44 protein-coding genes and 1 tRNA gene (2 of these 45 cut by a window edge) are annotated in these 57,671 nt (G+C 43.5%); 19 read left to right on the top strand and 26 right to left on the bottom strand.

Features of this window, described 5'->3' with window-relative positions:
* The 7 genes from gatA to PBT90_RS12805 form a co-directional block, all read right to left on the bottom strand.
* Positions 1–1,345 carry the 5' portion of an Asp-tRNA(Asn)/Glu-tRNA(Gln) amidotransferase subunit GatA gene (gatA, locus tag PBT90_RS12835; RefSeq protein WP_270129613.1) on the bottom strand. 83 nt of this gene lie to the left of the window's left edge, so only the first 1,345 of its 1,428 coding nucleotides appear in the window; it begins with the start codon at positions 1,343–1,345; its stop codon lies beyond the left edge, outside the window.
* Positions 1,346–1,363: 18 nt separating this feature from the next.
* On the bottom strand, positions 1,364–1,564 hold the full coding sequence (locus tag PBT90_RS12830; protein ID WP_111322719.1) for a Sec-independent protein translocase subunit TatA/TatB: 201 nt from the start codon (positions 1,562–1,564) through the stop codon (positions 1,364–1,366).
* Positions 1,565–1,676: 112 nt separating this feature from the next.
* Positions 1,677–2,924 (bottom strand): murein hydrolase activator EnvC family protein, encoded by a 1,248-nt coding sequence (locus PBT90_RS12825; protein WP_270129612.1) that lies wholly within the window; start codon positions 2,922–2,924, stop codon positions 1,677–1,679.
* A gap of 5 nt (positions 2,925–2,929) precedes the next feature.
* Entirely contained in the window at positions 2,930–3,670 is a 741-nt protein-coding gene (locus PBT90_RS12820; protein ID WP_264810985.1) for a DUF4292 domain-containing protein, read from the bottom strand.
* Positions 3,663–5,390 carry a tetratricopeptide repeat protein gene (locus PBT90_RS12815; protein WP_270129611.1) on the bottom strand — a complete coding sequence of 576 codons (1,728 nt, stop codon included), beginning with the start codon at positions 5,388–5,390 and terminating at the stop codon, positions 3,663–3,665. The genes PBT90_RS12820 and PBT90_RS12815 overlap by 8 nt, the downstream gene beginning before the upstream one ends.
* Positions 5,391–5,535: 145 nt before the next feature.
* On the bottom strand, positions 5,536–7,041 hold the full coding sequence (locus PBT90_RS12810; protein WP_270129610.1) for a lipopolysaccharide biosynthesis protein: 1,506 nt from the start codon (positions 7,039–7,041) through the stop codon (positions 5,536–5,538).
* Between the two features lie 15 nt (positions 7,042–7,056).
* Positions 7,057–7,842 (bottom strand): enoyl-CoA hydratase/isomerase family protein, encoded by a 786-nt coding sequence (locus tag PBT90_RS12805; protein WP_264810982.1) that lies wholly within the window; start codon positions 7,840–7,842, stop codon positions 7,057–7,059.
* Between the two features lie 214 nt (positions 7,843–8,056).
* Here PBT90_RS12805 and PBT90_RS12800 point away from each other — a divergent pair, with 214 nt between their 5' ends.
* The 3 genes from PBT90_RS12800 to PBT90_RS12790 all read left to right on the top strand — a co-directional run bounded on the left by PBT90_RS12800 (position 8,057) and on the right by PBT90_RS12790 (position 12,227).
* Positions 8,057–9,508, top strand: a complete 1,452-nt coding sequence (locus PBT90_RS12800; protein ID WP_264810981.1) for an NADP-dependent isocitrate dehydrogenase — start codon at positions 8,057–8,059, stop codon at positions 9,506–9,508.
* A gap of 333 nt (positions 9,509–9,841) precedes the next feature.
* Complete coding sequence (locus PBT90_RS12795) at positions 9,842–11,131, top strand: glycosyltransferase family 4 protein (RefSeq protein WP_270129609.1); 1,290 nt, start codon at positions 9,842–9,844, stop codon at positions 11,129–11,131.
* Entirely contained in the window at positions 11,112–12,227 is a 1,116-nt protein-coding gene (locus tag PBT90_RS12790; RefSeq protein ID WP_270129608.1) for a DegT/DnrJ/EryC1/StrS family aminotransferase, read from the top strand. The genes PBT90_RS12795 and PBT90_RS12790 overlap by 20 nt, the downstream gene beginning before the upstream one ends.
* 46 nt (positions 12,228–12,273) lie before the next feature.
* Here PBT90_RS12790 and PBT90_RS12785 read toward each other — a convergent pair whose 3' ends face one another.
* Together PBT90_RS12785 and PBT90_RS12780 are read right to left on the bottom strand one after the other, a co-directional pair.
* Positions 12,274–12,453 carry a hypothetical protein gene (locus tag PBT90_RS12785; RefSeq protein WP_264810978.1) on the bottom strand — a complete coding sequence of 60 codons (180 nt, stop codon included), beginning with the start codon at positions 12,451–12,453 and terminating at the stop codon, positions 12,274–12,276.
* Between the two features lie 12 nt (positions 12,454–12,465).
* Entirely contained in the window at positions 12,466–13,308 is an 843-nt protein-coding gene (locus PBT90_RS12780; protein ID WP_270129607.1) for a VOC family protein, read from the bottom strand.
* A gap of 125 nt (positions 13,309–13,433) precedes the next feature.
* Between PBT90_RS12780 and PBT90_RS12775 the strand changes: the two genes are divergently transcribed.
* The gene (locus tag PBT90_RS12775) at positions 13,434–14,573 is read left to right on the top strand and encodes a DUF819 family protein (protein WP_270129606.1); all 1,140 of its coding nucleotides are present in this window, start codon (positions 13,434–13,436) and stop codon (positions 14,571–14,573) included.
* 22 nt (positions 14,574–14,595) lie between these two features.
* Here PBT90_RS12775 and priA read toward each other — a convergent pair whose 3' ends face one another.
* From priA to PBT90_RS12760, 3 genes are all read right to left on the bottom strand, one after another.
* Positions 14,596–17,115, bottom strand: coding sequence for a replication restart helicase PriA (gene priA, locus PBT90_RS12770; protein WP_270129605.1), 2,520 nt, complete (start codon positions 17,113–17,115; stop codon positions 14,596–14,598).
* Positions 17,116–17,118: 3 nt separating this feature from the next.
* Positions 17,119–19,146 (bottom strand): thioredoxin domain-containing protein, encoded by a 2,028-nt coding sequence (locus PBT90_RS12765; protein ID WP_270129604.1) that lies wholly within the window; start codon positions 19,144–19,146, stop codon positions 17,119–17,121.
* Between the two features lie 93 nt (positions 19,147–19,239).
* Positions 19,240–20,217, bottom strand: a complete 978-nt coding sequence (locus tag PBT90_RS12760) for a GSCFA domain-containing protein (RefSeq protein WP_270129603.1) — start codon at positions 20,215–20,217, stop codon at positions 19,240–19,242.
* Between the two features lie 393 nt (positions 20,218–20,610).
* Between PBT90_RS12760 and PBT90_RS12755 the strand changes: the two genes are divergently transcribed.
* Entirely contained in the window at positions 20,611–21,120 is a 510-nt protein-coding gene (locus PBT90_RS12755; protein ID WP_270129602.1) for an RNA polymerase sigma factor, read from the top strand.
* Between the two features lie 169 nt (positions 21,121–21,289).
* Positions 21,290–21,700: a hypothetical protein gene (locus tag PBT90_RS12750; RefSeq protein ID WP_270129601.1), complete on the top strand. Its 411-nt coding sequence runs from the start codon at positions 21,290–21,292 to the stop codon at positions 21,698–21,700.
* Between the two features lie 32 nt (positions 21,701–21,732).
* Here PBT90_RS12750 and PBT90_RS12745 read toward each other — a convergent pair whose 3' ends face one another.
* Together PBT90_RS12745 and PBT90_RS12740 are read right to left on the bottom strand one after the other, a co-directional pair.
* Positions 21,733–22,482 (bottom strand): DUF1835 domain-containing protein, encoded by a 750-nt coding sequence (locus PBT90_RS12745; RefSeq protein ID WP_270129600.1) that lies wholly within the window; start codon positions 22,480–22,482, stop codon positions 21,733–21,735.
* Between the two features lies 1 nt (position 22,483).
* A complete protein-coding gene (locus tag PBT90_RS12740) occupies positions 22,484–22,900 on the bottom strand; it encodes a DUF1801 domain-containing protein (RefSeq protein ID WP_270129599.1) in 417 nt (138 codons plus the stop codon).
* A 421-nt stretch (positions 22,901–23,321) separates the two neighbouring features.
* Here PBT90_RS12740 and PBT90_RS12735 point away from each other — a divergent pair, with 421 nt between their 5' ends.
* Together PBT90_RS12735 and PBT90_RS12730 are read left to right on the top strand one after the other, a co-directional pair.
* Positions 23,322–26,459, top strand: coding sequence for a SusC/RagA family TonB-linked outer membrane protein (locus PBT90_RS12735; protein WP_270129598.1), 3,138 nt, complete (start codon positions 23,322–23,324; stop codon positions 26,457–26,459).
* 12 nt (positions 26,460–26,471) lie between these two features.
* Entirely contained in the window at positions 26,472–27,962 is a 1,491-nt protein-coding gene (locus tag PBT90_RS12730) for a RagB/SusD family nutrient uptake outer membrane protein (RefSeq protein ID WP_270129597.1), read from the top strand.
* Between the two features lie 71 nt (positions 27,963–28,033).
* On the opposite strand, the gene gloA2 is transcribed toward PBT90_RS12730, so the two are convergent.
* The 6 genes from gloA2 to PBT90_RS12700 all read right to left on the bottom strand — a co-directional run bounded on the left by gloA2 (position 28,034) and on the right by PBT90_RS12700 (position 39,119).
* Positions 28,034–28,423, bottom strand: coding sequence for an SMU1112c/YaeR family gloxylase I-like metalloprotein (gloA2, locus tag PBT90_RS12725; RefSeq protein WP_270129596.1), 390 nt, complete (start codon positions 28,421–28,423; stop codon positions 28,034–28,036).
* A gap of 12 nt (positions 28,424–28,435) precedes the next feature.
* Positions 28,436–30,508, bottom strand: coding sequence for a S9 family peptidase (locus tag PBT90_RS12720; RefSeq protein ID WP_270129593.1), 2,073 nt, complete (start codon positions 30,506–30,508; stop codon positions 28,436–28,438).
* A gap of 2 nt (positions 30,509–30,510) precedes the next feature.
* Complete coding sequence (locus tag PBT90_RS12715; protein ID WP_270129591.1) at positions 30,511–31,818, bottom strand: D-alanyl-D-alanine carboxypeptidase; 1,308 nt, start codon at positions 31,816–31,818, stop codon at positions 30,511–30,513.
* Positions 31,819–31,916: 98 nt separating this feature from the next.
* Complete coding sequence (locus PBT90_RS12710) at positions 31,917–33,329, bottom strand: SusD/RagB family nutrient-binding outer membrane lipoprotein (RefSeq protein ID WP_270129589.1); 1,413 nt, start codon at positions 33,327–33,329, stop codon at positions 31,917–31,919.
* Positions 33,330–33,349: 20 nt separating this feature from the next.
* Positions 33,350–36,436, bottom strand: coding sequence for a SusC/RagA family TonB-linked outer membrane protein (locus PBT90_RS12705; RefSeq protein WP_270129586.1), 3,087 nt, complete (start codon positions 36,434–36,436; stop codon positions 33,350–33,352).
* Positions 36,437–36,902: 466 nt separating this feature from the next.
* Positions 36,903–39,119: a sodium-translocating pyrophosphatase gene (locus PBT90_RS12700; protein WP_270129584.1), complete on the bottom strand. Its 2,217-nt coding sequence runs from the start codon at positions 39,117–39,119 to the stop codon at positions 36,903–36,905.
* A gap of 356 nt (positions 39,120–39,475) precedes the next feature.
* Between PBT90_RS12700 and PBT90_RS12695 the strand changes: the two genes are divergently transcribed.
* Complete coding sequence (locus PBT90_RS12695; protein ID WP_270129580.1) at positions 39,476–40,093, top strand: HD domain-containing protein; 618 nt, start codon at positions 39,476–39,478, stop codon at positions 40,091–40,093.
* Between the two features lie 4 nt (positions 40,094–40,097).
* On the opposite strand, the gene PBT90_RS12690 is transcribed toward PBT90_RS12695, so the two are convergent.
* Entirely contained in the window at positions 40,098–41,024 is a 927-nt protein-coding gene (locus PBT90_RS12690; RefSeq protein WP_270129577.1) for a serine hydrolase, read from the bottom strand.
* Between the two features lie 603 nt (positions 41,025–41,627).
* Between PBT90_RS12690 and PBT90_RS12685 the strand changes: the two genes are divergently transcribed.
* The 3 genes from PBT90_RS12685 to PBT90_RS12675 all read left to right on the top strand — a co-directional run bounded on the left by PBT90_RS12685 (position 41,628) and on the right by PBT90_RS12675 (position 42,553).
* Positions 41,628–41,921 carry a hypothetical protein gene (locus tag PBT90_RS12685; RefSeq protein WP_264810958.1) on the top strand — a complete coding sequence of 98 codons (294 nt, stop codon included), beginning with the start codon at positions 41,628–41,630 and terminating at the stop codon, positions 41,919–41,921.
* A gap of 186 nt (positions 41,922–42,107) precedes the next feature.
* Positions 42,108–42,347, top strand: a complete 240-nt coding sequence (locus PBT90_RS12680) for a hypothetical protein (protein ID WP_264810957.1) — start codon at positions 42,108–42,110, stop codon at positions 42,345–42,347.
* Positions 42,348–42,478: 131 nt separating this feature from the next.
* Positions 42,479–42,553 (top strand) — tRNA-Pro (locus tag PBT90_RS12675).
* 127 nt (positions 42,554–42,680) lie between these two features.
* Here PBT90_RS12675 and PBT90_RS12670 read toward each other — a convergent pair.
* The 3 genes from PBT90_RS12670 to PBT90_RS12660 form a co-directional block, all read right to left on the bottom strand.
* Complete coding sequence (locus tag PBT90_RS12670) at positions 42,681–43,460, bottom strand: glycerophosphodiester phosphodiesterase (protein WP_264810956.1); 780 nt, start codon at positions 43,458–43,460, stop codon at positions 42,681–42,683.
* Between the two features lie 226 nt (positions 43,461–43,686).
* Positions 43,687–46,350 (bottom strand): DUF7133 domain-containing protein, encoded by a 2,664-nt coding sequence (locus PBT90_RS12665; protein ID WP_270129573.1) that lies wholly within the window; start codon positions 46,348–46,350, stop codon positions 43,687–43,689.
* 204 nt (positions 46,351–46,554) lie between these two features.
* Complete coding sequence (locus PBT90_RS12660; protein WP_270129571.1) at positions 46,555–47,742, bottom strand: FG-GAP repeat domain-containing protein; 1,188 nt, start codon at positions 47,740–47,742, stop codon at positions 46,555–46,557.
* Between the two features lie 520 nt (positions 47,743–48,262).
* Here PBT90_RS12660 and PBT90_RS12655 point away from each other — a divergent pair.
* From PBT90_RS12655 to PBT90_RS12645, 3 genes are all read left to right on the top strand, one after another.
* Entirely contained in the window at positions 48,263–48,958 is a 696-nt protein-coding gene (locus tag PBT90_RS12655) for a ferritin-like domain-containing protein (protein WP_264810953.1), read from the top strand.
* 25 nt (positions 48,959–48,983) lie between these two features.
* On the top strand, positions 48,984–49,802 hold the full coding sequence (locus PBT90_RS12650) for a ferritin-like domain-containing protein (protein WP_264810952.1): 819 nt from the start codon (positions 48,984–48,986) through the stop codon (positions 49,800–49,802).
* A 383-nt stretch (positions 49,803–50,185) separates the two neighbouring features.
* Complete coding sequence (locus tag PBT90_RS12645) at positions 50,186–53,500, top strand: LamG-like jellyroll fold domain-containing protein (RefSeq protein ID WP_270129568.1); 3,315 nt, start codon at positions 50,186–50,188, stop codon at positions 53,498–53,500.
* Between the two features lie 280 nt (positions 53,501–53,780).
* Here the strand turns inward: PBT90_RS12645 and PBT90_RS12640 are convergent, their stop codons facing one another.
* Complete coding sequence (locus PBT90_RS12640; protein WP_270129566.1) at positions 53,781–54,314, bottom strand: GNAT family N-acetyltransferase; 534 nt, start codon at positions 54,312–54,314, stop codon at positions 53,781–53,783.
* A gap of 149 nt (positions 54,315–54,463) precedes the next feature.
* On the opposite strand from PBT90_RS12640, the gene PBT90_RS12635 reads away from it, so the two are divergent.
* Genes PBT90_RS12635 through PBT90_RS12620 form a run of 4 tightly spaced genes read left to right on the top strand, consistent with a single transcriptional unit; the run spans position 54,464 to position 57,164 of the window.
* Positions 54,464–55,273 carry an ATP-binding cassette domain-containing protein gene (locus tag PBT90_RS12635; protein ID WP_270129564.1) on the top strand — a complete coding sequence of 270 codons (810 nt, stop codon included), beginning with the start codon at positions 54,464–54,466 and terminating at the stop codon, positions 55,271–55,273.
* On the top strand, positions 55,270–56,118 hold the full coding sequence (locus tag PBT90_RS12630; protein ID WP_264810948.1) for a hypothetical protein: 849 nt from the start codon (positions 55,270–55,272) through the stop codon (positions 56,116–56,118). Before PBT90_RS12635 ends, PBT90_RS12630 begins: the two co-directional genes overlap by 4 nt.
* A 1-nt stretch (position 56,119) precedes the next feature.
* Positions 56,120–56,500 (top strand): GntR family transcriptional regulator, encoded by a 381-nt coding sequence (locus PBT90_RS12625; RefSeq protein ID WP_264810947.1) that lies wholly within the window; start codon positions 56,120–56,122, stop codon positions 56,498–56,500.
* Positions 56,484–57,164 carry a hypothetical protein gene (locus tag PBT90_RS12620; protein WP_264810946.1) on the top strand — a complete coding sequence of 227 codons (681 nt, stop codon included), beginning with the start codon at positions 56,484–56,486 and terminating at the stop codon, positions 57,162–57,164. Before PBT90_RS12625 ends, PBT90_RS12620 begins: the two co-directional genes overlap by 17 nt.
* A gap of 29 nt (positions 57,165–57,193) precedes the next feature.
* Here PBT90_RS12620 and PBT90_RS12615 read toward each other — a convergent pair whose 3' ends face one another.
* Positions 57,194–57,671, bottom strand: the 3' portion of a protein-coding gene (locus tag PBT90_RS12615; protein WP_264810945.1) for an HPP family protein. 140 nt of this gene lie beyond the right edge of the window; 478 of the gene's 618 nt are visible here — the last part of the coding sequence; its start codon lies off the right edge, out of view; the stop codon is at positions 57,194–57,196.

The raw sequence follows: 57,671 nt of genomic DNA, 5'->3' as shown, positions 1-57,671 counted from the left end.
TAGGCATGCCATCTGCATCCTTGCCGTTTGGCAATGAAATCGCCGGAACTCCGGATACAGAAGCCTGTACTGTATAGAGATCTTCTAGGTACATGGCTACAGGATCGTCACTATGCTCTCCAAATTTAAACGCTGTGGATGGCGTAGTAGGCATTATAATATAATCAAAATCTTTTAAAAGATTTTCGGTGAAGTCTTTTATTAGTCTTCTGACTTTCTGCGCTTTGGTGAAGTATGCATCATAATAACTCGCACTCAGGACAAAGGTTCCCAGCATTATCCTTCTTTTGACTTCTTCCCCAAAGCCTTCGCTTCGGGTAAGCTTATACATGCTTTCCAGGTTATGTGCGTTGGGTGTTCTATAGCCGTATTTTACTCCATCAAACCTCGAAAGATTAGAACTGGCTTCTGCCGTGGTTAAGATGTAATAAGTAGGTAAAATATATTTCAATAGGGGGAAATCCACTTCTTCTACTTCATGCCCTTCGTTTTTGAGTTTTTCCAATACGGCAAGGGTATTGGTTTTGATTTCCGGCTGCAGGGATGGGGATTCCAGTGTCTCTTTGAGGTAGGCTACTTTAGCCTTTTTATCAAAATGCAGGAGTTCGCTGTAGGGGAGTACTGGTTTTCTGGAGGAGGTGCTGTCAAATTCATCATGACCTGCCATGATTTCCAATACCAAAGCATTGTCTTTCACTGTTTTGGAAAAGACACCTATGCAGTCAAATGAAGATGCGTAAGCTATTAATCCCCAGCGGGAAATGCGGGAATAGGTAGGTTTCATTCCTACGACTCCGGTAAAGGCTGCGGGTTGTCTTACTGATCCGCCCGTGTCCGTTCCGAGCGAAACGGTACAGAGATTGGCTTGTACAGCTACGGCAGATCCTCCGGATGAGCCGCCAGGGACCCTGGATTCATCTGCTGCGTTTAGCACTTTGCCATGTGCGGAGTTTTCGTTGGAACTACCCATACCAAATTCATCACAATTGATCCTTCCGATGATGATGGCATCTTCGTCGATCAATCGCTGAATCGCTGTGGTGGTGAATTGGGACTGAAATCCGTTTAGGATTTTTGAGGAAGCATTGGCTTCGTGACCGGCATAGCACAAGACATCTTTGATGCCTATGACCATACCTGCTAGTTTACCTGCATTGCCATTGGTGAGTTTCTGGTCGATTAGCTCGGCCTGTTCCAAGGCAGATTGCTCATAAACTTCGACGAAGGCGTTGAGGTGCGCCTTCGTCTGAATGTTTTGTAAGTAATATTTCACTATCGCCCTACAATCAGTTTCCTGTTTTACGAGCGATTTTTTGATTTCGTCGAATGAAATAAATTTTTCCAATTTGATTGGCTTATGCGATTACTTTTTCTTGTCGTCTTTCAGCCCTTCTTCTAGATCGTTCTGAATATCCTTGGTAGCATCTTTGAATTCTCTGATGCCACGACCTAGGCCGCGGGCCAATTCAGGTATTCTTTTAGCACCAAACAACAGAAGTACGACAAGTACGATAAGTACAATCGAGCCACCTCCCATGTTTTGAATGAAACCTAATGTAGTCATGATGGTGTGTTTTTAAAGGTAAATTTGATTGCAAAGATAGAATTGTGATCCGCTTACACAAAGATGTAAGAGAAAGCTGCCCATCTTTTTTATGAATATACGAAATTAAATACTACTTGGATGTGATCCAGCTGGATGGATTCATTACGGTCAGTCCCTTCCAAGTTTGGAAATGCACTTCAGCTTGCCCGTTTGCATCTGTAGCTACTTGGCCAATTACGTCTTTTGCACTTACAGTTTGACCAGTTTTTACAGAAATGGTTTTCAACTTACTATACATGGTATAATACTCCCCATGTTTGATAATGACTGTACCTCCAAAACCCGGCATAGTCGTGATCTTGGTGACTTCTCCGTTGAAGACTGCTCTTACGTTAGAATTGAGTTCGGTGCGGATATCGATCCCGTCACTTTCCATGGTAATGCCTTTTAGGGTAGGGTGAGGATAAGTGCCAAAGCCTTGCGATACAAACCCGGTCTCCACAGGCCAAGGAAGTTTCCCCCTGTTCTCTGCAAAGGTCCTGGAAAGCGCGGCTACCTCAGGTGTCATGGGCATGCTGCTTCCAGTAGACTTGGTAGCGGTACTATTTTCTTTTTTGGCTGCGGCCTCTGCTCTTCGGATCTCCTCTTCGATCACCTGTTTGATCATTCTGTTTAGTTGATCCTGCTGTTTTTTGGTAGCGGTGATTTGTCTCTTGATTTCTTTTTCCTTGCTGGTGAGGGTGTTGACCAAGCCTTGCTGCTCCCTTTTCATTTTATCGAGTTTGGCGCGTTCTTGCTGCTCTGTGGCCAGTACTTTTTCTTTCTCGGCTTTTTTGCTGTCCAGCTGCACTCTTTGCATTTCCAGCTCTTCAGATAGTTTCTCGATTTGTGCGGCCTGTTGTTTTCTGCTTTCGGTGTATTGCCTCAAATACATGAGGCGGGAATAGAGCTGGTTGAAGTTTGCGGAGCTAAATACAAAGGAAACGATGGATAGTCCCCGATTGAGTTTGGAGGCATTATATATCATCCGCCCATATTCGGCTTTTAATTCTACCAACTCTTTTTCCAAAGTCTCAATCCGATCCTCGGTTTCCTTGATCTCTTGGTTGATGAGGTTTACCTCTCTGTTCAGGGTGTTGACCAGCCGGGTCTGAGCCTGAAACTGACGCGTGACCGCATTCAATTCTCCAATAGTATTTTTCTTGGTGGCTGTGGTTTGCTTTAGGATTTTGTCAAATTCCAAAAGCTTAGCTTGAACCTCTGCTTTTTCCCTTTCCAGTTCTTCCCTTGTTTTCTTGGTTTGAGCAATGGAAGGAGAGACTGAGCAGACTATTAACCCAAGCAGTAGACTAAATGGGATCAGATACTTGCGGAGCATGCAATTCAAAATTTGAATGGAAAGCTTAAGGAATTGGAATAGGGCTCTACAGAAATCCATTCTACATGGATAATCGTGTTTTGCCCGCCTTCTGGGAGTTGGTAAGCTAATTTATAGAGTACTTCCGCTGGGAATGGCTGCTCGTTGACGTCTTGAAAAGTGGCATAGCTTGCCAATAATGACCCTCTGTCATCGAGGCTATTGCTGACCAGTTCGGCAACTTTTCTGTAATTCACATCTACTTTGGAGAAGTAGCGCACTTTGTCCCTGACCTGGGTAAGTTCAAACGATTTGCCCACCCGCACCAGTCTGTCTTTGTAATCTACCTGGAAAGGAGGATTTGCGAAAAGTAGGTTTTGGAATACGTCCAGGGAAAGTTTTAGACCATAGATCTGCTCAAATTCCTTAAATGTCAGGTTGATGTTTTCCTTTCCGATTCTATCTTTTATCTGGATTTTTTCCTGTGTGATCAGCCCCCGTACAGCTTCCATTCCCATGCCAGGTGATATGGTGAACCAAAGTACGGAGTCTTTTTTAGCCCGGAGGTTCATGCTCCCGCGGGTAACTTTTCCGGATTCCTCTTCGATAACGACTTTTGCTTTGGCACTCATGTAATCATAATCCGTGTAAACCGGAGAAAAGTCTTCCATTTTGCCATCTGCCTGGTACATGACCGTTTTTTTTGAGCAGGAGCTGAAGAAAGTAAGGATGATCAAAACGGCAAATCCAGCCAAAAGTCTATTCATGGTATTTTCCTTCTTTAATTTTTTGCTCTAAATATTCCGAGGCTTCGGGGCTTCCTTCAGCTTTTTTCCAATAGGTAATCGCTTCAGACTTTTTACCGAGATGGTACAAAATATCGCCGTAGTGTTCCATCATCACGGCGCTGGGCTCGGCTTCATGTTCTAATGCCAAGTCCATATATTTTTTTGCTCCCTGGTAGTCTTTCAGCTGAAATAAAACCCAAGCATGTGTATCAAGGAAAGTGCCATTATCCGGAAATCTCCGCACAACTTTGTCAGACATGCTTTTTGCCTTTTCCAAATCCTGCTTTTCTAAAGACAAAAAGTAAGAATAATTGTTTAAGACCTGCTCGTCGTTCGGGTTAAGCTTCAGTGCTTTGTCGAAATATTCAAAGGCTTTCTCCTTTTCGCCTAAGTTATAATAGGAATTGCCCAGTGAGCTATAGGCCACCTGTTCCAGCTGAGAATTGTTGGCAGAGTTGAGCTCTAGCGCTTTGTTTAAGGAGTTGACAGCGTCTTGGTCTTTTTTCAAGGCAGATTTCACTACGCCATCATAAAACCAAAATTCCGGCCTCTGCGGAAATTCATCCACTCCGAGTACGGTGAATTTTTCCAACTCTTCCAAATTTGCATTTTCTCCGAAGGAGCCCAATATCACCTGCTCTAGCATTTTGTCGTTTTTTGGAGCTAGCAATAGGGCTTTTTTATAAAATTCTATGGCTTCGGGCTGCTTGTTTTCCAACATTTTTCGCTGCCCGATTGCAGTGAAAATCTGGGCGTTCTCCGGGCTGGTATTCAGCATCAGCGTTTCCAAACTGTCTAAAACTAAATCCCGTTCTTGAGTTTTGATTTCATTAAGGGTACCGATGTAGGCTTTGGATTTGACATCCGGGTCTAGGTCTGGGCTGGCAAAAGCCTGGAATAAATAGCGGTTGGACTCATCTATTTCTCCTTTCTCTTTGAGCAGCGTATAGGCCGCCATTTGCAGTTCAGGCTGATTGGGGTATTTGCTCATTTCATTCTGAACCACCTCCATTGCCTCTTCCAAGCGATTGTTGTTAAAAAGGATTTCCACCAGATTCATTACATAATCCGGGTTTCCGGGGCGGGCCTCTATGAGGTTTTTGCCCTCCTCTATGGCTTTCTCCAGATTATTTGCATTGAGATAAATCCGTTGTTTTTGTACAGTAATGGGCTCCATTACTCCATAATATTCCTCGGCTCGGTCTAGCACCACAAGTGCCTTCTCGTAGGCTTTGGCATTGAGATAGATGGAGGCAAGATCCAGGTTGTATTGCTGATTGCTCTCCCCATCTGCCGTGAGCTGGTCTAGAATCTCTGCGGCCTTCAGCGGCTGATTGAGATTAGTATAAATCTCCGCCAGCATTAAGGAGTAATATTTATTTTGATCGTCTAGGTCAGCGGCTTTATTGGCATAGGGAAGGGCTTTTTCGGCTTGATTTGCCTTGACCAGCACTTCGGCCAACTTATAATGGATGGCTGGCTCTTCAGGAATAAACTCCAAGGCCTTCTGAAAGTAAAAATAAGCTTTCTCCATGGAGTCAAGCACAAGTTGCTTTTCCCCTTCGATAAAGTAGCGGGAACCCTGGGATTCGGCACGTAGGGCTTTACGTTCTTTTCTAGAGAGTTTTTGCTGCGCAAAACCTGGGGAGGCCCCTAGGGTAAGTGCGAGGAATATGATGAGTATTTTTCTGAAAATCACTGATAATATGGAATGAGGCTTCTGCTTACAAACATAATGCCTTTTACGAAATTAGACTTTGATCTAGCAGGATGAATTCTGAGTCAAATGAATTTGCTAATCTACCACACAACGTAACCAAAGCTAGAATTGATCCCTATAGCTTTTAAATTTTCTTATTTTTCGATAAAACTGAGTGAATCAGCTCCTTTTCTGACCCATAGATCATTGCCAAAAAGATCAAAACCAGGCTGTTTTTCACCAGGAAATTCAAAGCTGCATTTTCTGTTTCCAGATAGAAACCCAAATAGGAAAGCCCAAAAGCGAGGATCAGGTAAGTGACATCTTTGGCGGTTTTGTAAGGGATGGGGTAGTACTTCTGGCCATAGATGTAGCAGAGCACACACATAGCAAAGTAACAGGAAATGGTGCTCAGCGCTCCACCTAAATACCCTAGACTGGGTACGCAGGATACGATGACCAAAATGCTGATTACTGCTCCAATCAATGTGATCCAAAAACTGTATTTGGTCTGGTCGGTAATTTTGAACCAAATGGAAAGATTGAAATAAACCCCCAGTAATAAATAGCCCATCAATAGAATGGGTACAATAAATAGCCCTTCTGCGTAACCCGGCTTTCTCAAAAATAAGGGGCCTATCCAATACAAATTCACGGAAATTGCAATCATCAATGTGGAGCAGAACAGAACAAAAGCATGCATCACTTTGGCATACAGTACAGGGGAGTTTTTGTCCGCAGATTGCTTGAAGAAAAAGGGTTCTGCGGCATATTTAAATGCTTGGATCACCAGGTTCATCAGGATCGCTAGTTTGAAGTTAGCGCCAAAGACACCTCCTGCTTCCCGGGCAGAGAGGCCTGCATAGAAATTGGGCGGGAGTACGTATTCGAATAACAACCTGGAAAGCAATTCATTGGTAACTCCGGCTAGTCCCATGAAAAGCAAGGGAAAGGAATAGGCCCACATGGGGTTGAGGATTGTGCCTTCCAGCTGAAATCGAAAAAAACCGGCTTTCCACCATACAAAAGGGATAATCAAACCATTTGCCAGGAGATTTGAGAGTAAAATATATTCCACTCCCCAATCCGACCTATAGCCTAGAAAACCTTCTGTTATGATTCCATTTGCTATTAAATAAGGGAATCCAACGATCAGCAGTAGGTTGAAGAAAACGTTCAGCAGGATGTTGATGATCTTTGCTCCAGCGAAGATCAGCGCTTTGTTTTCCAGGCGAAGTTTTGCAAAAGGAATTGCCAGAATAGAGTCAAAGCAAAGAATCAGAGCCGTCCAGCGAAATAAATAGGCCTGACCTGGGTAATCCATGGATTCAGCCAGCCAGGGAGCCAAAAGGAATAAGCCTGTTCCCAGAATCAGGCTAGTGCTTACGAGCAGGGACTGGGTGTTATTGTAAACTCGGTTGGAGTCCAGGTTTTTACCGGTGGAATACCTGAAAAAGGTGGTTTCCATTCCGTAAGTAAAAACAATATTTAAAAAGCCGATCAGCGCATAGATGCTCGTAAACGAGCCCATAGTTTCCTTACTAAGGTATTCGGTGTAGACAATGATCATCAGGAAATTGATGGATCGTCCCAGAATACTGCTCAGTCCGTAAACTGCGGTTTGACCAGCTAGTTTTTTGAAATTACTCATTCAGTGGAGAGGAGCTTATTCTCCTTTGAAGTGCGGCTGTCTTTTTTCCAGAAATGCGGAAGTTCCTTCTTTATAATCGCCTGATTTCACGCATCTGGCAAAGCTGTTTGCTTCAGTTTGAAAGCCGTTTTCATCCGGTACAAAGGCTGAATTTACACAGTCTATAATCATTCCAATAGCTAGTGGAGCCTTGCTCAATATTTTGCCAATAATTTCTTCTGCCTTTGCCATAGCTTCGTCTTTGGTGGGCACCACGTGATTTACCAAACCCAAGCTTTTGGCCTCTTCTGCACCGATCAGGTCCCCGGTCATCATGAGTTCATTGGCTTTGCCCCGTCCGACCAGGATAGTCAGTCGCTGCGTGCCACCATATCCTGGGATGATGCCCAGATTTACTTCTGGCTGTCCGAATTTTGCATTGGCGGTAGCTATCCGGAGATGGCAGGCCATAGCCAGTTCACATCCGCCCCCAAGTGTGTAGCCGTTTGTCACCGCGATGACAGGCTTGTGGCAATTCTCAATCATGCTGAAAATTTCCTGACCATTTTCAGAAAATTTCCTCGCATTCACTTCATTGAGGGTCGCGATCTCGCTGATGTCGGCTCCTGCCACAAAGGCTTTTTCACCTGCACCTGTGATGATCACTGCTTTAATCTCCTTGGTGTCTGAGACCTCCTCAAAGATTGACCTGAGCTCTTCCAGCGTGTCAAAGTTGAGGGCGTTCATCTTATCTTCTCTGTTGACGGTAAGATAAAGCACACCATTCTTTACTTCAGTAATGATATTTTGGAAATCAGCCATAGTTCGTCGTTGAGTATAAAACAAATATACAAGTGGGGGGTTCATTCCCAAACCACATGCCTAGAAAATAAAGGGCAGTGGAAGGTTGGTCCTGAATTTAAACGAATTAACTAGGGTAGGAAATTTGGAATTTATTCTAAGTCAAAATCCTGCTTTAACATTTTTATTTACTTTTGTTGTAAATAGAACATTTTAACTAAATCCGCTATTTAATATGTCTTCAAAAAGAAAAATTACGGTTGCTTATGGTGATGGGATAGGCCCGGAAATCATGAAAGCTACTTTGGCGATCCTAGAAGCTGCTGGTGCTCAACTCGAATACGATGTAATCGAAATCGGGGAGCAGGTGTACCTCAAAGGAATCAGTTCGGGTATGGAGCCTAATGCTTTTGAATCGCTAAGAGAAACGAAGGTTTTCTTGAAGGCACCGATTACCACTCCTCAGGGGGGAGGTTTTAAGTCCCTGAATGTAACGACCAGAACTTCTTTTGGGCTTTATGCCAATGTAAGACCATGTAAGGCTTTTTCTCCTTTTATCAAAACGCATTTTCCGGAGACAGATATGGTGATCATTCGCGAAAACGAAGAGGATCTTTATGCCGGAATAGAGCATAGACAGACGCAGGAGGTTTTCCAATCATTGAAATTGATCTCTAAGCCTGGTTCTGAAAAGATTATTCGCTATGCTTTTGAATATGCCAAAAAATACGGTCGCAAGAAGGTGACTTGCATGACTAAGGATAACATCATGAAGCTTGCCGATGGACTTTTTCACAAGACTTTTGATGAGGTGGCAAAGGAATATCCGGATATCAAATCTGACCATAAGATCATTGATATAGGAACTGCGCTGATCGCAGATAGACCAGAGACTTTTGATGTAGTGGTGACCTTAAACCTGTACGGAGATATTATTTCTGATGTGGCTGCTCAGGTGACAGGTTCGGTAGGACTGGGAGGCTCTGCCAATGTGGGTGAAGAAGTGGCTATGTTTGAAGCTATCCATGGATCTGCTCCGGATATCACAGGGATGGGCATAGCTAATCCGTCTGGCCTGCTGAATGGCGCCATCATGATGCTAGTACACATAGGTCAGCCTGAGGTAGCTGAGAAAATATCGAACGCTTGGATGAAGACTTTGGAAGATGGAATACACACCGGTGATATCTACCAGGAAGGTCTTTCTTCGAAGAAAGTGGGGACTGAAGAGTTTGCAAATGCAGTAATCGAAAGAATAGGCCAGGTTCCTTCCAAAATGATACCTGCGGAATTTGACAAGGATACCACCCCGATGAATGTATTTGTATCTCCAGTGACTAAAGCTGAAAAGGAGTTGATTGGAGTGGATGTGTTCGTAGATTGGGACGAGGCAGGAAGAGATCCCCAGGTGCTGGGAGAGAAGCTTCGCCAAGCCAATGCGGATGGGTTGCAATTAACCTTGATCACCAACAGAGGGATTAAAGTATTTCCAGGAGGAATGAAAGAGTCCTTCTGCACAGATCACTGGAGGTGCAGGTTCCAAAATGCAGAGCAGTCAAAGATTTCGCATGCGCAAATCCGTGAATTGCTCAAGCAGGTGGAAGAGCTTGGATTGGACTTTGTGAAAACAGAAAACCTGTATGCTTTTGATGGAGTGAGAGGTTATTCTCTTGCCCAGGGCGAATAAAGCAATTTGAGAATTCAACCTTGAAAGTTAATATGGGAGTGGGGTGACCTGCTCCCTTTTTTTAACCTCCAAGGTCGCAGCGTGGGACACAAAGCGCACAGCCTAATGAAACTGAGGGCAGTCCAAGTCTCAAGAGTTGGACTTACAAAAGTGAAATCTTCCAACTTCTATCGATCAAATAGAGACAGCTTGAAGGTTGCAGAGAAATAGACTTGAGTCGGAAGAATTGTGCCCTTGATCGAGTGAAAACTGAGCATGCGAACTTATGTTTTTACATATTTTTAATTTTATGGCCAGCTACTTGGTACTTAAGACTTAGGACATGGTACACTTATGAAAAAACGAGTTCTGATCATCACCTACTATTGGCCTCCGAGTGGAGGCTCAGGAGTACAGCGCTGGCTGAAATTCGCCAAATACCTGCCTGAGGCAGGTTGGGAACCAGTGGTTTTTACTCCTGAAAATCCAGATTTTGACCTGAGGGATGAAAGTTTGGAGGCGGAAGTTTCGCCACAGTTGGAAGTAATGAAATTCCCGATTTGGGAGCCTTACCAATTGCTGGATAAGCTGCGGGGAAAAAAGCAATCCCATCCTGGGCGAGTGCTGGAGCAAAAAGAGCAAAACTTCATCGAGCGGGCCGCCATCTGGCTTCGGTCGAATTTAATGATTCCAGATCCCCGTGTTTTTTGGGTGAAACCTTCGGTGAAATTCCTGACAGACCTAGTGAACAAAGGTCAGTTTGACGCAGTGATCACCACGGGGCCGCCACATTCTATGCATTTGATCGGGCGGAGTCTGAAGCGAAAAACAGGCGTTTTTTGGCTGGCTGACTTCAGAGATCCCTGGTCACAATGGGAGTTTCTAGACAAGCTTCCCATGCAAAATTACGTGCGGAAAAAGCACAAGCAACTTGAGGATTCAGTGCTGAGGGAAGCCGATGTAGTGACCACTATTTCACCCACTTTCCAGCAGGATTTGAAGCAATTGGCAGGGCGGAAAATCCACTTGCTTACAAATGGTTTTGATCCGGCAGATATGCCTTCTGCATTTCAGCCCAAGGAAAAATCCAGTGGTAAGTTACATTTAGTATATACGGGGATTATTGATTCTATCCGTAATCCTATGCCACTTCTGAAAGCCATGCGGGAGGAATTTTCAGAGGAAAAAGAGGAGGTTAAATTTACTTTTGTGGGAAGAGTGAGTGATCAGGTTCGAGCGGAAATAGCTTCGGATTCCTGGCTTTCTTCCCATGTGAAATTTGCAGGGTATGTTACTCATCAGGAGGTTTTTAACTTTTACGCCCAAGCAGATGCCTTGGCTTTGATACTCACCAATACCAAAAATGCCAAAGGTAATATCCCCGGCAAACTCTTTGAATATATGGCTACCCAGTTGCCTGTTTTGGCTTTGGGAGATCCTGAAGGGGATTCTGCAAAGATTTTGGGACAAGCAGGAGCCGGGATGGTTTTGGATCACTCCGACCATGTAGCGATTCAGGTTGCTTTGAGAAAGCTGTTTGAGCAGAGTGGCAATTCAGAGGCAAACTCATCGACAGCCCAGTATTCGAGAAAAAATCTAAGTTTTCAATTGGCTAAATTACTGGATGAAGGTTTCGTTTCTTGATCTCAAAAGAATAGATGAAGGATTAAAGGATGCGTTGAAATCCAAATTTGCGACCATGCTTGATGCAGGGGTTTTTTCTGGTGGAGAAGAGCTGAGATTATTGGAGAGTCATGTCTCAAGATACCTTGCTTCTCCCTATTCCATAGCCTGCGCCAATGGGACTGACGCGCTTGAATTGGCTTTGCGCGCGCTGGATGTTGGTTCCGGTGACGAGGTCATTGTTCCGGCACTGACCTGGGTATCTACTGCGGAAGTCGTGAAAGTCGTCGGGGCAAAACCTGTTTTTTGGGATACAGATGAGGATGGTTTGCTGGCAGCAGACTGGGGAAAAGCCATTACAGAACGTACCAAGGCTGTGATCCCGGTTCATCTCTATGGGAAAATGCAGGATATGGAGTCCCTGCTGTTTCAGGCAAAAAATCACAAGCTGTATGTAATCGAAGATGCTGCCCAGAGCTTTGGTTCCTTTGCAGCTGGCAAAGCGGCAGGCACTTTCGGTGATGTGGGTTGTCTGAGTTTTTATCCTACCAAAAATCTGGGAGCCCTGGGTGAAGCGGGAATGTGTTTGACTGATTCGGACTTGCTCAATGAGCGGATTCGAAGACTGCTAAACCATGGGCAGGTGGTGCGTGATGAACACGTAGAAGTAGGTAGGAATAGCAGAATGGACAGTGTACAAGCCGGGTTTTTAAATGTTTTCCTTCAGGAATTTACCAACCTTCAGCAGCGCAGGAAACAACTTGCTGCACAGTACCTCGATGGCTTGGGGGCTATTGCGGAGCTGAAATTGCCTTCAGGTGTAATGGAGTCTTCCCACAATGGCCACCTTTTTGTGGTTCAAACCTTATTTCGAGATGAATTGAAAAGTTTTCTCGCGAAGCATGAAATAGGAACTGCCATTCATTACCCGAAAATTTTGCCTGATATGCAGTCTTACGAGTGTAAAGGAGATTTTGCGAAAGCTAGAAAACTCAGCCAGAATGGGCTTTCTCTGCCTTTGAACCCTTGGCTCAAAACGGAAGAGGTGGACTATGTAATTTCGAAAGTGAAGGAGTTTTTCAATCAAAAATCAATGGATGTAAAAAAGCAACTCTGAAAGGTATATAGCTTTTTCACATCCATCAATTCTATCCTTTTGTACATTACCAGCGCATACCGCCACCGTACATCCCAACATTGATTTGGGGAGAAAATCCATAACCACCATAGGGGCCACCATAGTAGCTCATACCTACACCGCCCGAGACATACATATTGGCACAGGCTGTAAGGAGCATGGATGTGAATATGACCAGACCGAATACTAATAATTTCTTTTTCATTGCGATGTATAATTAGGGGTTATAAACTTGGACTGCTAAAGGAGCGCCTGTAGGATCCATCAAAAGCGCGACATTACCATTTCTGATTTCAGGATTTGGCTCTATCAATACTTTTCCGCCAGCTCGTGTTGCTTTTGCGATGGTTTCGCCCAAATCAGCCACTCGTAGATAAGGAACCCAGTGAGAGCGGACGGTTGGGGCAGGGTTTTTTAGCATTCCTGCACAGTTCAAGTCTCCCATTTTGAAAATGGTATAGGGTACTTTTTGGTTGTCTGTTTCTTCTGAAGTATAGCCCACTACGTTGGAATAGAAGGATTCGGAATCGTCCGTATCATTGGACCAAAGTTCTTGGCCTAAAAAGGTGTTTATCTCGGCTAAAGTCGGTTCTGGGTCACCATTGGCTAGTTTTACCAGAGAGATATGGGCTCCTTGGGGATCCTGGATGAATGAAATGGTGCCCCGATTGTCCACTTCCATTGCCTTTTTAAGGACTTTAGCTCCTTGGTTTTTGGCCTTTTGGGTAGAGGCACTCACATCAGGGACAGAAATGGCTCCAATCCACTCTCCGGAATTATTCTCAGTTTGATAGTATGCCATTAGTGCGACTGGTTTGTCCTCTTTTTTGAAAATCCAAACCATTTTTTCGTCCTCACCATAGGGGACGGTGGTCCACCCAAAAACAGATTCATAAAATGCTGCTGAGGCCTCTGGATTTGGTGAGGCTAAATCGTGCCAAACGACTCTGCCGGGCGTGTAATTCGTTTCACCGATTTGGGAAGCGATAGGTGGGGTAGCCCCTGGCGTACAGGCATAACCCATACATGCTAATGCAATTAGTGTAAAGATTTTTTTCATCAGTAAGCTTTAAAAAGAAGTGAGGGCATAAGTTAGTCAATTTTGAAAGAGTTTTAAGCCTCAATGGGATTTAAGGAACCTGAATGTAAGGTACTATGGCAAGGGATTTTTGGCTAATTTCCCCAATGACTTGGACCCAAGCCCCTTTATATGTCAGCGGGATGCTCTGCATGTTCGTGTTTTTAGCAGTTTGGCTAGGAACAAAGAAAGGATGGAGGACTGTGGGATCGCCGATTCTAGTGATTCTGATGACTGCTGTGGCAGCTAATACCGGCCTGATTCCCACGGCTACTCAGGGTCATTCAGTTTACGCCTCTGTATTTGTGTATTTGGCTCCTATGGGGATTTTTATAGCACTACTGGAGGTAGATCTCAGAAGCCTGAAACATGCAGGTGCGCCTATTCTGCAGATGTTTTGCATAGGAGCTACAGGGACTTTGATCGGGGTTTTTGTCGCTTGGAATTTGGTGCAGCCCGCGGTTTTGATTGGTCCTCTGGCCCATGCCGTGGCAGGAATGTACACGGGTACCTACATCGGAGGAAGTATAAATTTCAATGCAATTGCCTTGAACTATCAAGTGAATGAACACGCGGATTTATTTGCTGCAACCACAGTGGTGGATAATTTGATCGGCACACCTTGGATCATTGCTACATTGATTTTGCCTAAATATCTTCAGAAAATTTACCCCAGGAAAAAAAGACTTCCAGATCCCAGCTTCGCAAAAGCTATGAAAAGTAATGAACCAATTAATATTCAGAGTTTGGTAGGGATTTTTGGATTGGCGCTGCTGGCCATGGCTTTCTCCAAACTGCTTAGTACATGGCTTCCATCCATACCTGAAATACTTACGCTGACTACCATAGCCCTGATTTTGGCGCAGATTCCTGTGGTGAAGCACTTGAAAGGAGCACATACTCTCGGGTTTTTTATCATATTGATTTTTTTAGCTACCGTGGGAACACTCTGTGATTTGAAAACCATCACTTCCCTAGGTGAAGTGGCGGGGACTTTGATCTGGTTTGTGGTGATTATGGTACTGGTGCATGGATTTGTGATTTTTGGGATTGGAGCTTTACTCCGAATGGATTGGGACATAATAGCGGTGGCTTCCCAGGCAAATGTAGGCGGCAATACCACCGCTCTGGCTGCGGCTGAAAGTTTAGAAAGGCCGGATTTATTGATCCCGGGAGTTTTGGTGGGTAGCCTAGGCAATGCCCTCGGTACTTATGCAGGATTTATGGTGGCAGGGATGCTGGGCTGATTAGCCTTGATACAGGAAAGATTTAGGAAGGATCTACATCCACCACAAAGCGCACCGAGCGAAATTCAGGTCTGGATTTGAGCTCTTCAGTGATTTTCCATAGGTGCTCTTTGAAGATAACTGGCGTATTTCCTGAGCGGTCCAATTTGATCAAACTCTCAAACTGATATTGATTTTTGATTCTGGCAATGATGCCTTTCTCCGGCCCAAGGACGATTTTCTTAATTGGAATCTCGGCCATCCCATGATGGAGATTCAGCGCAGCTTTTTCAGCTATTTTAAAGTCCGTATGCCGCGTTGTGATCTTTACCAATTTCACAAAAGGTGGATAGTAAAACTTCTTCCGGTCATGAATCTCATGATTGAAAAATTCAAAATAGTCCCCTTTAATTACCTGAGCGTACATCTGGGTTTCTGGATCTCTAGTTTGCAAAATCACCTGTCCCTGCGCTTCTCTCCGTCCTGCGCGACCTGCAACTTGAGTGATTTGCTGATAGGCTCTTTCTCCAGCACGGAAATCGGGGAAATTCAATATTCGATCTCCGTCCCAAATCCCAACTACAGTCACACGCCCAAAGTCCAGTCCTTTGGTGATCATCTGTGTACCTACCAAAATATCCAGATTTCCAGACCCAAATTCATCCAATAAGCGCTGGTATCCATGCTTGTTTCTAGTCGTGTCCAGATCCATTCTGCCAATTCTAGCTTCTGGGAAAAGCAAACTCAAAGATTCCTCGATCCGCTCTGTTCCCATTCCCATCGTGGTCAATTGGGTGCTTCCACAAGCGGGGCATGAGCTGGGTGATTTTTCCTTATAACCACAATAATGGCAGCGGAGCTCTTCGGAAAACTGATGGTAAGTGAGACTAACATCGCATTGCACGCATTGCCCAGTCCAGCCGCAATCCTCACATTGTATGTATGGGGAATATCCACGACGGTTTTGGAAAATCAAGACCTGCTCTTGCTTGGCAAGTGCATCCTGGATTTTCTCTCTGAGAATTCTGCTGGTATCAAGTTTTAGTAAGTTTTTGCGCTTGTCTGCAGCCAAATCTGCCAAATGGAATTGTGGCATGCTCGCATCTCCAAAGCGGTGGGTCAACTCCACGTAGCCGAATTTGCCTTGGCTGGCATTGAAATAGGATTCAAATGAAGGTGTGGCGGAACCCAATAATGTCCTTGCCTGATGGAAATAGGCCAGCATAATAGCCGAATCTCTTGCTTGAAACCGTGGTGCCGGATCAAACTGCTTGTAGCTAGACTCATGTTCTTCATCCACGATGATTAGCCCTAAACTATCAAAAGGCAAAAAGATGGATGATCGAACTCCAACCACGAATGAAAACCTTCCACTTAATACACCATTCCAAACTTCCACGCGCTCATTGTCAGAATACTTGGAGTGATACACACCCATTTGGCTTCCAAATACTTTCTTCAGCCTGCTTACAATCTGTGTGGTAAGGGCTATTTCAGGCAATAGTAGCAAAACCTGAGAACCTGAATCCAACACTTCCCGGATCATCTGAATGTAAATCTCAGTTTTTCCACTGCCTGTTACTCCATGAAGAAGTACCGTTTGCTTGCTTTCAAACTGATGCTTGATCTCTTCGAAAGCGGCTTGCTGACTGGTGGAAAGGACAGCCGGTTCGGACTCTGGTTCTTCCTCGGCAAGTCTGTTCACCACCACTTTGAAAGATTCGAAGATGCCGTTTTTGATCAGCGTTTTTACAGAACTTTCTGAGTCTCCTTCTTCTAAAAGCGTAGCCTTGTCCAACCCTTTTTCATTGGATTGGGGTTTTTGCAAGACTGGGACGTCACGTAGGTATTTCAGTAAGACTGATTCCTGTTTCGCTTTGCCTGCCAGGCTATCAAAAACTTCCTGCAAGGCATTTTTACTGGTAGCAATTTCAGGGGTCAGTCGAATTCTTGTTTCTACCTTTGGAGTATATTTTTCCTGTACTTTTTCAAAAATCAGAATCGCTTCTTTTTTGACCAGACTCTTCAGGATGGGGTGAATGCTTTTAATGGAAAGCACCTTTTCGCAGTCCTCGTATGAAAGCTCAGGTTGGTTATCCAATGCATCCAAAATCAAGATTTCCCGAGCATCCAAGGGGTATTTGCTCTCCTCTCTATTGAAATTCGGGTTGAGCTGCACTTTACTTTCGCTACTCAATCTTAACCCAGTTGGCAACGCTGCATGCATCACTTCCCCGATATGACAGAAGTAATACTCAGCCATCCATACCCAGAAACGGATCTGAAGTGGGTTCACGCTGGGGGAATCGTCCAAAACTTCCAGAATTGGCTTTGCTTGATAGGCCTGCGGAGGTTTATTGTGAACTTTCCCTATGATTCCCGTAAGGACTTTTTTCTTCCCAAACTGCACAATTACTCTGGAGCCTAGGTTAATCTCGGACTGCATGGAATAGGGGATGCTATAAGTAAACATCCGCGGGATAGGAACGGGCAGAATGATATCTGCGAAATTATTTCCGCTTCCAGAAGGATATAAATCTTGATCTGAAAAAAGGCTTTCCAAGGATTAAGCTAAATAGGGAAGTTGTGAAATCGCTTCTTCATAATTGCTCACAGGTTTGCGGCAGGCATGATCAAAGCAAACATAAATTAAGGCATTTCCAGCCGAATCAGGAGTCTTGTCCGAAAGAATAGCGGCATTTTCTGTCAAAGATTCTGCGAATGCCAAAATCATATTAGGAGTATAGTTTTGCTGAAATTCTTTTGCTCTTTCAGCTGCGCCTTTACCTACAATGGCAATTTCAGCAGTTGGAACCAATTTTTCCAAAAATAGGCTCGCCCAGTTGCAAAGGAAGCCGGGTTCTTTAAGGATAAGTTCTTTCATGCCTCCTAGCATTTTTGATGCTATTTCCGAGTATTTTTCTTCATAGGTGAAAAGCGATAGTCTATGGAGATTTCTTGCCATAATCGAATTGGAAGCAGGAATTACATTGTCAAAAAGCTCCTTTTTATTCGCGATTAGTTTTTCTGCTGTAGGATTGTTGAAGAAGAAAAAGCCATCGGATTCATCATGAAATTCCGCAATGCAAAAATCCGTGAGAGATCTTGCCAAATCCAGCCATCGCGCATTTCCACTTGCTTCAAAAGCCATCATGGACGCTCGGATCACTGCAGCATAATCCTCCAGAAAACCTGGAGTATAGGCACTTCCGTTTTTATAAGCTCGATGCAAAACTCCATCAATTAGAAGTTTGTCCTCCAGAAATTCCAGGTTTCGAATTGCTAAATCCAGCATGCTTTTCTGACCCGTTGCATAATAAGCCTGAATCAAACCAGCGCTCATCAATCCATTCCATCCGCTGAGAATTTTATCGTCTTTTCCAGGATAAATCTGCTGATTTCGGACTTCCAGAAGTTTAGCTTTTATTCCTTTTAATTTTAATTGAAATTCAACTGAGTCTATCCCAAACTCCTCTGCAATTGTCTGCTCGCTTTCGGTTTGGAACAAAATATTCACTCCATCTTCCCAGTTTCCACCCGGCTTGAGGTTGTAAAGTTTGCTAAACCAAGGTAGTTCCTCAGGGATCAATTCCTTCAGTTCCTCATACCTCCAAACATAGAATTTACCTTCCACTCCTTCCGAATCAGCATCTTGGGCAGCGTGGAATCCGCCTTCTCCATTGAGCATTTCTGCTTCCAACCAAGCGACCGTTTCAGTGACTTTTTCTTTGAAAAACTCATCCTTGCTCACCTGATAGGCTTTGGCATACAATTCCACTAATTGTCCATTGTCGTAAAGCATCTTTTCGAAGTGTGGTGCAAACCACTCGCCATCTACGGAATATCTTGCAAATCCACCTCTCAGCTGATCATAGATTCCGCCCATTCCGATCTTTTTCAATGTGAAAAAGACTTTTTCCAGCACTTGATCATTTTTGCTTAGCAGGGCATAATCTAGGGTGAAATGCCAGATTGCCGGCATGGGGAACTTAGGCACTCGGTTCATACCGCCCCATTCCGAGTCGAACTGGGAAATTATCTTGGTGGCGATCTCTGCAAGTTCATCTGGATCCAATTCCTGATTTCCAGCTAAGATTCCATATTTATCGGTTTCCCGTCTGTTTAGACTATTTCCAAAACCTTCCGCACTTTCCGCCAATTGATCCTCATGGTTTTCAAAAGCATCGGCAATGTTTGACAAAAGGCCTTTCCATTGCTGGTTTGGGAAATAAGTCCCTCCATAAAAGGGTTTTTGATTCGGCATCAGAAACACATTCAGCGGCCATCCGCCTTGCAATCCCATGGCCTGAACCGCGTCCATGTAAATATTGTCGATATCAGGACGCTCTTCCCGGTCGATTTTGATGCAGACGAAATGTGCGTTCATGAGCTCAGCGGTGGCTTCATCTTCGAAACTTTCCCGTTCCATCACATGGCACCAGTGGCAAGCAGAGTAGCCAATGGATACCAAAATCGGCTTGTTTTCGCTTTTCGCTTTTTCCAGTGCTTCTGGTCCCCAAGGCATCCAGTCCACCGGATTGTGGGCGTGTTGGAGGAGGTAAGGAGATTGGGAGTGGAGGAGAAGGTTTGACATTTTAGATTGGAAAATTTTAGGATTTGAAAATTGAAAAATTTTGTGAAAGTATAAGCTTTGGAAATCCTCCTAGGGTTTCAAACCCCTGGAGGATTAATCCTGCTTTAATTCAGATTCAATTTTATTGAGCTCCCAAGAAAAATCAAATTCCCCGTTCAATCGTTCCAGCTTTTTCAGAAGATTCTGCAGAAATTTCCTGTGGGCTTCACTGTTGGGGTTAAGTGGGCGATGTGCCAGTTCTTGTTTGATTTTTTGAATTTCTTCTGTTTTGGTTTGTGTCTCTTTGTTGAAATAAGCTTTGCTCCATTTCTCCCAGATATAGTCTTCGGCTTCTTCAGTTGGGTGGATCAGGTCTTTTTTATAGAAACGATAATCCCGCAATTCGTCCATCATCACCTCATAAGCTGGGAAATATGAAACAAAGGAAAACCTGCCTTCCAACTGAGTGCAAAGTACGCGCAGTAAACTTTTACTGAGTTGATTCTCCGGAATACCATCTTTGATATGACGCACAGGACTGACTGTCAAGATGATTTTTAGGTTGGGAAATACCCGTGAAATTTTTCCAAAAATGTGGATTAAATGTGAAGCCATTTCGTCGAGCGGAACGAGTTTCTTTCTGAACTGCTTTTGGGGAAGTTTGTGGCAATTGGCTACCCTCCCGAAATCCTCGGTTTCGTAAATCCATGAGGTGCCTAAGGTCAGAATTAAATGAGTACCGGTTTCTAGGTAATCTTTGACTGCAGCAAGTTGTGCAGCATATTTTTGTGCAAGCTCTTCCCTGGAATTTGCAAATAGGTCTGAATGTGCTCCCAAGTAATAAATTATCCCATCCCGCTCCAGGATTCCATTTTCCTCAATCTTGTCCTGAAGCATAGCATGATCCAGCAAGTCACCCAAAATCATCGGATGAAAGATGGTTCCGAATGGATTGACCAGGCAGTCGAACTTTGCTTCAAGCATTTTTTGACCCATAGCTTGCGCAAAGCAGGAACCCATACTCAGGATCTTGCTCTGATGAGAGATGGGGAATTGAGATTCAGGAATAGTGAATTCGGTGGACCATTGCATACCCGAAATTAAGGATTTGTGATGGATTGTTTTAACCACAGTGGACACAAAGGTTTTCACAGAGAGCTCAGAGGAATTTTTGGTTTTCTACAGAAGCAGTTGTTCTGCTTTTCAGATGTTGGGCTTTAATTCCGCCACTGTTCGTGTCTCACGAACAGTTCCTCTAATACTAATTCAGATTTTCTGAATATTTTTCACGCCGCTGTTCGAATCATCACGAACAGATTTTGCCGTTGTCCTGCTTCTCCAGAAGCAGGACATTAGGTATTGTTACGTCGTGGTTCGTGTCGCCACGAAAAGATTTTACCTACGATTTCCTTACTTTTTAAAAATTTTTCATCAAATCTGTGATTTTTTCCAAAGAGCTAAGACTAATGGAGTAAATGAAATCAAATGAGTAAAGAGGAAGAGTTCGTCCATCTAATCCATGCAAATCAGGGGCTGATCTATAAGATCGCGACGATCTATGCGAAGGAACAAGCCGAACAGGATGACTTGTATCAAGAGATCGTGTACCAGACGTGGAAGTCTTTTGCTCATTTCAAAAAAGCTTCCAAGCCAAGCACCTGGCTTTACAGAGTAGGGATGAATACTGCGATTACTCATTTGAATAAATCGAAAAAGCAGTTGAATACCCTGCCTTTTGATCAGGTAACTATTCAGTTCTCGGAGTCAAATGATTCTGAGAGAGAAGAGAAAATCCAACTACTCTATGCCCAGATCAGAAAATTGAATTTGCTGGATAGAGGTATCATCTTTCTCTTTTTGGAAGATAAATCCTACGAAGAAATCGCGGAGATATCCGGAATATCAGTGAGCAACGTGGGTACGAGAATGTCTAGAATCAGACAAAAACTTAAATCAGAAATGAATCCTAAATCAACAGAATATGGAACTCGATGAAATGAAATCCCTTTGGGCTGACCTCAGTCTGCAAGTGGAAAAACAGGATAAAATTCAAAAAGAAATACTGCTGCAGATCACGAAGCAGAAATTCAGGAGTAAAATGAATAGCATTAGAATCCCTGAGATTTTGGGTTCCTTGGTTTGTGTTGGCTACGCAATGTATTTCTTGTCCAGATTTGGAGATTTTGAATTGTGGTATAATCAAATCTTTGCTTTAGTAGCAGTCTTTTTAATGATTGCTTTGCCAGTAGCAAGTTTATCTGCTGTGAAAGGAATGCGGAATATTCGAATTGATGCAGAAGCTCCAGCAAAGCTGTTAGAAAAGTTTTCAAAAAGTAAAGTTCAATTCTGGAAAGTTCAACGCTATGGGATAATTTGTGGTGTGATTTTATTGATCTGCATTTTACCTCCTTTGACAGAGTTAAATGGCTCTGAAGAAATTGTATATAAACCATGGTTTTGGGGGATTTATATCCCTGGAGGATTGGTTTTTTTGGTTCTATTTAGTCGCTGGGTTTTGAAAAAATACAGACGCGTGATGGATTCTTCTGAAGTTATGCTGAAAGAATTAGAATAAAAAAAGGAGCTGTTTTTAGCAGCTCCTTTAAGTTATTTTTCTAACTCTTCTTTTTTCAGTTCCTCCCAAAGTCGTTTCACTTGCAGGTCTCCATAGCCATAAATGGCATACTTTACATGAAATGCTCTGAAGATTTTCCCGAAATCATCCGTTCCCAACTGAGCTGAAATTTCCTTTAATGCTTCTTTTGGCTTACCTAGATACTCCCCATGAGGAATGGACTCTACCCAGGCTACTACTGCTGGGTGCAGAAATGGCAATTCTGGGCTGGTCTGCAAGGATAGGGTGAGGGCCTCTGCGGTATTTTGCGTCTGATAGAGTTGCCACATATCAGCCAATACATGCCTTTCGTTTGACGTAAGCGGTTTTGCATTACGGTAGGCACTTCTCAGCTGGTCAATGTTCATTCCACCAAATCCCTCGATTAAGTCAGTGGTAGGGCTGACCAGGTACAGTTGTCCTTTATGAGCTTTGAGCAGATGAACGACATACCATAGGTTGACCTGGCAGAAGAGATCGTTTTCGAACCAGAGATAGACGTCTGTAGCAGAGGTAGCCGTCAGTATTTTTTTGAACTGTGGGGTGACGTATGTGTAGTAATCTTGATCTGCTGCTTCTGGATAAGTTTTTTTTAAATACTCCGACCGAACGATAGCCAGTTCATTGAAGGAGTCTGCGGCTACTGGGCCATCTACCAGGCATTCGCGCATGATAGCGATGTTTCCCGAAATGCTGGGAGGAAAAGTTTCTGCTAACGAATCTCCATTTAATACATGTAGCATTTTAAGTGTTTTTGTTGTTGATTAGATTTATTGAACTATGAATCATCTCCCGAAGGACTTTTTCATCTACATCAGCTAGCTTATTAATGTAAATACAAGCTTTGGATATTTTGTATTTACCCAGTTTTTTGAGAAAAGGTTCTAGTTTTTCCTTTTCGAGCATAATATAAATAGAAAGTGATTGTTTTCTAGGAGAAAATCCTACCGGAAACCATTCCATCTCCTTGCCAGATGGGTACTTATATTGATATCTCCCGAATCCAACTATGCTAGGCCCCCAGAGAGTCGGTGGCTCCCCGGTTTCCTCCTTGAAAATTTCTAAAAGGGTCAGGCCATCTGCCCTTCTAACTGGGTGCTCTATAGATTTTAGGAATTTTTCGACAGAGTCATTTGTGGGCTTAGTTTTTAATTCTGACATAATAGGAAATGGAAAAATGAAATTTTGAAATTTTTGAAATTTCAAACAGTCTAGAACTTTCCTACAAAAAATAATAAATTTTAGGTTAAGCAGGTGTTAAAAAACGTAAAAATGGAATATCTTAGCGACCAAAATAAGATAACTGCTCAAGTTTTAGAGGTTTTTGATCAAATAACAATAACAATTTGATAATTATCGTTCGAAACTGAACAGTTAAAAAACCCAAAGTATAGCGTATCATATTTAACCAACAATTAGAGATAATCCTATGAGGTGATCATACCTCCGCCACACACCCCCCAACCACAAAATAGAAATTATAGGCCACCCATTCAATTGCTTTGGTAAAGATAAAGATGGGCGGTAAAGAATATGCAATGTCAAGGTGATGTTGTTGATTACTAACTATTTATTAAATCTTATGAAAAGAACATTACTAAGTTTGCTCTTAGGGCTATTAGTAACTGTTTCAGCTTTTGCGCAAAGCAGGACTGTAACAGGAAGGCTGGTTTCTGAAGAGGAGCCGGCGGGACTCATTGGAGTCAGCGTCTTGGTAAAAGGAACTACCATAGGAGTAGTGACTGACCTTGATGGTTACTATAGTGTTGACGTTCCAGCTGGATCTCAAACTCTAGTATTTAGCTACATTGGCTACTCTACTGTAGAGGAAGCTATCGGTAACAGGTCTGTAGTCAACGTGACTATGGAGCCAGATGCCCAAAATTTGGATGAGGTAATCGTTACCGCGTACGGTACTGCAGACAAAGGTAACTTTACAGGTTCTGCAATTGCACTGAAAGGTGATCAAATCGCCAATAGACCGATCAACAACGTGGTGAATGCCATCGAGGGTCAGTCTCCAGGTGTAATTACTACCTCTGCGTCCGGCCAGCCGGGTTCTACTCCAGCTGTACGTATTAGAGGTATTGGTTCTGTGAACTCTTCTTCTTCTCCACTTTATGTAGTAGATGGAGTTCCTTACGATGCCAATATCTCCAACTTGAATCCTGAAGACATCGAAGATATGACTATCCTGAAGGATGCGTCTTCTGCTGCACTTTATGGATCAAGAGCTGCTAACGGTGTGATTATGATCACTACCAAAAAAGGTAAAAAGAACAAGCCAAACTTTAGTTTCAGAGTTCAGCAGGGTACTGCAAGCAGAGCTTTGCCAGAATATGAAAGAGTAAATGCTGATCAGTATTATCCTTTGGTTTGGGAATCTTTGAGAAACTCCCAGCTAGGAAATGGTGCTACAGGTGCTGAAGCTGCTGCTTATGCATCTGAAGAGTTGATCGATGGTGTATTGGGTTACAATGTTTACAATGTACCAAATGACCAAGTAGTAGGAGCAGATGGTACTTTGAATCCTTCTGCTTCAAATAACTTCCAGGATCTAGCATGGGAAGACTATGTAGCTGGTAGAGGAGGTAGATCTGAATACAACATGACTTATAGTGGTGGATCTGATAAAACAGATTTCTTTACTTCAGTAGGTTACTTGAAAGAAGATGGTTTCGTGATTAACTCTGATTTCGAGCGATTCACTGGTAGATTGAATATCAATACTCAGGCTACTGACTGGTTCAAAACAGGTGTAAACCTTTCTGCTACCATGAGTGATGGTAACAATGCCAGAACCGATGGAAACACCAGTTATGTAAACCCTATGTTCTTCTCTAGAAACATGGGACCTATTTACCCTGTGTATGCTCAGAATATGATGACAGGTGGATATTTGACCGACGAATTCGGAAACAAAATTTTCGATACTGGTGACCTTACAAATCTAGGTCTTCCATCTAGAGGTCCAGGTGGATCTCCAGGACGTCACGCTTATCAGGAGGCATTGCTCAATGTGGATCAAACAGACAGAGATGTAATCTCTGCAAGAGCCTATGCTGAGATCACTTTCTTGAAGCACTTTGCATTGAGAACTAATATCGCTACCGACATTACTTCTCTATTGAGCATTGGTTATGATAACCCAATCGTGGGTGATGGCGCTCCAGCTGGTCGTACTAACCGTACCAATGGCCGTACAAATTCTTACACTTTCAACCAGTTGTTGACTTATACCAACACTTTCAAAGAGAAGCATTTCGTAGAAGCCTTAGTAGGTCACGAGAACTATGACTACAAGTACAATTATCAGTATCTAGCTAAGCAGGATCAGATTCTAGACGGTAATATAGAGCCAGACAACTTTGTGACTATTAGTTCTGCCAATGGTAGAATCGACAGACACAGAATCGAATCTTTATTCTCTAGAGTAAATTATGTATTCGACGATAAGTACTCCCTATCTGGTTCATTCCGTACGGATGCTTCCTCTAAATTCTACAGTGAAGTAAGAAGAGGTAACTTCTTCTCTGTTGGTGCTGCTTGGAATATTGACCAGGAAAACTTCTTCAATTCTGACTTCTTTGACATGCTGAAGCTAAGAGCTTCTTATGGTGAAGTAGGTAATGATGCTATTGGTGGATATTATCCTTGGCAGGCACTTTATGACCTAGGTTATAACAATGCATCTGAGCCGGGTATACTTCAGGCAAGTTTGGCAGCTGAAGATTTGGTATGGGAATCAAACAATACCTTTGATGTAGGTTTGGACTTTGCTTTCGCAGGTAGATTCACCGGTACCTTGGAGTATTACAACAGACAGTCTGAAAACCTACTTTTCGAAGTTCCTTTGTCTTTGACTACTGGTCTAGAGGAGAAGCTTCAGAACATCGGTACGCTTGCTAACACTGGTATAGAATTCAGTATTCAAGGTGATGTAATCCGTAGCAATGATTTCACTTGGACTGCTAGCTTGAACGTTTCTACTTTCAAGAATGAGTTCAAGAAGCTTCCTTTCGAAGAGCAAATCAACGGAACCAAGAAATTGGTGGTTGGAAGATCTATCTATGATTACTGGTTGAGAGACTGGTATGGAGTGGATCCAGAAACTGGCGAGGGTCTATACAGAGCTGAAGCCTATGCAGAAGACGACGCTACTACCAAAATTGTAGGCCAGGATACAGTTACTACAAGAGCAAACAATGCTAAGTATCATTTTGCAGGTACTGCTATTCCTGATTTCTTCGGAGGTTTGACCAATACCTTTAGCTACAAAGGATTCTCCTTGAACGTTTTGGTGTCTTACTCTGTAGGAGGTCAAGTGTATGACGGATCTTATGCTAGCTTGATGAATGCTGACCCAGACGGTAATGCACTTCATGTAGATGCATTGAACAGATGGACTACTCCAGGTCAGATCACTGACGTACCTAAAATGGATGTCACCGGAGGAGCACAAACTAATGTACAATCTGACAGATGGTTAATTGATGGCTCCTATTTGAACCTGAGATCTGTTAATCTGAGCTATAGATTACCAAAAACCTTACTTGATCGCATCAGTGTAGGTGGAGCTACGGTGTACCTAGCGGGTGAAAACCTGGGCTGGTTATCTCAAAGAAAAGGAATGTATGTGTCTGGTAGCTTCAACGGAACTACTTCAAATGCTTACACTCCAGCGAGAACCTTTACGGTTGGTCTTAATGTCAACCTTTAATCTGAAAGTAACATGAAGAAAATACTTAAATCAATATTCGTAGTTGCATTGCTGATGAACTTTAGCTGTGCAGAAGATTATCTAGATACTGTGCCTACAGATGCAGTATCTTCAGAATCTGTATTTACCACGACTACCAATGCGATGACGGCATTGAACGGCATTCATCGTTCTCTACTGCTTCGTTATGATAGCCAGGGTCAAGCAGGTGAAGGAGCGGTGATGATCATGAGAGAGGTGATGTCTGATGACGTAGTGATGACCACTACCGGTAACGGTTGGTATGTATCTATATCCAGATGGCTAAACCATAATGTGCAAACCAGCGGTGACGTTCGCTTCGTATGGAGATTCTATTACAAAGTGATCGGTAATGCCAATATGATCATTGCTAATATCGATGATGCTGAAGGCCCACAGGAAGAAAAAGACGAGATCAAAGGTCAGGCTTTGGCTTACAGAGCTTGGGCGCATTTCCAATTAGTACAACATTTTGCTGAGCGTTATGCTGCTGGTGGTGGTAATAGCCAAGATGGGGTTCCAATAGTGACGGAGCCAATCACTGAAGGTGGAGCCAGAAATACGGTAGAAGAAGTTTATACTCAGGTAAATGCTGATTTGGATGCCGCTATAGCTCTTTTGGATGAAAGCCGAAATGCCAAGTCTCACTTGAATATCAACGTTGTAAATGGGATCAAAGCCCGCGTATTGCTTACTCAAGGTAGGTTTGCGGAAGCTGCACCTTTTGCAAATGCTGCTAGAGAAGGTTACGATCTGATGTCTGAGTCTGATCTATATGCTGGATTCAACAACTATGAAAATGGGGAGTGGATCTGGGGTTCACATCAGGTGGATGATCAGCAGACTTACTTTGCTTCATTCTTTGCTTACATGTCTTTGAACTTTAGCTCTACCAACATTAGAAACAATCCTAAGGCGATCAGCATGAAGCTTTATGATATGATCTCTGATACGGATTACCGTAAAGGTCTTTGGGATCCTAACGCTTCCGATCCTGAGCTGAGAGATCCTTATATCGATGAGATGACGCTTTCATCTTTCGCTAAGATTGATTACATGAACCGTAAGTTTATCGCTCAGGGTAATGCATCCTCTGTAGGTGATGTGCCTTACATGAGAGCTTCTGAAATGATTCTTTTGGAAGCTGAAGCTTTGGCTAGATCAGGCAGCGATGCTGCAGCGGCTGCCCTTTTGACTGAATTCATGGAAGCAAGAGATCCAGAATACACATTGCCGGCAACAAGCGGTGAAGGTCTAATCGAAGCAATCATGATTCAAAGAAGAATCGAACTTTGGGGTGAAGGTTTCAGATGGTTTGATCTGAAGCGTTTGAATCTTCCATTGGACAGAACAGGCTCTAATCACGTAGAATCTGTAATCAATGGTAAATTTGAAGAACCTGCTGGAACTACAAACTGGCAGTGGCAAATTCCAATTTCTGAATTGAACGCTAACGAAAATATGGTTCAGAACCCTTCTTAATTGAAGCTTCAAAGCCAAAAAAATCAAAGCCCGGGGAAATATCCTCGGGCTTTTTTTGCTAATTTATTCAATTAGAATTCGTAGAATTCTATGGGCAAATCATCCGGGTCTGCGATAAAAGTAAAGCGCTTTCCGGTAAACTCATCTATCCGAATGGGCTCAGCATTTAGCCCTTTTTCTTCAAGACTTTTTATGCATTCTTCCATATCACTCACCGCAAAAGCCAAATGCCTCAGTCCCGTAGCTTCAGGTCTGGAAATTCTGGGAGGAGGAGCGGGAAAGGAAAAAAGCTCAATAACATAGTCGCCATTAAGACTTAAATCCAACTTGTAGGAGTTACGCTCTTTGCGATAAACTTCTCGTATGATTTTTAAGCCCAGTAGTTCGGTATAAAACTTTTTGGAACGTTCATAATCACTACAAATGATTGCGATATGGTGGATGTGCTCTATGTTCAGCATAGGTTTTTTAACTTAGTCCATAAGGTGCTTTTCTAGGAAATCAGCTGTGGCCTGATCTACTCGGATCATATTTGACCACTTCATCCAATGGTGCGTATCACCTGGAATAAGTAAGGCTTCATAGCTTTTGCCCATTTCTTCAAATCTTCTGATTATAGCTGCTGTTTGGCTCACGCCCACATTTCTATCATCGTCTGAATGAATAAATAGTACAGGTGAGGTCCAGTTTTCCAAGTCGGACATAGGAGAGGACTCCCAGGCGATTTTTTTAGCTTCATCCAGGTCTGGGGCCACTTCATAGGTTTCTGGCAGTTTGTACCTTCCGTCTAGATCATGTACACCATGAATGTCTACCCCTACTTTAAATAAATCCGAATCCCGGGCCAAGGCTAAAGCGGTCAGATACCCTCCGTAACTTCCTCCATAGATCCCGATCCTTTCAGCATCCACCTGAGGTAGATTGGCTAAAAATTCACCACCGGCTTTGATGTCTTGATACTCCACAGCGCCTCGGTAATAGCCATTGGCAGGACGGTGAAATTCATACCCATAACCTATCCCAAGTCTGTAATTAACAGACAAAACCACAAAGCCCAGTTCAGCCAAATATTGGTTTAAGGCATAAGTATTAGAATAGTAATCCATATAGCTCCAGCCGAGCAACATTTGCCGTTGTGGCCCACCATGGGCGAAAATCACTCCGGGTTTCTTAGCCGGACCACCTTCCTTCTCAAATAATTGTCCATATACAGTAGTCCCATCTGGGGCTGAGAATTTTACTTGCTTCGGGATCACCAGCGCGTTTTGTGGGAAATCATCCGGTATGAGATGCTCTTGGAGGAGCATAGTTTGTTCCCCGGTATTCACTGCGATCAAATGGGATCTTTGGGCAGTCGCGCTGAAGAATGCTTTTTTATTTCCATTTCCAATCCAGACCGGATTTGCTTCTATTCCTGTTCCACTGGTTTCCCAAGTTAATTTGGAATTAAGAAGATCCACGGTGCCAATATGTCTTCGGTCTATATCCTCCGGGCTTTCCCCTGTGTTTGCGGAAAAAATGAGTTTTGATTTGGCAGGGTTGATTTTAACCTGCTCTACCATGTATTCTCCTGGGGTGAGGATTTTGGATTCCCCGGATTTGGAATCTAGCGTATATAAGTGCTGCCAACCGTCTTCGTAGGATTGGAATACTAAATTACCATCCCCTGTAAAGGAGAAGAAGGGGTAGGAATAGGAGCCAGGAAGGGTTTCAGGCGCTTTCCAGAGTTGCTTGGCAGTTTTTTCAGCTAGATTTGCAATCCAAATCTCCCAAGGGATATGCCTGGGTTCCAAAACCGGAAATGCAGCACCACTTCCGCCTCTTAACCTAATAAATGCAATTTCATTTCCGTCAGGTGACCATTGGGGCATGACATCTCTGTGGAAAGAGGGGGCGATCCATTCGATGGGTGTGTTTTCATCCTGATACACTCCGACCAAGGAATGGGAACCTCGATTGTTTACAAAAGCAAGCTTGCTTCCATCTGGTGAATAGCTCGCTGAGCGTATGCTCCCCTTTACTTCAAAAAGTTGGTTAGGCTTGGTAGTTCCTGTAAGGTTAATAGTCCAGATTTGTCCGCTTTTGAGGAAAGCTACTTTGTCGGGGAATCCTACAAAAGGATCATCTCCCTCGGTAATTGGCTCAGCCTTGCCTGAGGCTAAGCTGATTTTCCATAGTTCTACTTTTGGTAGTATTGGTAGGTTCTGTGCATTTACCGGGGAAGAAGCATTGCCTCCTCCATGGTCACCACCCCGCACAAAGATCAGCCATTTGCCGTCAGGTGTGAACTGTAGGCTGGAAATTTCCTGCCCATCATCTTCATTGAAATCGGTAAGTTTTTTGGGAGTGAACTCAGGCCCCTCCGCAAAATACACGTTTCTTTTTCCCTGCTCATTCATGGCCCAGGCTATTTTTTCACCAGTGGGAGAGGAGCTGAGCTCAGAAGGAAAGCTGAATTTTCCCACCTGCTCCATGGTGAAGGATTGAGCTTGGGCTGATGATGCAGTGATCAGCAAACACAAGAGAAGAAAGAGCGATCGTTTCATGTCTAGTATTTATCGTGAATGTTATAGAGTACCTTGGTCAACTCTGTTTTTAGTTCAGTGCCGGAGATGGGGTAATTATTAAAAATACAGGAGAAGTGTAGAATTTTGCCGCTTTTAGTCAGTAAGTATCCGCTTAGTGCGTTGGTCATGGAGAGGGTCCCGGTTTTGGCATAAATGTATGCAGGCTGTCCTTCATCTGCGGGGTACCAATTTCTGATCGTGCCGGATTCTCCTCCTGCCGGGAAATAAGCTTGGATTTTTTCCCATGGAACCTCAGCTCTTATTTTTCCCAGCAAAGCAATGATGCTTCTGGGTGTAAACATGTTTTTGGCAGAAAGTCCAGAACCATCTACCCAGATCGGTTCGTCTGGCAGATCTGCCAAAAGATTTTCCTTTGCATAAGCAATGGCGTCATAGGTACTCAACTTGTTTTCTAGCTGATCCGATACTAAAAGCAAAAGCTGCTCAGCGAGGAAATTATCCGAAATTTTCATCATCTGTGCATAGATGCTATCTGCTGGTGCAGTGAGTAATTTCTTAGGGTCTTCTGAAAAGTATGCCGGGTTTTTGATCACATGGATTTCCTTACCTGTTTCCTCAGCTAGCATTTGCGCTGCGAATTCTGCAGAGGTAATAAAGGGGATATCCGTTTCGAAGCGTCGGTCTGTAGCCTCTGAGGTGACGAAGTAGTTGAATTTGTTTTCCAGATGTTCCCTTCTGAAGCTAGAGCTGGAGTTGCCCCTTGGCTCCACGAGCTGCAAGTTTGTTTCAAAGCGAGGGGGATAAACCGTAAAAGTACTGTCGCCGGCTTCTTTGGCAAAGCGTACGATGTCGCCATACACGGGAAGTGCAGCACGCTCAGCGGCATAATAGGCATTGTACCAATCCCAGGACCAGCCCGGCCCAAATGCATTGACCTGGTCGAAATTATCCAATAAGTACAGCTTCTTGTCCTGGCTTTTCAAAAATTCAAGGGCCGTAGTGTTTTTTAGATCCGGGTGAAGCAAACTAGGATCTCCAGTTCCCCAAAAGATCAGTGAATCTCCTTTTTCTAAGTAGTTCAACCCGTTGATCAGGCTGTCTCCTAGTAGCGTGTAAGAGGTGTAGAAAGTAAATAGCTTGGTATTGGAGGCAGGGATAAAGTACTTGTCTGAATTGATATCGACCAGTACCTTGTCTGTAGTGGGGTCGGTCAGCATAAATCCAAGGTGACCTTGGTCAAAAATGTCTGACTTGGTAATGGATTTATTGATTTTCTGAACCGTGCAGGAGCTGAATAGAAAAAGGAGAATTAATAGGTAGTTTCTCATGGGAATTGGGGAAAGCTGAGTAAATCCGGATTAAGATCCGGGATAAAATAAAAAAGTCTCCAGCCATAAGGCGGGAGACTTTAATATAAGTTGAGGGATTATTGATCCCACCAGATTCTGTCTAGCAAGGTGACCTCAGGCACGTTGGCGCCATTACGGCTCTGCTCACTATCTGGATAAGCGAATCTTCTGATGTATTCTCCGCCAAGATCCGGGTTCATATTTGCCGGCTGAGTGAAGTCCTTGTACGCATAGTCAAACCTACGTGCATCATTCCAGGTCTCAGGGTGTAGGAAGTTTGCTACATATTTTTCTTTGAAGATCAGGTCTATAGTCAGGTTAGCCGCACCTACAGCTACGCTAGGATCTGTCAGGTAAGCATTTTTGCTTTCGTCGTCCACGCTGAGCATATCCATATTTGCTTCGATTCCATCCATGTAGGCAGCATAGGCTCGATCCTGATCTGTACCCAAAGCTGCTTCTGCTTCTATAAACTTGAGCTCAGAATACGTGGCAATCAGTACAGGAGATTGTCTTGAAGTCAGGTATTGTCCTTCTACCAAAGTAGACCTTGCGCCCTGCTCAGGAGCATTTCCTCTACCTGCACCGTTTACAGTTCCAACAAATTCACCCTCATCAGTAGTACCTACCAAAAGTGGCAAACGTGGATCTACAGCAGGGTAGGATGTACCATCCAAAGCCTGGATAAACTGTTCAGAAATCCAACCTCCAAGGAGTAAATTGGCGTTGTTGATAGCTACACTTGCCCAGGGATTGAAGTCCTGCTCAAAGAATTCAACCTGAGCATTTTGGTCGTTTGAGGTGAAACCCTTGGACACGGCGTCTAAAACCTCGGAAGCGCTATATGAGCCGGTTCCTTTGGTGTGTATCATATACCTGGCTTTCAAAGTATAGGCAAATTTCAACCAATTGTCCACATCACCTTCATAGATAAAGTCATCTGCTCCTATGGAGGCAGTTGTTTCACTTTCTAGATTTGCTATCCCTTGGTCTAGCAGAGAAAAGACCTGTCCATAAAGCTGCTCGTCGTTATCATAGGCCGGAGTTACGGTGGTGAAGTTAAAGCTTTCTGAAAACGGCACATCTCCAAAAAGGTCGACTGTCATGCCTAGGTTAAATGCCATGAGCACTTGGCCGGCTCCCAGGTAATGATTTGCACCAGACTCTTCTGCTTTGATTGTAAGCTCATTTAGGTCTGTCATTACATTGTAAAGATTGAACCAAAGGGAGCTGAAATTAAGTGGATCCATGGTATCCGAACCACTGCCCGGGTTGGGTGAGGCGAGGTACTGCACATAATTGGCCACCGCGCTACCTTCCCGATATACATTTAAGCTGGTTTGGTAGGTGATGTTGGTCATCAGACCTGAAATCGGCGCATCTGTAGGGTTGTTTGGATTCGTATTGACATCCAAGTATGAGTCACAGCTGGAGGCACTGAGTAAAACCGTGGTGCCCACCATTGCTAGTATTTTATTGTTGATTTTCATCGTTTCGTTCGTTTAGTGGTTTAGAGTCCAAGATTCAAGGTCACGAAATAACTTTGGACACCAGGGAATCCTAGTCCTGTAAATCCTATGGCGTTTCCGCCAGCACCTGCTGAGAAAGATTCAGGATCAAATCCATCCCAAGGAGTGGAAAGGATGATGTTATTAGCTGCTAGCGAAAGTCTCGCACTTCTGAAAGGAGTCCTTTCCAATACAGCTGGCTGTAAACTGTAGGCTAGGGTGATGTTTCTCAGTTTCAGAAAGCTTGCATCATTTACAAAGTTTTCAGATGTGGTTCTGTAGTAATTTCTCCAATACCCAGCTCCATAATCCACGCCGTCCGGGCCAACGCCTTGCCCTAGCCACACTTCTTTGGAGTTTTGAGAACCATCAGCTAGTACACCTGGGAAGATCACCGTATCGTTTCTTCTTTCTGAATCTTCTTGCTTACCAAAGGCAGAAAGGAAGTTGCCAAATTGATCATATTGCTCTATGCCAGTTCTGAAGTCAATCATAAAGGAAAGTTCCAGTCCTTTGTAGGTCAGGGTGTTTCTCAATCCCCCAAAGAATTTTGGAACTGCATTTCCTAGAATGAGCTGATTACCCGTACGGACTGGGAATCCATTGGCGCCAATTTGCTGTGTCAGGGATCTGTCTAGATGTGTAGCGCCTTCTTCCAAGCCAGGTCTTACATAGTGGGATCCATAGATGTTACCATAAGCTTCACCCTCGGTTAGGATCATGGTGACAGTACTTCCTGAATATCCGAATTGGGAACCGATTACGATCTGGTCGATACCTTCTCTGATCCCTTTGATCTCATTTTTATTGGTAGTTAGGTTTGCGGTCACATCCCATTTGAAATCAGTAGTTTCTATTGGGCTACCTCCCAATACAATCTCCCAACCACGGTTTTCGATTTCACCTGCATTGGTGATGTAGGATGAAAATCCAGTGGCATCTGAGATAGGTACGGGTATGATCTGATCTCTTGCGTTGGACTTGTAGTAAGTTACATCCAAGTTTGCTCTATTGTTGAAAAAGGCCATTTGTGTACCAAATTCGATAGAGGTGGTTAGCTCTGGTTTCAAAGCCGGATCTCCAAATTGTGAATTTTTAGAGAATCCCACCTGACCGTTCAGCGGGAATACTGAAGGGGATACGAAGGTGGCTCCGAGGATATGCGGATTGGTATCCTTACCTACTTGTGCCCATGAACCTCTCAGCTTACCAAAAGTAACCCAAGAAGGCATGCTAAAGCTCTCGCTAAATACCCACCCCAAGTTCACTGAAGGATAGAAGAAGGAGTTGTTTTCCTTTGGCAGGGTAGAAGAGATGTCATTTCTACCGGTTACATTCAGGAAGAGTAGGTTCTTGTAATCTACCATCAAGTCTCCATAGAAACCTACCAAGCGACGTATGCTAGATCCTTGGCTCGCAAAAATCTGAGTCGTATTATTCAGGTTGTAAAATCCAGGGATCACAAAGTCGGAACCTGTAGCCGTTACCCGGTCATATTTTCTTTCAAATACATCGTTACCTAATCTCAATTGGGTGTTCCAGTCCGGGTTCCACTGCTTTTTCAAAGTCACGTAGAAGTTTGAGTTCAAATCACGGCTGTTAATTCTGGTTTCTTCGATAAATCCAGTGGAACTCAAAGCCTGCTCTCCGTCTATACCCATGGGGCCGGGAGTGATTTCCTCTCTGCTGTCTGAATAAAAGTCAGTACCCAAGCGGTACGAAAGCGTGATCCAATCAGCTGGACTGTAATTTAAGTTGATGTTACCGATTACACGGTTTACATTATCTTCATAAGTGGCAAAGCGAGCATCATAGATAGGGTTGGTATTACCGTAGGTTTTCATGGTTCCATCTTCGTTGATGTAGTCGGTAACGTCTGTAGATTCTGACCAGTACATCATTCGCTCTAGGAATCTATCATGAGGAACACGGTTACCACCTGAATTGGAGTAATTCATGGAAGCTGAAAAGTTGAATTTTTCGCTGGCAGTGACCGTACCGGAAAGCTTCGCTGTAGTTCTTGCCCAGTTGGAGAATGGAATGATACCATCTTGATCCAAACGCCCAAATGATCCAAAGAAGGTGGCTTTTTCATTACCCCCGGATACACTTACATTATTATCTAGGGTTACTCCTGTATCAAATGCATTGTTCCAATTGTCCTGATACACATAGCTAGGGTCATTTTCTTCAGCGAAACTTGCACCCCATGAAGGCCAGAAACTACTGTCATCTCTTTCTCCACTGAAACCTTGACCATATTCGTCCTGCAATGCAGGCATTTTTACTAGCTTATCAAAACCTACAGAACTGTTGATATTGACCTGAACTTGTCCAGCTTTTCCTTTTTTGGTAGTGATGATCACTGCACCGTTCGCAGCACGTACCCCGTACAGTGCTGTGGCGGCTGCACCTTTCAATACGGACATGGACTCGATATCATTGGGGTTGATATCAGCCATTCTGTTTGACATACCTCTAGGCGTATTGGCGGACTCCACAGTAGAGTTATCCACGGGTACACCATCCACTACGAATAGGGGCTGGTTATCTGCAGAAGGATCCAGGGAATTGATACCTCTGATCACAATTCTTGCAGACTGACCTGGTGCACCACCTGAGTTAGTAACCTGCACACCTGCTACCTGACCTTGCAGGGCATTAACGATGTTTGGTTGCTTAGTAGCGGTGATTGCTTCAGCGTCCACACTTTGTGCGGAGTAGCCTAGAGCTTTCTTTTCTTGAGAAATACCGAAGGCTGTCACTATGAATTCATCCAGCTCGGAAGTCTCTGTAGGCATAGCTACATTAATGGTAGAGTTGTTTCCTACCGTTCTGGTGACAGTTTCAAACCCGATAAATGAATATACCAGGACCGACTCAGCATTGGGTACAGAAATCGAATAATTTCCGTCCAAATCAGTCACGGCACCTGTGGTGGTGCCCTGAATCACGATGCTCACACCTGGAAGCGGCATGCCGTCTTCCTGTGCGGTTACCTTTCCTGTGATGTTTTGCTGGGCAAAGAGCGGAATACTCCCCAGAAAACTCAACAGAAAAAGCAATGTCATTTCGTAGTTTTTCTTCATGTGTTTAGTGTTTATGGATTATTAATTGGTTTTGTTTTAATATCTGGCAAATTCTTGCAGTTACTAGCTGATTTATTCGAACTTTTCTGGCAAGAAAACGGCCTAAAATTATGGTTTTTCCTCTAGCTATTTGAAAACTAGGGAATTGGCTTTGATGGTAAGTGAAAGAGAGATATTAGACCATTTTGCAGCATAATCTCAGAATTTGGGTAGATTATCCCTGTTTCTTTTATCATCAATTCATAAATTAAGGATAATCGGGCGTTTATTTCAATTTTTTAAAAGGGATTTTTGAGATTTTGATAATAAAAAGTTTAAACTAAGAAAATATTACTAACTGCTATTTTTTGCAATATTTAATTTTGAATTCGTGCAAAGTATCGCTAATCCCCTATAAATTAGGCATAAGAAAAGGCTGCCTCTGGTTAAAGGCAGCCTTGGTGCAAAATTAATCTTAGGTTAAGACTTATTCATTCTTCTCAAGCGCTGTGATCGTTTCCGTGACTACCTTCTTGCCATTTTCATAGGTGATTTCTTTTTTCACCTCTATGTTGCTGGTCAAAGTGTCAGAGTGAGCCTTTTCGGAAATATGCGGGGCAATGATCAAGGCCACAATTGACATTAACTTGATCAGGATATTCATGGAAGGTCCGGAGGTGTCTTTGAAAGGATCTCCTACCGTGTCACCGGTTACGGATGCCTTGTGTGGTTCTGATTTTTTATAAAACATCTCCCCATCGATTTCCACTCCTTTCTCAAATGATTTCTTTGCATTGTCCCATGCTCCACCAGCGTTGGACTGGAACATTCCCATCAATACGCCAGAAACAGTGACTCCAGCGAGCAAGCCTCCCAGTACTTCCGGCCCAAAAAGAAAACCTACCAGAATGGGTGTGATCAAGGCGATCGCTCCAGGTGCGATCATTTCCCGAATAGATGCTTTGGTGGATATTTCCACGCACTTGTCGTATTCCGGCTTGGCTTTGTACTCCATGATGCCGGGAATCTCACGAAACTGTCTTCTCACTTCATTGACCATGTCCATGGCTGCACGGCCTACTGCGGCGATAGCCAGGGAGGAGAAAATAAAGGGGATCATGCCGCCTACAAATAAGCCTGCCAATACAGGAGCTTTGTAAATGTCTATGGCATCTATTCCGGCGATTCCTACAAAGGCCGCAAAAAGAGCCAGGGAAGTCAAAGCGGCTGAAGCGATGGCAAAGCCTTTGCCGGTGGCTGCAGTGGTATTGCCTACCGCATCTAAAATATCAGTTCTCCCTCTGACTTCTTCTGGTAGCTGGCTCATTTCAGCTATTCCGCCCGCATTGTCGGCGATAGGGCCAAATGCATCAATGGCCAGTTGCATAGCTGTAGTAGCCATCATGCCTGCGGCGGCGATAGCCACTCCGTAAAGACCGGCAAACTCATAGGCTCCATATATTCCACCAGCCAAAACTAAAATTGGTAGAACAGTGGATTCCATTCCCACTGATAGTCCCCCGATGATGTTGGTGGCATGGCCGGTGGCGGATTGCTTGATAATGGATTTGACAGGTCTTTTGCCCATGGCGGTGTAGTATTCTGTGATAATGCTCATCAAGGTGCCTACTACCAAGCCCAGGATGATAGCATAAAAGACCTGAATATTGGTGAATTCATAGCCTCGGATGGACATGGTCTCCGGTAGCATGTACTGCACGATGAAAAAAGAGGCAATGGCCGTAAATACAATCGATGACCAATTGCCCATATTTAGTGCTTTTTGTACGTCACCTTTTTCGTCTTTAATTGTCACAAAAAGCATCCCGAGTATGGAAAATATAATTCCCAAGCCTGCCAAAACCATAGGTAGAAGTATAGGGGCAATACCTCCGAAATTATCTGCTGAGACAATCTCTCTGCCTAATACCATGGTCGCCAAAATCGTAGCTACATAGGAGCCAAACAGATCTGCGCCCATTCCGGCCACATCACCCACATTATCTCCTACATTATCTGCAATGGTAGCCGGGTTTCTGACATCATCTTCTGGAATCCCTGCTTCCACCTTTCCCACTAGATCGGCTCCCACATCAGCAGCTTTGGTATAGATACCCCCGCCTACACGGGCAAAAAGCGCGATAGATTCAGCCCCCAGGGAAAAACCGGCCAAGACTTCCAGCGCTTTTTCCATTTCCACGCCATTCACTCCGGCACCTACACGCTGTACATAGAGTTGGTAGAATACTATAAATAATGCGCCAAGCCCGAGGACGGCTAGTCCTGCTACTCCTAGCCCCATCACAGACCCACCGGTAAATGATACCTTGAGGGCTTGCTTTAAACTAGTTCGGGCAGCTTGAGTGGTGCGGACATTGGCTTTGGTGGCGATGCGCATACCTATAAACCCTGCAAATGCTGAGAATACTGCGCCTATTAAAAATGAGATGGCAATTACCGGACTGGAGGTTTCCACCATATTGCCAGACCAGGCCAGCAGGATCATGGCGATCACCGCAAAATAGCCGAGTACTTTCCATTCGGCTTTTAGAAAAGCCATGGCTCCATCTGCAATGTAGCCGGCCAGTTCCATCATGGTTTTGTCGCCTGTTTCTTGCTTGGTCACCCAGGCAGACTTAATGGCCATCACGATCAGGCCTATGATCCCCAGAAGGGGTACTAGATAAATTAGAGCTTGTTCCATATGATTGATTAAAAACTTGGTTGGGTTAATGTTAATTTATCAAAGATATAATTTCTTATGAACCAGCCAATAGCAAATATTATTAGGTAGAGAGTTGGTATTGCTGCGTTTTATTAAATATTCTTCAATAAAAATGAGCTTTGTTTAAGCCATTTCTTTCTTTTATGCTGATTCTGCTTAATTCTCGTAATTCCGGTAAAATTTCGGGACAAGGATCATTTTTGAGCATTTTATCCAGATCAACCATACCTATACCGGACATTTATCTCCGTTTTGGAAGGGAATGGATTAAATATCAAAGCTTTATGCCACAGGATTCAATATTAATAGTAAATTAGTTTTTCAGCATCATTTTAATGTTCAATAAACAAGTGGATAAACTTCTTTTAGAGATAGAGTACAAGACCAGAGAATTGTTTGACACAGCGTTGAATCCTGAAGTTTGTTATCACAATCTTGATCATACCTTATCTATTGTAAATCAAGTGGGGATTATTGGTGGTTTTTACGATTTGCCGCAAGAGCAGCAGGAAGATTTGACCATAGCGGGCTGGTTGCATGACATAGGATATCTACAAGGTGTGGCCCAGGAGCATGAAAAGCGTGGAGCAGCCTTTGCAGGCAAATTATTAGCGTCAATGTCTGTTGAACCTTGCAGAATCAATAGAGTGCAAGGGGCTATTTTGGCTACTAAGGTGCCACAGCAGCCGCAAAATCTGCTGGAATGTATTATTTGCGATGCTGACCTTTATCACCTGAGTTCGGATCAGTTTTATGAACAAACGCTAATTCTCAAAAAAGAAAATGAACAACTGAACCGGAAAAAATGGAAACTGGCCGAATGGCTACGGAACAGCGAGCAGTTCATGAAGCAACACCGGTACCACAGCGAGTATGCCAAGGAGCATTTTTTACCGGGCAAACTGGCCAATCTTGAGTTTCTACAAGCTAAAATTAAAGAGCTGGAGTTCTGAGGTATCAGTAGGCTAGGCCTTCTTGATACTGTTTCATTTGTACTGGAGCCTGGTATGGGTGATTGGGGTTTAGCTGATTCCAGAATAGGCTAGAAATAGCTCGTGTAAGCTCCCAGGCCTCATTGTTATATTCCCAGCTTTGGTCTTTATTGTTTTTAGTGAAAATGGCACACACATAATCCCCTTCTGGCGCATTGACCAGAAAAACCTCAGACCTGGAAGCATTCACCATGCCTTGTTTGCTGGCTACATTGACTCCGGGCGGTATGCTGGAAATCGCATAGTCTGTATAAAAGGTGTTTGATAGCAGTCGGTACATTTGTTCTGATGCAGGGATGCTGATCATTTCTTTCTTGAAGATTTGCTTGAACATGCCTGCCATCTCTTTGGGCGTGCTTTGGCCCCAGCCATATTTCTCCCAGATTTTTTCCCTTCCTGCCGTGCGGCTATTCACTCTGGTGTGTTGGTAGCCGAGCTTTTCCATCAGTAGATTGATCTCTGAGCCTCCTCCAGCTAGTGCTTGGTTCCAAAGCGAAGTAGTATTGTCCGAGTAGCTCAGCATCAAAGCAATCAAAGTGCTCAGATCCGTCTGGGTGGAATCTCTGAAAAACTGCATCAGTCCAGAACCTCCGTACTTGATAGAGTCCCGGTACATTAGGGGCTGATGGTATTGTAGTTCCCCATTTTCGATTTTGTCAAAAATCCCCAGAAGTATAGGGACTTTGACTAGACTAGCTGTGGGGAAAATAGTGTCAGCATTGATTTCAATGGTGTTTCCACTGGGAATGTGCTCCATGTAAATTCCTATATCTCCCTTGAAGTCTTTGATCAGACTCTTGATTTGGCCAGATAGCTTATCTTGATTTTGTGCAGTGACTTTGCTGGTAAGGATGATGAGAAAGAGCGAGAGTAGCAGGTGACAGTATTTCATAGGACTCAAGTTGGGAATAGATATGGTAAGTGCAAAATTATAAATATCCACAATGTCGCCGGTGAGGCTATGCACTTGGTGTACAGGGATAGTGGGATAAAGACCTAGGCTGTCCCTCGAATCTCTTGTTTTCCGATCCCCTTCAGCCCTGGGCGTTTTACAATAGGGAGGGAGCATTGGCGTATTTCAGAACCTCAACAATGTAATAAGCCTCGGAATTGAATTAAGAAAAGCAGACAATCAGCGTTTGGACTTTCTTTAGCCTATTTCAACCTGTCATCTGATTTATTTCTTTGATCACATCAGGTTTCCAAATCCTGTAATCCTTTTGTTACTTTACTCCCATGAATTTTAAAAAAAATGAGATGAATAGACCCAGTGAAGCCAGTGATCAATAATTCTTGGCATATCGGGTCAGAAGAACTATGCATTGGCTTCGCTCAGCACCTGTTCCGGCTGACTCCTGCAGTAGGGGAAAGGCTGAAGCAGCCTAAAAGCTAGTTGTAAGCAAACCCTATGAGCCTTTAGGTTTAATTATTGGGCTACTGGTAAGAAACCGGTTTCACTAAATAGATAATTCCATTCGATAAAATAAGATTAGTTATGTCAACTCAACATTCCCAATACACCTCTTTTTTAGCAGATAAAGCAGGGCTTGCAGATCTAAGTCCCGTACTAAAGGCGCTCTGGTATGACGGCAATGGTGATTGGAAAAAAGCCCATGATCAAGTTGATTCATTAGGGGGTAAGGATGCTGCTCGGATCCACGCCTATTTGCATAGAAAAGAAGGAGACCTGTGGAATGCAGATTATTGGTATGGAAGATCAGGAGAAAGCAGGCCTGAGCAAACTCTGGATGAGGAGTGGGCTATGCTGATGGAGCGGTATTACCGATAAGGATTTTTGATTTTGCGCAGATAATGAGTGATTAGGGGAGTTTCAGAGCCAAAAAATACCCTGTACAGGGTATTTTTTTGTGTTTAGGGCTGTTGTAATTTTGGAATAGTCAAATCTATTAAGCCATAAACCTGTCCGCTGCCGTAAGTCGGACGCAGGTGTGATATTGAAAAATCAGGAAAACACATGAAATTCTTTTATCTCTCTTCCAAGCCCAATTCGGAGGGCGCTTTTGAAATCCATGATAGGGAATGTGAGCATATCCCTGATCTCTACGAGCGGGATTACCTAGGTCCTTATAATTCGAGTAAGGAAGCCTTGCGTAAGGCCGCTTCCATCCGGCCAAAGGCCAAAGCCTGTGATCATTGTTGCGGTAAGGTTCAGGATTATGTGATCAAGACCTCCTTGTACAAGGATAAGGATTGATTGGCCTTAAGTTTTTTTGAGGGAGCTGTGTTTTGCGCAAAAAAGCTTCCGGTATCAGAAAACTACTACGAAACATAATTTCTGGGTGCTATTCTGAAAATTAGCCAAGATGATTAAATTCGTGACAAATTCGGGGTGTGGCGCAGTCCGGTTAGCGTGCACGTCTGGGGGGCGTGAGGTCGCAGGTTCAAATCCTGTCACCCCGACGGGTTGGAAAATCATGTTTTATAAAAGCCTGTAAATCAATAGTTTTACGGGCTTTTGTTTTTTTATTGACACCAAAATGAGAACAACAAGGTGACCACCTTTAGCTCAAGTCCCCACACCCTATCCTCACTTCGATTCCATCAATTTAAACAATAGCTCAGGCTCATCAGTGGTAATGAAATCAGGGTTCTGCTCCAAAAACCATTTCAAATCCTCTTCTTTGTTTACCGTCCAGGCATTTACCGTCAATCCCAATTCCTGCGCCTCCTTGATCCATTGTGGATTTTTCCTTAGAAGATTGATATTGTAATCAAATCCAAAATACCCGGCTTCTTTCAATTCTGCAGGAGTTTTGTCTCCTGTGAGGTAAGCTACATTGGCTTCCGGATCCGTTTCTATGGCTTTCAACCCACCCTCGTAGCTGAAGGTGATGTAGTCCACCCATTTTTCGGCTTTCATTTTCTTCACCATCATCACAGACTTTTCGGCTATTTCTATGCTTCTTTCTACAGAAATCCTGGATGGTTTGATTTCGAATATTAATTTGGTGCCTTTTTGTTTCTTGCCAGCTTTGAGGTAAGCTTTTACAGTAGGAAGTTGCTCGCCGTTAGGGAGTTTCTTTGCTGTAAGCTCCTGGTAAGTGGAAGTTTCTATGTCCATTCCTTCGAAATCGGCATCGTGATTGACCACCAAAACCCCGTCTGCAGTCATCCATACATCAAACTCAGACCCTTCGCAGCCTAGCTCCACCGCCTGTTTCAATGAGGCAATGGAATTTTGGGGAAGGCCTTCAGCTTTCCAGGCACCACGGTGAGCGATGACCTTGTTTTGGTGGAAAGACTTCTGAGCAAAGGAAATAGTGCAGGCTGACAAGGCAGTAAGCAGGGTGAATAGGAGGAGTCGCATGTGACTGAGTTTTGGTAATTCTCTTAAAAGTAAAAAATGGGGAGGAATGAACTATCCCGTTTGGAATAATTCATGAAAAGTTAATTATGGCTTTATGCCGAATTATCATAATTAGATGTGCAGGAATGTACTGCCGCCGTAACTAAAAACAGCCCCGAATCTCAATCCGGGGCTGTTTTAGAGTTGGCTCTATTTCCCAAAGCAGCAAAAGCGTGTAACAGGAATACTATTTTTGAGCTTCTAGGTAACTTACCAGTGAGGCCAGTTCTTCATAAGAAAGAGCATTGGCCAAGCCCGGAGGCATCATGGAGTTTTCCAGTTCTTCCCTGGATTTAATATCACTCTTGTTTAGTTTGGTAGCATTACCGCCTATGTCCTGCAATACCAGTTCATTGGCATTTTCTCCAGTCACAAAGCCCATATACACCTTTTCGTCTTTGGTCTCAACTTTTACAGTGCCAAAGCCCTGGGAAATGGAAGCATTGGGTTTTAGGATGGACTCGGTGATCTGAGATCTATTCATAATGGACCCGATTTGTCCCATGAAAGGCCCTTTTAGCGGCTGACCTTTTTCTACACTATGACAGGCGATACAACCTTGGCTGGTAAATAGGGCTTTCCCCTTTACAGGGTCTCCTTTGATATCACTTACAGCCAGAATTACATCCTCAATGGATGCTTGTCCCACTTGTCCTTTTTTGTTTTTGATCTCTTCCAGATCTACCTCGGTTTCATTGATGACCAGGTTGGAGCCCTCATTGCCAAACTCTGGGATATCCATTCGGTTTCTTTCATTTAGCTCCGCGAAAAATTGCTTTTTCATTGGGTCCTCATAAGATTGCCATTCCTGTACCAGAAATGATTTGATCTTTTCAGACTCTTCCCAATCAATGGCCTTGTAGTATGGACCATGCGTATCTGGACGCGTTCCCCACCACCATGAACCATCATAAGGAGCTTCTTTTTTATACAATCTGGAAAGCGTGGATAGAATCTCTGCTTTCAGTTCTAGCTCATCAGTGCTTTCATACGCCCCGATGAGTCCGTCTACAGCTTTGGGGTCATGCTTGTAGCGAAGTGTCCAAAGTGCGAGCTTGGAGTTCTCACCTCCTATGGCCTCTACTGCTGCTTCTACTGCATTTAGTTTGACTAGAGACTGCATCGCAATATGCGGAAGGATAATATCTGAATTTGGGGTGGCATGAGGCCCTTCAGTGTCTTTTTCGGGTTGCTTGAATGATTCCGGTACTTTTACTTTCAGCAGTTCTTCGGCAGCGTCCGCATTTCCTATTCTGCCTAGCGCTACGATAGCTGCTGCCTTCACCCGGTCATTAGGGTCAGTCACGCCTTCGATGAAGGGTTCCAGTGGAGCCCCTTGAAGGCAGGTTTTACGGTCTGCCATTGCACGTAGTGCAAATTCTCTGATCGCTTCTTCCTCACTTAGTTTTAACAATTCCTCATTTCCTGCCTGGCAGGTGGCCTGAGCATAGGTGTAAATACCGGCTACTCTAGCCTCCAGAGGCAAGGCCTTGTCAGAGGCAATGGAAAGTGCTGCTGCACCGGCATCTTCCGGGAAACGAGCTAACAATTCCTGCTGGGCATGAAATCTGGCCACAGAGTTAGTGGCTTTCAATAAAGCGGTCAACTCCTCCAAAGAAGCATTTTTAAGATCTGGAAAGGCTTCATATTCCCAGCCTTCCGGTACCACTCGGACTACATATCCCTTTTCTGGGCTTCCTCTATACCCTGCGCCATCCCAAGCGGAAAGGAACATTCTGCCGGAGGCATCCAGATCCACATCAGTGATCTGTGAAAGCTTGATAAATTCCTCATCAGCCTGGGTAAAACCAGGCCCGTCCATGCTTACTCGGTGAATATACAGTTGGCTTCTGCCCCAGTCAGCCATCATAGGCACATGGTTATATTTGGCTGGCCAGCGGTCATCATCCATGAAGTAGCTTCCTGTGCCGGATCCTCCTCCCAGGTCAGCTAAAGCAGGGATGATTTCATCCGTGAAGTTTTTAAACAGATTGGGGTAGCCATATTCTCCAGACTGGGTGTAGTGGATAAACCGGATATTCCAACCACCCCCGTCATTGGTATTGCCCCGGGTGTAAATATTCATGAAGGGATCAATGGCCACATCATAGATGTTTCTGGTCCCGTGCGTGTAAACTTCCATTTCTGTACCATCAGGTCGTACCCGCACTATGCCTCCGCCAAGCATAGTCAGTTTAGTGCCTTCTCTATCTTCTGCATCATGAAAACCGAAATCACCCACAGCAATATAAATCCATCCATCTATACCCATCCGAATACCGTTGGTGGAGTGATCTGTTCCTCTTGATCTCAGGTGTTCTGGGGAAGAAATCCCTTCTATCAAAAGCTGGGAATGTCCATCTGCCACGCCATCTCCGTTTGCATCTGTAAATACGACCAGGTTCATACCTTCAGCTTGTCCGGTTTCCTCCGAAAACTGGGTGTGCAGCACATATACCTTATCTCTCAAGGCAATGATTCCCCTTGGGTTGTCAACTTTAGTGAATTCGGTATGCGAATCCATTTCTCCATCGTTGTCAGAATCGATCAGCTTTACTATACTTCCTTTTCCAGGCTCTTTGCCCAGAGATCCCATCATATCTACTCCTACAAACACCTCTCCATAGGGAGAAACGGACAGGGCGGACGGACTGGGGACCACATCAGGCCCGGCAAAATTGCTAAAAACCAGATCTGTGCTGTCAGACTGCAGCGAGGCGGAATCAAGACCACTTGGGGTGTAAAACTCGGTGAGTTCTCTGAGATCAGCCTTTCGGTTATCTGGACTGGAGCACCCAAAGGCAAATAGGGCGCCGGCTAGGGTTGCTAAGGGCAACGAAATTTTAGACATGCTAAAAGGGGAATTAGAGGTTTACTATTTTGCGATCCTGTTTCGCAACCTCAAATATATCAGCTTCAATTTTAAAAGGCTTGATATTATCAATAGAAACTCAGTTCCCGTGAAATTTGGCGTATTTCTATGGTGAAGGGTATATTTTAAGCTTGGCAAGCTGCGGCTATTCTGAAATTATAAAGTTTGCCTTATGCATGCATGTCATTTTGGGTTCAATTGATTTTCGAAGTAAAACACCCCGTTCTTATTGGCGATTATTATGTCTGGTTTGCCATCATCGTTCATGTCTTCTACGGTGATATTCAGTCCGGCTCCGGAGTCATTGTCTATGATATGCTCTCGGAAAAAAGGTCCAATCCAAGGCGTGAATTCTATGTAAAACAAAAATGGCGTGTCATCATCTCCCGCGTCATTTCCGTTATGCGCTAAATACCGTTTCCCGGTAATCATTTCCATTTTTCCATTTCCGTTAAGATCAGCCATTTGAGTGGCATGAGTCTGGGCGGTCAGGTTGGAGATCAGGTGGGTCTTGAAAGTGCTGTCATTCACATACTCCTGCCACCACACGCCCAGGGAATGTGCAGAAGCCGAGACGACATCGTTTTTGAAATCCCCATTTACATCTAAAATTTGCATATGCGAGGCTGGGTCAGAGATTTTGACAGGGTGAAAAATCCAATCTCCGGACTTGAGATTTGTTTTGCCTTCAAACCAACCTTCCGAAATCACCACATCCTTGATATTGTCACCATTTATATCTCCATAGCCCAACCCATGCGAAAAGCGGTCTGTACCCGGGACATTTTCTTCAGAAAGGGCGTGTCGCTTCCAAACTGTGTCTCCAGGTGAAGTGGGAGCCTGAAGCCAGATGATCTGTCGTTTTTCATAGTCCCCACATAGAATATCCAGACGTCCATCTCCATCCATATCGATGAATCCCGGAGATTCTATAGAAATACCCACGGAATCGGCTATGATATGCTTCTTCCAGTTGTCACTTTCAGTTTTTGGATTTTCAAACCAATAGGCCGGGGTGCCGGGATAATCTATGATTACCACATCGTCCCAACCGTCCAGATTGACATCCATGCCCAGGTTCAGGAAGGAATTGCTATACTCTTCCCTAGGGTTAAATGCCCGCGAAGCTGAGATTTGATGCTTTTTCCAGCTGGGAGCTTCAAACCAATAATATCCGGCTACAATGTCCGTTTGGCCGTCTCTATTGATATCTGCGACCGCCACTCCTTCAGATAGAAAATCCCGGGTGATTACTGTTTTCTTGAAGTCGGACTGATGTTCTTGGGCAATTGCAGCATTTGAGATAATAGACAGGGCCAAAATGGAAATCCATCTACTGCCCATGTTGTGAAGAAAAGTGAGGTGCATCATGAGATTGTTTTTGGGTGACTGCTAATTGCGTTTGCTAAAGAATAGTACTTTGGCGAGGAGCTGGATTTAAGGTTATAGATTTTATACTGGTAATGAATATACGGAATCTTAGTAGTTACTTAATTCCCTTTGGTCGAGAAGATGGCTGAGCGAAGACCAAAGAGCCCTACATTTTTTAATTCTGCGAAATCCTAAATCGCTTTGGTCGCTTAAGGTTAGAAAAGCGGATAGTAACATAGAGATTACTAATTCTAAGAATTTTTCGTAAAGGTAATAGTTGTGATTAAGGACTTTTATGTGAGTACAAAAGGGTGAAAGAAGTATTCAAAATCCACTTTGGGGGCTAGACGTGCGGATGGCTTTTTGATATATCTCAAAAAAGTTCGGGGTTTGCTCAATCCAGTTGAAGTATGGGCTTCGTAACTGATGGCAAGATGCGAGATCAAAGATTTCTGAGATCAGCAGACAAGCCTTTTTATGAAAACCATAAACCGGATTATTAACCTTAAACACTCACAACATGAAAAATGACTTGATCAAACCAAAGGCTTTAGTGAAAAAAGCCAATCGCCGAGATTTTCTTAAGTACAGTTCACTTTCTGTAGCCGGCGCGGGATTACTTCTGATGGGATGTGACGATGAAGAGCAGATCCCAATAAATCCAGCAGTCAGTCTGGGTTCGGGAGATGTAGGGATTTTGAATTATGCCTATGCTCTTGAGCAATTAGAAGCTGCCTTCTATGCTACGGTGATGACAGGTGGGTACTTTGCCAATGCCAGCGCAGAGGAGAAGCAGATTATGGGCGACTTGGAAAAGCACGAAAGAGCGCATAGAGATTTTTTCAAAGCAGCACTGGGAGACGCCGCCATAGAAGACCTATCGGTTGACTTCAGCAGTATAGATTTCAATAGCAGATCATCCGTATTAATGGCTGCCAAGACCTTTGAGGACCTGGGAGTGGCCGCTTACAATGGAGCAGGTCAATTCATTGAAAATGTGGATTACTTGCTGATTGCCGGTAAGATCGTCTCCGTAGAGGCCAGGCATGCCGCGGCGATTAGAGATCTGATCAATCCGGGTACGGCAGACTTTGCCGGAGATGATATCATCGATGCCAATGGACTGGAGCGTACACTTTCGTTTTCGGAAGTATTGACAGCAGCCAGTACTTATGTGACCACGCCACTTGATGGCAGTATGTTGCCTTCTTCTTAATTCACCACCTTAAACAACTATAGATATGAACTTATTAAAATTGCTTGATACCATGTGCCCGGATACCAATAGTCCGGAAGAAAAAGATAGATTTTACTCCAGAAGAGAGGCCTTTCGCCAGTTTGGAGATATGAGTAAAAAAGTAGCCATGGCTGCTGTGCCCTTGGGCTTAATGACCGCGCTGCCAAAAGTAGCCAAAGCTGATACAGAAAGCCTGATCGGCGTATTGAACTACGCTTTGACACTGGAACACCTGGAGTATAGATACTACCAAATGGGGATTGAGTCCGGAGTTATTGATGGAGCGGATGCTGCGATTTTTGCTAAAATCCGTGACCATGAAAAAGCCCATGTGGATTTCTTGACCGAGGTGATAGGTAATGTACTGATGGGTACTCCGGTAGCAGAGCCTGAGTTTGACTTTACCGCAGGGGGCAATTTTATGCCTTTCTCCGATTATCCTACTTTTTTGGCTTTGTCCCAAGCATTCGAAGACACCGGAGTGAGAGCTTATAAAGGCCAGGCTGGAAATGCCATGGAAAATGATGTCGTGCTCACTGCGGCGCTTTCTATACACTCCGTGGAGGCCAGACACGCCTCTATGGTCAGGAGACTTAGGACAAAAAAAGGACAGGACACTGTCAAAGGGTGGATCACCAATGCATCCATAGGATCATTACCATCTGCGACTCAGCCGATCTATGCTGGTGAAGATAATGTCACGCACGGGGGTGTAAATGTGGTAAATCTGACCGGTATTGATGCTGGGGCTGTTTCCGAAGGATGGGATGAGCCGCTCAGCAAGGATCAAGTCTTGGGGATAGCCTCGCTATTCCTGGCTTAAGAGAATGGTTTATTAGTTGGGGTTGAGTGGTTAGATGTCACTTCCGGATGGAGGTGGCATCTTTTTTTTGGTGTTCCAATGGCTCACTTCATTGGCTTAAGCTCTGCTTGAGCAGGTCAAAATAGGTATGCTGTTTTTAAGGTAAATAGTGTTTTGAAACAGTATTTGCAGTGGTGAATTCTGGATTATTGGCAATAAATATCACAAGACAGCGCAGGTATTGAGTTTTTTTATGATTACTGAGAATTTGATTTTTAGAGCAATTGATTACTGCTGATCATTGATTTTGAATTGTTGATGGAAAGTAGATAAAAATCTAACTTGTAGTGAGTTAGGATTTTCCTAAGTCAATTAACTATCAGTTCATCTAAACTTTTTTCAATATGTCTACCAAAATAATTGATTATCTACTGAATGATCTGGATGTGAAAAATCCAGATGGAAGTAAGCGGGCAAGCGTCAGGAATTGCTCAGTGGTGACCGGGCCTGGGAATGTGTCAGGTTGGGGGAATTTCCCTCAGGCAATCCAGTTTAATGGTACTAGCGTCATCAGGGCATCTGTACAGAAGGCGGAGTACAACTTCAAGCAGTTTGCGGTGAGAACCATCTTCAGGGTAACCAGCAGGGTAAGCAGTAGGGTTAACCTGTTTGAGACCAACTCACTGCCGATTGCAATCTTCCTATTACCAGGGTCCAATTCCAATAGTTTTTACCTGAATGTATCGGTGAATTCTCCACATTACGGCTGGACAGGTCCCAATACCAAGTATGACAAGGAGATCTTGTTGAACACTTGGAGTAGACTGGAAGTAGCCTATGACCTGGACACCTTGGCGGTATTTGTAGATGGGAGATTGCTGATGAGTTATGCTTTGCCAGAGGGTACGCTGAAGGCCGGGACTGGATCCTCGCTTTTCATAGGAGCCTGGGTGGATGGTGCCCGTCATCCATTTACCGGAGAAATGGCAATTTTAGAAGTTCATGACGGCATCCCGAATTATCTTGAAGATACCTTGGATGCCAATCGGGAGTCTGCTCAATGGCATATTTCTTACAAATTTGAGGAGTTCCGAAAGGATAGGTATCTAGGTACTCCCACAGGGAAGTTGAGCCGGGAAACCAATGGAGGTTCTATCCAAACTTACACTGGGGGTGCGATTTTGTACAATAGGTACTTTGGGGCTTTCGCCATGTATGGGGCAATTTATGCCTACTACCAAAGCTTATCCACTGTGATGAAAAGGGAGCTTGGAGAGTTGATTTCAGATGAGCAAGCCGGAAATTCTCCAAGTGTTCGCAAAAGTGTTTTCCGTAAGGGAGCCATCTATTGGTCCTCAGCTACCGGAGCAAAGGCTGTGACCGGGCAGATTTATGTGGATTATTGTGAGTTGGGCGAAGATTCATCTGTTATGAGATTACCTACAGGTGTGGCCGGGAGAGTTTCCTCAGGGAAACAGCAGGTGTTTCAAGGCGGTAGAATGTACTATAAAAATGGAGCTGCCAGAGCCTTTGAGGTACATGGATCCATCTTAGCCCGGTATTTGGCTTTAGGTGGACCTGCCAAATTTGGCTTTCCGCTCACGGATGAAAAAGATGTGAAAAGTGGCACTAGAACGGTAGGGAAGCTGAGTGAGTTTGAGTCATGCTCTATCTATTGGTCTGGAGCTACAGGGGCTTTTGAGGTCCATGGAGCCATTCGAGCCAAATACCATAGCATTGGTGGTGCTATTGGCAGTTTGGGATTTCCTACTTCCAACGAAAGTGATGTGCCCGGTTCCTCCGGTTCCAAAATGAACAGTTTCCAAAATGGAGCCATAGTATGGTTCGGATCAGCCGGCACCTACGTGTGTTATCCTTTCGAAATCCATATCACCAGAATAAGAGTGAGGGATGCCGATTCTGATATTTTCTTTAAAGATGATAGTGATATCTATGCTAAAATCATCGCTAAGGAAAATGGTCATCAGGTCTTTAGCTCAGTGATTCCACAAAACGGAACCTACTCCAATACTACCGAAAAAACGGTCAATTATACGTTGAGGAGAACTTTTGTGCCAAACAATATTCATAAGAAAGTGCTCTTCGACTTTCAAGCTTGGGACAGTGATAATGGAAGGCCATTTGGTGGAGGCGATGATAACTTGGGGCATTTTAGTTTGGAACTGAATGCCGCCAATGCCTGGGGAATGAAAACGAATAATGGGATTTTCAATAGTTCAACTGGAACCCATAGTTTGAGGTTAGACTGGTCTGTTCGCCCCAAAATTAAACAGGGAACCATGTCAGACCGAGATTATTACTTCTGGGGTGTGCCCAATCAAGGTACTAATATCATCAGTTGGAATACTTACGCGGCGGCATTTAGAGATGTGACTACAGGAGCAAATTTCTTTGATCATGTCTCCTTGAAATCTACTTTTTATGAATTGGCAGTCAAAGAACTAGCAGCCGGAGGCAATTGCTTCGGGATGTCACTGGAAGGGATTTATGCCAGAAAGTGCCTGAGTAGATTTGGTAAACAGCTCAATAGATTTAACTGGAATCAGACAGAGCGTGAATTTAACATCAAGCACCAGTACCAGGTAGGAGCTGCCGCTATATGGTGGTTTGTGGGGCAGTTTATCTCTGGCAATACGCATGATCCGGTGGGAGTTTTCGAGGAATCCCTTCACCATTATAACTGTGGAAATAATCCGGTTCTCTGCATCTCTCAAAATTACGATTTCAGTGGAGCACCCCATTGTATTTTGCCACATCAGTGGAAAAAGAACGGGGACAATTGGGAGATTGTGTGCTTTGACCCTAACATTACTTCCGGCACTCGTTCCATTTTTATCAATCGACGTACCAATACCTACAGTTACAATAACGGTAGGGCATACAGTGGAGGGGCTTGGTCTGGGGGTAGACTGCAATATATGCCCTGGAATGTACTGAACAGGGAGCCTAGAACCCCGGTCTGGGATATAATTCTGCTGATTTTGGCAGGGACGGTTTTGATTTTTGCAGACAGCGGAGAGACAGAATCCATCACAGACTCAAAGGGTAAAAACCTGGATGGAGGCAAGCTAGCGCAAAGTCAGGCCTCTTTGAGACGGAATATGTTTGTACCGGTCCATGGACTGGATTCAAGATCTAATGGGCATGCTTACTATCAAAAGGGTCAGGCATTTTCAAATGATTTCATCCATAAAATCAAAGGAACTAAAAATGCAAAGTTTGATTATGCAGTAAAAAATCTGACTGGAGAGTTTAAAATCCATAGTCCGATTCTGAGAGGAGAATCTGAAACTTATGATGTGAAAGGTTTGGGAGAGGCTAGCAATTCGGTGACGATTTTGAGTAAGAACCACAAAACATACGATTTGGAGTTTAGCCAAAAAATCGGAAAGGAAACCATCCAATATCGCATGGAGAAGGTGCCTGCTGATACCAATAAGGATCTGAAAATCCAGTTTAAGCCCGGCAATGAAGGGATAGATCTGATTTCTTCTGGTGGAGCTACTGATGCGAGGTTTACTACCAAAGTTTTTGACGAAAATCAGAAGCTGAAGCAAGACAAGCAGTTTATTTTGCCTTTGGATGGAGGTCTTCGACTGCGCCCTACTACGGTTTTGTCCACTGGAGATCTGCTGACTTCTAAGATCGAGGTGATAGGAGGAAGTATTTTAGGTTCTTCTATTATCAAGCCGAAATAAGATCAAAACCTGCTTTGATATAAATGCCATTTCCAAGTTGGAGGTGGTATTTTTTTATTTAACCGCAGAGGCCACAGAGGGGAACGCAGAGAACGCGGCTATTTGATTCTGATATACTGGACTTTTTGAACCTGGACATTCCAGGACTTGCTTGAAAATCTCCCGCAGATTTGCGGAGATAGAAAGACGCAGATTTCCGCAGATCTTTGTCCTACTGTTTGTCGCCTTGAACCTTTGATTCTTTCAACTTTTCCACTGATCACCACCCACCTGTCAATAGCTAAAAGGCAATCTTATACAAACTACAAGGTTGCAATCTCGGATGTTCTACTAAATCAAGATGCTCGAAGTCGTACGCGTAATTCATTCCTATTTTTTGCATCACACGGAGCGATGCTAAGTTTTTTGCGGAGGCAAGCGAAAACACTTCTTTGATACCTAATTCCTTGGCGTATTCAAGACATCGGGTAGCTCCCTCAGTAGTATATCCTTTATTCCAAAAATTCTTGCTGATTCTCCACCCAATGTCCACACAGGGCGTGAATGTGGCCTCAAAAGTCTTCCAACCTAAACCAATCATGCCCAAAAACTCACTTGTCTCCAAGATTTCCACGGCAAAATAGCAATACCCCCGATCCTGGTAGAGTTTATTCATGCGATCCATCATTGCTTGCGATTCAGTTTGGTTTAATGCTTTCTGAAAGAACTGCATGGTTTCTCGATCTGCATTCATTTCTGCAAAAAGCTCTAGGTCTGTGGGATGCCAGGTGCGGAAGCCAAGTCTTTGGCTGGTAAATAGGTAGGGTTGATCCATAGGCTGAATTTAAGAGTTTGATGAAAATCTTTCTAGAAAAGTTTGATTTTCAAAATTAGTCAGTACTTTAGTGTCATAATACACTATGACAGTATAACACTATGGTAATTTCAGTCAAAGATTTAGATTTTTCATACCGCAAAAGGCCTATGCTTTTTGAAGGGCTTCAGTGGTCTATTCCAGAAGGATCCGTGGTAGGCTTACTTGGTAAAAATGGAGCGGGTAAATCCACTTTACTTCATTTGCTTGCTGGTTTGCTATTTCCTAAAAGTGGCGCAATAGCACTTGGTCAGCACATTCCAAAAGACAGGAAGCCAGCTTTTTTAGAAGATATTTTCTTTCTCGCCGATGATGTAGCTTATCCTGGAAATATGAGCATTGGAGAATATGAAAGGGTCATGGGGGCTTTTTATCTAGGGTTTGACGCTTCCCAGTTTGATCAGATTTTAGCTGATTTTGGTCTGGAAAAGAAAGTCAAACTCAAAGAACTTTCTCTGGGAGAGCGAAAGAAGGTTTTTCTTTCCTTTGCCTTGAGCACCAATTGTAGGTTTTTGCTTTTCGATGAGCCTACGAATGGGTTGGATATTCCCTCCAAAAGTGTCTTTAGAAAAGTGGTAGCTGGTAATATCAAAGATGAACAAACGGTGATTATCTCCACGCACCTAGTGGCTGATGTGGAGAAATTGATTGATCGGGTTGCGATTTTAAATGCCGGGAAGGTTCAGTTGGATGCTGATTTGTTGGAGTTGTCTGATCGCTTGCTTTTTAATACTTCTCCAAATTTGCCTGAGGACAGCATACATGTAGAAAAGTATGGAACGGGCTATCAATTTATTCGGGAAAGAAATGGGAGTGAGGCTCAAACGCCAGTAAATCTTGAATTGCTTTTTAACGCAGTTCTGAATAAAAGTCTAAGCAATGAATCAATTTTTCAAACTCAAAACCCCGAAGTCCTATGAATGCTAACTCAATTAGTACACGTCGTCTAATCAATCTATTTCGTTTTGAGTTTTTAATGCACCGTAAGTTCTACCAGATGGGTGTACTCGGTGTTTTTTTCATAATTACAGGTTTATTTCTCCTTATTTTTTTCGCGAACAGATATACTACAACCTTTGGCCAGTCAGAGTTTAGTTATTTATTTTATTCGGAATTTTTATTCTTAGTGATTTTTGGAATTGGATTTAGCTTTGTTGATCTCCGAACTAAAAGATCCTCGCTAGTTTATCTGTCGATCCCAGGCTTAGCCATAGAGAAGTATTTTGTGCAGTTCTTTACAAGAGTCTTAATGTTTCCGGTTCTTTTTACTGTTATGTATATTCTTGCAATATCTGTTTCTAAAAGCTTGTTTCAGATGTCATATATCACTACCACCTACGTTGGTACTTCCTCTATTCCGGTAGTGGTTGATAACTTGGATATATGGCAGATGATTTTTCCATTTTATTATTATTGGGATAAGCCTCTGATGTCGTATTTTTTCTTATTCGGGATTGCTGCACTATTTATTTCATTGATGTTTTCCGGTGGCATTATTTTCGGAAAATGGAATTCATTGCTGATGCCATTGGCTTTTATAAGTTTCTGCGCGCTGATTGCTTGTACACCGATAGTTTTATCATGGATATTAGTAGGAATACCTGAAGACCCTTCAAAGATTTTTACTTCACAAATACATTTTCGACAACCGCAATTTTTAGGAAATACCCCGTTGTTGATGTTTGTTTTTACTGTTTTGGCTTGGGTAGCAATGGTCTTTTTCTATTGGATTGCTTATCTCAAACTTAAAGAACAGGAGGTTTAAGATGGAGTTTAACGAAACAAAAAACATCTTTCTCCAGATCCGGGATTGGGTAGCCGACCAGATTTTGCAAGGTAAAATTGTAGCAGGCGAGAAGATCCCTTCAGTAAGGGAATTGGCTGTGGATATGGAGGTAAACCGCAATACGGTGATGAGAAGCTATACGCTGATGGAGGAAGAGGGGATTATCGAGAACAAACGAGGCATCGGTTTTTTCGTAGCTGCTGACGCAAAACAAAATTTACTCCAAATGCAAAAGCAGTCCTTCTTAAATGATGAATTACCGGGCATTCTTCACCAGATAGAAGTGCTCAAACTCAATTCGAAGGATTTACAAATCCTGATTCAAACCATTCAATCCAACGACCATGAAAACCAGCAATAAATATATCTTTTCTTTTTTGTCATTTTCATGGCTGAGTATTATTTCAACCATGCTGATTTCGTATGAATTTATGGATGATGAGCCAAAAATCGTGAAAACTGAGAATGCTTTAGCAGATTTTTCTGCAATCAATATAGACGAGGTATCGACCCTTCAAATCGTTCCTGGAGATAGCAATCGCTTGGAATATAATGAGTTAATTGGAGATGGGATTGAGCAGCCTAAGACTAAGCCAACCCACGATTTGACAGTGAAAAATGATACACTTTACATCAGAAATATCCGCAATGCACGTAATGGTAATTACACTTTACTAGTTGGTAATTTGAAACATCTGATCGTTAGTAATACGGGTAATGTTAATTTGTTAGGGTTTTCTCAGGATTCTCTTTTGATCAATTCTGAAAACAGTACTGTAAATATTTCCGAAAGCTCTGAATTTTCATTTCTGCAACTCAAATCAGAGCCAAAATTTGATTTAACTTTAAAATCCGTGAAAGACTTAAGCATGTTATTGACGGATGATAAATGTAATGTTTTGGGTGAAGTTGAGGAGATTTCTGGGACGATAGGAAATTATGCTGAGCTTAGTATTTCAAGAAAAACAGAGAAAGTGGATATCGATACTTCGAATAACGGAAAGATATTTTATGTAGAAAAATAAACGCAACCCATAAAACTGGTGGATTTAAGTTAAAGTTTGAGTGATCTTCTGTTCATAATTAACCTTTTTCTCTTCAATACTTTTAAAGTTCTCTTGAACGGCCGATGCGATGGGTATTTCCGCTGTGAGGTGATGTTGTTAAAAACTAAAGCGACTACCAGCAGAATCAAGGAACCGGTCAGCACAGGGGAAATTACATACATATATCCGAGTGCTTTTACTTTTTCTGAACCGATCACTGCGATGAGCGCCGTAGCTCCACCCGGTGGATGCAGCGTAAGCGTTATTTGCATCAACACTATGGACAAAGCTACCGCCAAAGGTGCAGCAACCCATAGTGTATTTGGGAAAATCAAGTTTACAGTCACACCCACTATCGCTGAAACTACATGTCCGCCGACCAGATTTCTGGGCTGCGCCAAAGGGCTTCCAATTAAGCCATATACTAAAACACTGGACGCACCAAAAGATCCTATGAGGAAGAGGTTTTCATAACCATTTAGGCTT

Source organism: Algoriphagus sp. TR-M9 (genome assembly GCF_027594545.1).
In the GTDB taxonomy this organism is placed as follows: Bacteria; Bacteroidota; Bacteroidia; order Cytophagales; family Cyclobacteriaceae; genus Algoriphagus; species Algoriphagus halophytocola.
This window is presented reverse-complemented; position numbering and strand designations above follow the sequence as displayed.

Bases quoted from the DNA above. Each gene is read 5' to 3' on its own strand.
- PBT90_RS12830 (WP_111322719.1), bottom strand. From the start codon at position 1,564: ATGACTACATTAGGTTTCATTCAAAACATGGGAGGTGGCTCGATTGTA.
- PBT90_RS12825 (WP_270129612.1), bottom strand. From the start codon at position 2,924: ATGCTCCGCAAGTATCTGATCCCATTTAGTCTACTGCTTGGGTTAATA.
- PBT90_RS12820 (WP_264810985.1), bottom strand. From the start codon at position 3,670: ATGAATAGACTTTTGGCTGGATTTGCCGTTTTGATCATCCTTACTTTC.
- PBT90_RS12810 (WP_270129610.1), bottom strand. From the start codon at position 7,041: ATGAGTAATTTCAAAAAACTAGCTGGTCAAACCGCAGTTTACGGACTG.
- PBT90_RS12805 (WP_264810982.1), bottom strand. From the start codon at position 7,842: ATGGCTGATTTCCAAAATATCATTACTGAAGTAAAGAATGGTGTGCTT.
- PBT90_RS12800 (WP_264810981.1), top strand. From the start codon at position 8,057: ATGTCTTCAAAAAGAAAAATTACGGTTGCTTATGGTGATGGGATAGGC.
- PBT90_RS12795 (WP_270129609.1), top strand. From the start codon at position 9,842: ATGAAAAAACGAGTTCTGATCATCACCTACTATTGGCCTCCGAGTGGA.
- PBT90_RS12790 (WP_270129608.1), top strand. From the start codon at position 11,112: ATGAAGGTTTCGTTTCTTGATCTCAAAAGAATAGATGAAGGATTAAAG.
- PBT90_RS12785 (WP_264810978.1), bottom strand. From the start codon at position 12,453: ATGAAAAAGAAATTATTAGTATTCGGTCTGGTCATATTCACATCCATG.
- PBT90_RS12780 (WP_270129607.1), bottom strand. From the start codon at position 13,308: ATGAAAAAAATCTTTACACTAATTGCATTAGCATGTATGGGTTATGCC.
- PBT90_RS12775 (WP_270129606.1), top strand. From the start codon at position 13,434: ATGACTTGGACCCAAGCCCCTTTATATGTCAGCGGGATGCTCTGCATG.
- PBT90_RS12765 (WP_270129604.1), bottom strand. From the start codon at position 19,146: ATGTCAAACCTTCTCCTCCACTCCCAATCTCCTTACCTCCTCCAACAC.
- PBT90_RS12760 (WP_270129603.1), bottom strand. From the start codon at position 20,217: ATGCAATGGTCCACCGAATTCACTATTCCTGAATCTCAATTCCCCATC.
- PBT90_RS12755 (WP_270129602.1), top strand. From the start codon at position 20,611: ATGAGTAAAGAGGAAGAGTTCGTCCATCTAATCCATGCAAATCAGGGG.
- PBT90_RS12745 (WP_270129600.1), bottom strand. From the start codon at position 22,482: ATGCTACATGTATTAAATGGAGATTCGTTAGCAGAAACTTTTCCTCCC.
- PBT90_RS12740 (WP_270129599.1), bottom strand. From the start codon at position 22,900: ATGTCAGAATTAAAAACTAAGCCCACAAATGACTCTGTCGAAAAATTC.
- PBT90_RS12735 (WP_270129598.1), top strand. From the start codon at position 23,322: ATGAAAAGAACATTACTAAGTTTGCTCTTAGGGCTATTAGTAACTGTT.
- PBT90_RS12730 (WP_270129597.1), top strand. From the start codon at position 26,472: ATGAAGAAAATACTTAAATCAATATTCGTAGTTGCATTGCTGATGAAC.
- gloA2 (WP_270129596.1), bottom strand. From the start codon at position 28,423: ATGCTGAACATAGAGCACATCCACCATATCGCAATCATTTGTAGTGAT.
- PBT90_RS12720 (WP_270129593.1), bottom strand. From the start codon at position 30,508: ATGAAACGATCGCTCTTTCTTCTCTTGTGTTTGCTGATCACTGCATCA.
- PBT90_RS12715 (WP_270129591.1), bottom strand. From the start codon at position 31,818: ATGAGAAACTACCTATTAATTCTCCTTTTTCTATTCAGCTCCTGCACG.
- PBT90_RS12710 (WP_270129589.1), bottom strand. From the start codon at position 33,329: ATGAAAATCAACAATAAAATACTAGCAATGGTGGGCACCACGGTTTTA.
- PBT90_RS12705 (WP_270129586.1), bottom strand. From the start codon at position 36,436: ATGAAGAAAAACTACGAAATGACATTGCTTTTTCTGTTGAGTTTTCTG.
- PBT90_RS12700 (WP_270129584.1), bottom strand. From the start codon at position 39,119: ATGGAACAAGCTCTAATTTATCTAGTACCCCTTCTGGGGATCATAGGC.
- PBT90_RS12695 (WP_270129580.1), top strand. From the start codon at position 39,476: ATGTTCAATAAACAAGTGGATAAACTTCTTTTAGAGATAGAGTACAAG.
- PBT90_RS12690 (WP_270129577.1), bottom strand. From the start codon at position 41,024: ATGAAATACTGTCACCTGCTACTCTCGCTCTTTCTCATCATCCTTACC.
- PBT90_RS12685 (WP_264810958.1), top strand. From the start codon at position 41,628: ATGTCAACTCAACATTCCCAATACACCTCTTTTTTAGCAGATAAAGCA.
- PBT90_RS12680 (WP_264810957.1), top strand. From the start codon at position 42,108: ATGAAATTCTTTTATCTCTCTTCCAAGCCCAATTCGGAGGGCGCTTTT.
- PBT90_RS12670 (WP_264810956.1), bottom strand. From the start codon at position 43,460: ATGCGACTCCTCCTATTCACCCTGCTTACTGCCTTGTCAGCCTGCACT.
- PBT90_RS12665 (WP_270129573.1), bottom strand. From the start codon at position 46,350: ATGTCTAAAATTTCGTTGCCCTTAGCAACCCTAGCCGGCGCCCTATTT.
- PBT90_RS12660 (WP_270129571.1), bottom strand. From the start codon at position 47,742: ATGATGCACCTCACTTTTCTTCACAACATGGGCAGTAGATGGATTTCC.
- PBT90_RS12655 (WP_264810953.1), top strand. From the start codon at position 48,263: ATGAAAAATGACTTGATCAAACCAAAGGCTTTAGTGAAAAAAGCCAAT.
- PBT90_RS12650 (WP_264810952.1), top strand. From the start codon at position 48,984: ATGAACTTATTAAAATTGCTTGATACCATGTGCCCGGATACCAATAGT.
- PBT90_RS12645 (WP_270129568.1), top strand. From the start codon at position 50,186: ATGTCTACCAAAATAATTGATTATCTACTGAATGATCTGGATGTGAAA.
- PBT90_RS12640 (WP_270129566.1), bottom strand. From the start codon at position 54,314: ATGGATCAACCCTACCTATTTACCAGCCAAAGACTTGGCTTCCGCACC.
- PBT90_RS12635 (WP_270129564.1), top strand. From the start codon at position 54,464: ATGCTTTTTGAAGGGCTTCAGTGGTCTATTCCAGAAGGATCCGTGGTA.
- PBT90_RS12630 (WP_264810948.1), top strand. From the start codon at position 55,270: ATGAATGCTAACTCAATTAGTACACGTCGTCTAATCAATCTATTTCGT.
- PBT90_RS12625 (WP_264810947.1), top strand. From the start codon at position 56,120: ATGGAGTTTAACGAAACAAAAAACATCTTTCTCCAGATCCGGGATTGG.
- PBT90_RS12620 (WP_264810946.1), top strand. From the start codon at position 56,484: ATGAAAACCAGCAATAAATATATCTTTTCTTTTTTGTCATTTTCATGG.